Consider the following 57,671-nt stretch of genomic DNA (forward strand, 5'->3'; position numbering starts at 1 on the left):
CGAGTTAGCCGAAAAAGTTCACGTTTCACGCGCAACGGTTAAGAAGAGAATCGAATATTTGGAATCTTCGGGCATCATTACCGGATATACAGTACGGTTTAAACCCAATGCTGAACGCAACGTCATCCGTGCATGGATGAGCATTATGGTTGAAGGGACCAAAGCGCAGTCTGTGATTAAAGAATTACGCCTCGAAAGTGCCGTGGAGTGTCTGCATAAAACCAATGGCAAATGGGACATTCTGGTCGAGCTACGTTCTGACACCTTAGAAAACTTCGACAAAGTTCTAGAAAGAATTAGAAATATTTCAGGTATTTATAACAGCGAAACCAGTATTCTGCTTGCGAGTCATAAGACCTAATCATTCACTTTAATTTCAAATCATAAAAACGAAATTGATGAGCTAAGCATATGGTTTAGTTCATCAACTTGCTTTTGATTAGAAAAATTCTGCTCTTGCCTTTCCTTAAATCTCTTGAACTATTACGACAATCAACATCTTCTAAAAATCCTCAATAAATTTTTAATTTTTTTTAAATAATCAAATCAAAAACTTAAAATCTGATCTGATTTAAATTCCAACTTTTTTCACCCACTCCCATTATCAAAGCATTTGACAGATAATTTAAAACATAATACATATAGTCTTATATGTTATATGTTAAAACCTAAGGACAAGGTATAAAAAATGGCTAAAACTCAACTACAACACTTTATTAACGGCGAATATGTTGCTAGCAAAGGATCTGATTACTTCGATTTGGTAAGCCCCGTGACTGGTGAAGTTTATGCACAATCACCGAATGCAACTGAGGCAGAAGTTGATGCAGCTTATGCTGCTGCAAAAGAAGCATTTAAAATTTGGGGACGTAGTACACCTTCGACTCGTCAAAAAGCATTATTAAATTTGGCAGATGCGATTGAAGCAAATGCAGAGCGTTTAATTGAGGCGCAAAGTCGTAATACAGGTCAGTTAAAACACTTAATTGCATCTGAAGAAGTGGGCGCTTCAGCAGATCAGGTTCGTTTCTTTGCAGGCGCTGCCCGCTTACTCAATGGCACAGCTTCAGGTGAATATTTAGAAGGTTTAACCTCTTCTATTCGCCGTGAACCTGTCGGTGTGGTTGGCCAAGTTACACCTTGGAACTATCCACTCATGATGGCTGTTTGGAAAATTGCACCGGCTTTGGCTGCAGGTAACACAGTGGTACTTAAGCCAAGCGATACGACGCCTGAAAGTACGCTTTTATTGGCAGAAATTGCAGCGCCATTTTTCCCTAAAGGTGCATTTAACGTGGTGTTAGGTCAGGCTCAGGTCGGTTCAAAAGTTGTATCACATAAAACCCCTGCTCTTGTTTCTATTACAGGTTCGGTTCGTGCCGGATTACAAGTTGCAGCTTCTGCCGCAGCAAATTTAGCGAAAGCTCATCTTGAGCTTGGTGGTAAAGCGCCTGTGGTCGTTTTTGAAGATGCTGATCTTGATAAAGCAGTTGAAATGATTGCTTTAACGGGCTATTTCAACGCAGGACAAGACTGTACTGCGGCAACACGCGTAATTGTGGCTGAATCTGTTCATGATGAATTTTTAGCTAAACTCGTTGAAGCTGCAAAAAATACCCGTTTTGGCGAACCTGATGATCAAGACGCACTTTATGGTCCGCTTAACAATGCCAATCAATTAAAAAATGTTAAAGCCTTCATTGACAACTTACCTGCTCATGCCAAAGTTGAAACAGGCGGCAAACAGGCAGACCGTCCAGGTTTCTATTTTGAACCCACTGTTATTAGTGGTTTAAAACAACACGACGAAGCCATTCAAAATGAAATTTTTGGACCAGTGATTACCGTTCAGAAATTTACAGATGAAAATGATGCGATTGAAAAAGCCAACGACGTTGAATATGGCCTAGCTTCAAGTGTTTGGACCACAGATCATGCCCGTGCAACTCGTCTGTCTCGTGAACTGGATTTCGGTACAGTTTGGATTAACACTCATATTCCTTTAACCGCAGAAATGCCACACGGTGGTTTCAAAAAATCAGGTTATGGTAAAGATTTATCTGGCTACGGTTTTGAAGAATATACCCGTATTAAACATGTGATGAGTTCAAACGAATAATAACAATGAACTTTGAAAGGAGATCAAAATGAATAAACAAGAAATGAAAGACTTGGTGACTAAAGCCCATCACGAGCTATTTAATTTGCACGACACCACTGCTCTGGACCGTTATTTTTCTGAAGACTTTATAGAGCACTCACCACTCGTTGCAAATGGTCTTTCAGGCCTTCGCCAACTGGTAGAAGACTGCCCCGACATGCAACATGAAGCTGTACGTGTATTGGCAGACGGTGACTTGGTTGCGATTCATGGCCGCTTTCAGGGCCTAGATGAAAACCCTTTAGTTGGTTTTGATATTTACCGAGTGAAAGACGGCAAAATTGTAGAACACTGGGACGGTCTTGTGGCAGAAGCTGCACCGAATGTAAGTGGTAGAACGCAGTTAGATGGACCAACTGAAATCGTCACTCACCATGATGCAGAGAAAAATCGTGAGATTGTGACCTCTTTCTTTAAAAAGTCATTAATTGATGGCAATTACGAAGCTTTTAAAGAATACACCCACGACGATCAGTTCATTCAACATAGCCCAGATATTGGCGATGGTGTTAAAGCAGTAATTGATTTTTTGAACAATATCCGTAATGAAGGACAAGGTTTGGTATACTCCAAAACGCATCGCTCCATTGCTGATGGTCAATTTGTCTTGACACATTCTGAAGGAAGTATTGCCGGAAATCGACATGCCTATTTTGAATTATGGCGTGTAGATAATGGCAAAATTGTTGAACTTTGGGATGCAATACCAGCTGTGCCTGAAGATGAACAGGCAGTCCATCAATATGGCGTGTTTTAACCATTTATCCGTTTCATTAAGCTAAGTCTCTGACTTAGCTTTTAGAGAATTCGCCATGTCAGCATATACGATAATTTTTGCACCTATCGCTCAGGCAACTCGATCGGAACAAGTTGTAGAACGCTTGGAAAATGCAATTATCTCTGGATTGCTCAAAAGCAATGAACAGCTTCCTAACGAGGCGGATCTAGCTCGCTTAATGGGTGTGTCACCGATTACAGTACGTGAAGCTTTAAATACTTTACGCGTAAAAGGTCTGATTGATACACGACGCGGGCGAAACGGCGGAAGCTTTGTTTGTGAGTTACCTTCCGATTTACTCTTAAACAAACACCCTCTTCGCCAAGCGTCCAATGAGTATCTAGCTGATTTAGGCGAGTTTCATAGTGCAATTTTAAGCCATGGTGCATATTTGGCAGCACAAAGAACCACTGAATATGAATTAGGCAAAATCAAAGAACTTATTGATCAATTTGAACAGGCCGTTGAAGCAGACACACGTGCCCAACTTGATTTACGTTGCTTGTTAACACTCACCTCTTTTGCTCAATCAGCTCGACTGGCAAATCAAGAGTTAACCATACAAGCCGAATGGGCACCCCTCATTGCTGTGCTTTACCAAGATGATCAATTTCATCAATCGGTCGTCGCTCAATACCACCAACTTTTATCATCTTTTGTTCAAGGCAATGAAGATGATGCTGTTATTCAGGCACGAAAAATTATTTCGATGCTAACAGACCAAATGCTTCGATATAAGTTATCTATCGAATAAAAACAATAAAGTAGAGCGCTTATAAAGTATCAAGTGAGAAATACGGAATTTTAGGAGTTATAGGAATGACCCAACATTTAGATATAGAAGAGCTTCAAAATTTGTTAAAGACGGTGGTGGAGGAAACGACAGCCATTACAGAAAAACTGGCGACCAAAGCGAGTAAAATTCTCTCAAAACATGAACCTGAAAAAACGAAAGACGTTAAGCTTTCAGGTTCAGAGCGTTCAGCTTTGCAAAAAGAAATTAAAAAAGCCTTACAGGAAAGCCATTACAGTCAAGGCATCGGCTTTGCAAGTTATAGCCCTGCAACGCAAGAAGAACAAGATTATTGGACACTCGAATGGTGGTATAAAAAAGAAGATCAATTGCAACAAGCTAAGCTTGAAAACTATCAAAATGCTCAGCGATTTTTAGATTTCCGCTCTTTTGAATGGTTCCATAAACCTGCTCAAAATAAGAGTCCGTGCATACATGGGCCTTATGTCGACTATATTTGCAATGGTGCATACACCATCACCCTTGCCCATCCGGTCATGATTCGTGATCAATTTATCGGTGTAATTGCTACCGATATTTTAGTTTCCGCACTCGAAAAAATTCTTATGCCGAAGCTTAAAAACATAAAACAAAAAGCAATTGTGATTAACGACTCTTCTCGAGTGATTACTTCAAATGACATCACCATCAGAACAGGCACATTATTTAAAGGCCAAAGCCAACAGCAGGTTTTGTCACGGCCGTGTCAATCTTTTCAACTGGTCGTGATTTAGAGTGACGTCGAAAAATATAAATATTTGACTTTGCTTTAGGGCATCACCAAGGCAAAACAGCCACCCACTTTTGTACAAAATTTCTTCAAATAGACATGTTTATTCAGGTCTAGGGGAAGTTTTGGCTCAAAAATAGCATCGCTTTTCCGGATGAAAAGCAAAACAACGAATTTGAGGTTGAAATGACATGGAAAATAAAACGTCTTCCTTAAAAAAACTGTCTCTTTGGCAAGTCACCATTATTGGTATTGCCTACATGACTCCCATGACGGTGTTCGATACTTTCGGTATTGTCTCTGGAATTACCAATGGACACGTACCACTGGCCTATTTACTTGCACTTGGTGCCATGCTACTCACCGCTTGGAGCTATGCAAGATTCAGTAAAAATTCAGAAAAATCAGGCTCGGCATATAGTTATACAGCTGAAAGTTTAGGGCCAAAAAGCGGTTTTTTTGTCGGTTGGTGTTCCCTACTCGACTATTTATTACTGCCCCTCATTAATGTTTTACTTGCTGCAATTTATCTCACAGCACTAATTCCAAGTCTGCCTTACTGGTTTTGGGTGCTTGTATCGGCGGGCCTAGTCACTTTAGTGAATTGTTTCCGCATTCGGTTACTCGCCAATTTGAGTCTATTGTTTGTATTTGCACCTATCATCCTCATGGTCATTTTTGTTTATTTAGTGATTAAGGGTATTGGCTCTACTCAAGGTTATGAGCATGTGCTTACTTTGGCTCCACTCTGGCATGAGCACCAATCTATACTACCGCTCGTTGCGGGTGCCTCAGTTTTGTGCTTTTCATTTTTAGGTTTTGATGCGGTTACTACGCTTTCAAATGAAACCAAACAACCTACCAAAAACATCCCCCGTGCGGTCATGTTAACGACTCTCGCTGGCGGACTTATTTTTTTCACAGCCGCTTGGTTTATTCAGCTTTATTTTCCAAATAATCTACGCTTTCAGCATCCATCAGAAGCGTTGCCTGAAATTGTGCTTTATGTCGGTGGTGCTTTTTTCCAATCCGTATTCTTATGCGGGCAAATTATGAACACTGTCGCCTCTGGTCTCGCTTCTCATGCCAGTGCTTCACGTTTACTGTATATAATGGGCACCGATAATATTTTTCCTAAAAAGTATTTTGGGACAATTCACATCTCCTTAGGTACACCGTTTTTTTCGGTCTTATTTGTTGGTCTTATTTCGATGTCCGCGGTTTTTCTAGACTTAGCCCAAGTCGTCAGCCTGATTAGCTTTGGTGCGCTAGTCGCTTTTACAGCCGTAAATTTTTCAGTTTTTATGAAGTTTTATATTAAAGATAAACAGCGCTCAGGGTTTAAAAATAAATTTCTAAACCTCTTTTTACCGCTTATCTCTGTGATCAGCATTATTTGCCTCTGGCTTAATCTTGATTCATCTTCACTGATTTTTGGATGTTTCTGGTTAGCTTTAGGTATTCTCCTATTTATCTATAAAATGATTAAAAAACAAAGCATTGCTATTAGTAATGCTTATTAATTTTTAAGGAACTTTTGTCATGAAAATTATTTCTAAACCTCAACTTTTAAAAGACGTGGAATATAAACCAAGTAAATCTCTACAAGTGGGCAAAGAGTGGAGCTGGTTAAATCCAAAACATGCAAAATTTGACGCAACCACTGTAGAAGGCACATCGGTAGATAATCCAGCGAACTACTATGAAAGCTCACTTTCTGATTGGCATACCTTTGAGAGTTTAAAAGCTGATATTGAATGCGATGTGGTGGTTATTGGCGGTGGTTTATTAGGTTCATCTACGGCCTTACATTTAGCTGAACAAGGTGTAGATACCGTTTTATTAGAAAAAAACCGTGTAGGTAGCGCAGCTTCTGGTCGAAATGGTGGACAACTCACCCCTGGTTTAGCTCGTTGGGAAGCCCAAGAAATGGCCGATCGCTTAAGCTACGAAGATGCCAAAAAACTCTGGCATTTTACCTCTACGGAAGCCATGCAACTCATCGATGACATCTCGGAAAAATACCAACTCAACTTTGACCGTAAATACGGTCACATTACTGCTGCTGTTCATGAAGGACATTTGGTTGGTTTAACACAAGGCGCCGATGCACGAAAATATTTAGGTGAAGACCATACCCGCATTGTGGGTAAACACGAACTTATGGACTTTATTAAGTCTGATTATTACACAGGTGGTTTAATTGATGAGTTGGGTGGACAAATCCATCCTTTAGCTTTAAACCGCGGTTTAATTTATGGTTTTTGCCAAAATGGCGGTACTGTTTATGAACAAACAGAAGTCCTTTCAATAGAAGAAAAATCAGATGGTATTTATGTTCAAACAGCAAATGCCATCGTAAAAGCTAAAAAGTCTGTGGTGTTAGCAGTACACCATGCTTCTTTTAAACTTTTATCAGAGCAAAACAATACCACTATCCCTTTCTATACTTATGTTGCAACGACTGCCCCGCTAGAGCTTGATACAAAAGAGCTTTTGCCATTTGGGCATCCAGTTTATGACACCCAGTTCCAGATTGATTACTACCGTCCCGTGTTTAATAACCGTTTACTCTTTGGAGGCCAAGGCACAGGAACCTGCTGGGGTCCAGAGAAAACTTTAAATTATCTAGAGCATCGCATTCATACCGTGTTCCCGCAAATTAAAAATCTAGAAATGGATTTTGTCTGGAGTGGAACCACTGATTTAACTGTAAATGGTGCAGTCGATAGCCGTAAGTTTGGCAATAAATTCCCAATCTATGCTGTTCACGGCTGGAGTGGTCACGGCGTTGCACAAACTGTACGTATTGGTAAAGCCATTGCGAATGACTTTGTTGGGCAATCTAACGATTTTGAAATGTTATCTAAAATTGATCATCAAAATATTATGTTTGGTCGTACCCTTGCACCCGTTGTTATTCCGCTCGCGAAAAGTATGTATGGCATCGGCGCAATGATTAATCCGGGCAAAATGGTATCTTTCTAATTTATAAGATAACCAATTTTCAAAAAGGGATTCGTATAGCTTTGTACGGATCCCTTTTATTTAGCGGAGTAAAATCCTTTTCAAACTAGGTTATCCCTAACCAATCTATTACAATAGCGCCAGCTTTTTTATTCAGCGCATATATTTTGAGCAATTCATCTTCCCAATTAAAACGCGGACTTAAAAATCGCCATATCCAGTTAATTGCCATGGGTGGTGCTGTCGGGACAGGTTTATTTTTAGGCTCTGCACAAGTCATCCAGTCTGCTGGTCCTTCTATTATTTTAGGTTATGCCATTGTCGGTTTGGTCGCATTTTTAATTATGCGCCAAATGGGTGAAATGATCGTAGAAGAACCTGTGGTTGGTTCCTTTAGTTACTTTGCACAAAAATATTGGGGCAAGTTCCCAGGTTTTTTATCGGGCTGGAACTATTGGGTGGTTTATATTTTGGTCGCGATGACCGAGCTGACAGCCGTTGCTAAATATGTGCATTACTGGTGGCCCCACATTCCTGCTTGGATATCAGCCTTATTTTTCTTTGTTTTAGTCACGTGTTTAAACTTAGGCAATGTTAAGTTTTATGGTGAATCTGAGTTTTGGTTAGCCATTATTAAAGTTGCAGCGGTCATTGCCATGATCGTGTTTGGCTTATATTTATTGCTTACCGCAGGTAATGATTCTATCGCTAGCTTTGCAAACCTATGGCAGCATGGCGGATTTTTCCCGCATGGGTTCTCGGGCCTATTTTATATGCTCGCCTTCTTAATGTTTGCTTTTGGCGGTATTGAACTGATCGGGATGACTGCAGCTGAAGCCGAAAATCCTGAAAAAAGTATTCCACAAGCCATTAATCAAGTCATCTTTCGAATCTTAATTTTCTATGTGGCTTCGCTTGCCATCATTATGTCGCTCATTCCTTGGAATCAGCTTGACCTCGGTGGTTTAGATAAAAGTCCATTTGTGATGATTTTTAGCCATCTTGGTATTGGCTGGGCAGCGCATTTGCTTAATTTTATTATTTTGACAGCTGCACTGTCGGTTTATAACAGCGGTATGTATGCAAACAGCCGTATGTTATACGGACTCGCAGTACAGGGTCACGCATCGAAGATTTTTACAAAAGTAAGTAAACAAGGGGTTCCAACACCTGCTGTTATCTTTTCTTCTATTCTGATTTTTGGTTGTGTATTACTGAACTATTTTATCCCAGAACAAGCTTTAAGCTATCTCATGTACATGGCTGTAGCTGCACTGGTTTTAAACTGGGCAATTATTAGCTTTACTCATTTAAAGTTTAAACACGCCATGAAGCTTGAAAATAAAGTTGCCAAATTCCCTGCTCTATTTTCCCCTTTGAGTAACTATATTGTTTTAATTTTTATTGGCATGATTTTATACATCATGTGGACTCAAGAATTTGAAAAATCGGTGATTTTAATTCCAATCTGGATTACATTCATGTTTGGACTATATAAATTTTTAAGTTGGAAAAAATCAATCTAATCTTTAAAGAAGGCTTATTCAAACAGGATAAGCCTTTTATCATTTTACAGCTCATTACCCTAAGTAACTTCAGAAAATCTACTCAAAAAACCCTTCACATTCTATTCATCATTATTGAAATGTTCTTTGATAGACACACTGATATGTAAGCCTTAGTAATTCTAAACATTGGTATTTAATGAGATAATTATTAAAGTACAAGTGTTTACATGATCTATAAATATTTGTGTCAATGTTCAGCTAAAATCAAAGCAGACCAGTTATCGTTGCAATCACTCAACAGGCAAAAGATATTCCATCGTAAGACAGGTTCTTTACCCACTTAAATGATTTAGCGCCGTACTGTGTCTCTCAATGATGAAAGACAGGAAATTTTATGGAAAAAGCTCTGCAATGTCCTAAGTGTGGTTCTACAGAAATTGAAGCACGTGACCATGACAAATTACTTAGAACAACTGGCGGTGTTTTACTGACAGCTGCTGGCACAACAGCAGGTACGGTAGGTGGTGCAGCAACTGGCGCGACTGTTGGAGCAGCTATTGGTACTGTTGCTGGCCCTTTAGGCGTGATTGTTGGTGGAACTGTAGGGACTTTTGTTGGTGCCATTAGTGCAGGAATTACTGGCGGTGTCGTCGGTAATATTTTTGGTAAAAAAGCAGGCGTGATGATCGATAAAAATATTTTTCAAGACTATCGCTGCTTGAAATGTAAGTATCGTTTTAAGCAAAAGAAGTAAAATTTACTTAATTTAGACTCAGGTTTAATTTATTTTTAAAGTAAGGAAAGTAAGCATTTTTGATTGCTTTCCTTCCCATTCGTCCTTATGTTTCCTAGCGCAAAGAAATAAAAAATAATTTATAACATCTTTGATCGACACTATTTTTATATACAGATAATCTAGCTCAATAATAGACATGTAGATTAATTTAATTTTTAAAATCCCTACTGAACTGTAAAAATATAGGTTTTATTAATTTCATTACCTCCACCTGCATAAAAACCAACCCAAATATGAATTGTAAATGTACCCTTATACTTTGGGGTTCCCTTGACCTCAATAATATTATAACCATCTCGATCATTAGCAGGTTGAACTGTTATTCCTAAATCTTCAGGAATATTTGTGTTCAATGGCTGATCTGTATCAACGACTTTACCACCTGAAATATTAATCACTTGATAATATTTATGATTGACATGAGCAATGGGTAACTCATCAGGTGTAATCGTATATTTCTTACCACAACCTGCAAGCATCAATAATATTGAGAAAATAGCGACAATTTTCATTAGAATCTCTAAAACCAATAATAATTTAAAATTAAGTTAATTCAACAATTAGAACACTATATTTTTTAAATTATTAATTATATTTAATCCTGAGTTTAGACCTCATTCATCTAAACTCAGATAATTTTAATAAATTTTTCTTAACAGCCACACTCTCTTTTTATAATTTCTATATTTTTGGCCGCCTCTTGATCTCCTTGATCAGCAGCAATTTGAAGTAATTCAATTGATTTACTAATGTTTTTTTCTACCCCTCTCCCTTCATAGTACATTCCAGCAAGTATTTTAGCTGCATCTCCATCTTTCCCATTTATAATAGCCTTGTTATACCAATAGGCAGCCTTTTCATAATTCAAAGGAGTTCCTTCGCCATTAAAATACATATTACCTAAATTAAACTGTGCACTTAAGTCACCCAAAAGAGCAGCTCTATTAAAAAGATTAAAAGCCCTATTATTATCCTGTTTTACACCAACTCCATCCTTATACATTCTTCCTAAAAAATTAAGAGCTACTCTATTATCTTTTTTCGAAAGATCAGAAAAAGTATCTAAAGCCTTAGGAATATTAGTATATTTAGTTCCCTCTGTATAATAAATAACACCCAAACTAGCTTTGGCTTCCTCTTCACCCTGTTCGGCCGCTTTCTCAAACCAATAAACAGCCTTATCCAAATCTACTTTCTCACCATTTAAACCTTGTTGATATACTACCCCCATATTGTATTGGGCAATAGGGTCACCATTTTCTGCATTCTTTTGATATTTACTTAACTCACTATTAGAACTTTTAACTTTTACATTAGATGAATCACACCCCACCAAAGTTAATGTACTAAATATAAATATTGATAAGAAAAATTTCATATTATCTCTCATTTAAAACATGCCTTGGTTTGGAAAATCAAGTGGATGATAGCCTATTTTGGAGGGAGTATGAGGAATTCTTTGAGGTACTCGTAATTTTTGATCAACAGTTGACTGTTGGTCTTGTGAAACTTTGAAATTATATTTTCAATCTTTAATAGTATGTACATGATCATAGAACTATCCTTATTAGTAAAATTAGCAATTAGATAGATTATAATTTTCTATAGATACAGACTTATATCTTTTCTTAAAATTGATCTATGAAAATTCTTCTTTTTAAACATTATTTTTTTATGTTATTTTACGTTGCAAATTGAGTAAGTAGAATTCCTATTTAATAAATTAACACCCATTAATCTATCCGAGATAAAAGATGTTATCAAAAAAAATTCTAACTGTTTGTATTTTAAGTATCTTAAATTCAGGTTGTGCAAAATCTGTCAGTCAAGCTAATGATAATAATGAACAACAATACTCTAGTCAGACCAATACAGATAATATTAATGTAAATGATATCCGATCAAAAGCTGAAAAGGGAGATCCTGAAGCACAGTACAATTTAGGTGTAATGTATGCGGAAGGATATAAAGACATTCAACCCGATATATTAAAAGCTATTGAATGGTACACTTTATCTGCAAATCAGGGTTATGTTAATGCTCAATATAATTTAGGTTTATTATACATGGGAAATGAGCATATTAAACCAGATTATATCAAAGCCAAATATTGGTATGAGAAAGCCGCAGTACAAGGTGATATTCCATCCTTAAACGAACTTGGAAATTTCTACAGTAAAGGTTTAGGTATTAAGCAGGACTATCAGAAGGCTATTAAATACTACTTAGTTGCTGCGAATGCAGGTGATTCAGATGCTCAGACAAATCTTGCCACCATTTTTTTACATGGTAGAGGAGTAATTCAAAATAAGTTAGAAGCTTCACAATGGTATTTGAAAGCTGCCACCCAAGGAGACATTGATGCCCAATATAATTTAGGGCTTATGTACTTACTGGGAGATGGTATAAAACAAGATTATCCTCAAGCACAAAAATGGTTTTTAGCAGCTGCAAATCAAGGTGAAAGCAATGCACAATATCATCTCGGGAAAATATATAAAGACGGGCTAGGAGTGGATAAGAACTTATCCTTAGCCCGTACATGGTTTGAAAAGTCTGCTGATGCAGGGAACTCATACGCACTCCAAGAATTATCTAAGTTAAATTAATATCTATCTAAACATAAAATTAACTCATAAGTAGGATTTTCACCTATCTAAGCATTTATTTATATGGATTTAAAAATATTATTTTAAATTCAAATTATTAATTATATTTAATTCTGAGCTTAGATATTATTTATCTAAACTCAGTTCAATTTAATAATTTTTTGTCAGCACCCACATTCTTTTTTTATAATTTCTATATTTTTAGCAGCTTCTTGATCTCCATGATCAGCTGCGAACTGATATAAATTTAGTGCTTTTTTAATATCTTTACTTCCTCCTCTCCCTTCATAATACATTCCAGCAAGGGTATAAGCTGCATCAATATTTTCACCTGTTTGATATGCTCTTTCAAACCATTTTCTAGCTTCGGTAAAATCTTGTTTAACACCTTGTCCTTTAAAATACATTATTCCTAGATTAAACTGTGCACTATTCGACCCTAAATTAGCTGCTTGTTTAAATAAAGATAATGCTTTTGTATAATCTACAGAAGTATCAATACCATCTTTATATATAATTCCTAACTGATTAATTGATTCTGCGTCATTTTTACCCACACCTTCTAAAAAAAATTCCATTGCTTTTTTAACATTTCTATATTTTGCATTATCACTAATATAAATTACACCCAAATTATATTTAGCATCTTCTTCACCTTGCTTAGCAGCTTTTTCAAACCAATAAACAGCCTTATCCAAATCGACTTTCTCACCATTTAAACCTTGTTGATATACTACGCCCATATTGTATTGGGCAACAGGGTCACCATTTTCTGCATCTTTTTGATATTTGCTTAACTCACTATTAGAACTTTTAACTTTTATATTAGATGAATCACATCCTACCAAAGTTAATGTACTAAATATAAATATTGATAAGAAAAATTTCATATTATCTCTCATTTAAAACATGCCTTGGTTTGGAAAATCAAGTGGATGATAACCCATTTTGGATGGGGCATCTGGGATTCGTGGTAGTTTCGGTAACTTATGGTCAACTGTTGTTTGTTGGCCCTGAGCAATTTTCAATCCTTTAGAAATACCTTGTGGTTTTTCCAATCTACCATATAGATTGATCTTGTCTGTATTAGAACCACCACAAGCCTTATATTTAACAACACCAGCGCATGCCTCTACATACTTACCATCTTTACGTTCACCAAATGCAAACCCATCGACTGGTTCAGTTATACTTGCTTCTCCATATAAGCCTATACTTCTTTCTAAGGTCGACCTAGTTACGCCATTTCCTTTATATTCTACAGACCCGCCAACTCCCACACCTGCCACAATACTTGCATTAGCAGTTTTTCCTGCTGCATATCTTTCAGCTACATCTTTTAAACTTTTACTTGTTGCATACTTTTCATATGTATCTGATGCTGATTTTACACTTCCATATGAACCAATCGAATTCGTCGATGCAAGCCCCCGTGGATCTATCCATTGAGTTGGATCACTTACATAAGCAGAGGTATTAATTCCGCCACTTAAACCAATCGGATCTTTACTCACATATCTTGCACTATGAGGTTCATAATAACGATAACGGTTATAGTGCAGTTCTGTTTCCAGATCGTAATATTGTCCTTGAAAGCGTAAATTATTTTGTTCAAATGGATTATCTTGATTTACTGCTTTAATTTGCGACACCGCGCCCCATGTGTCTTGGAGAATTTCCCATACACATTCACCGCTGGTATTGGTCATGGTTTGTGGTGTTCCGACCTGATCACAGTGGTAGAATGTAATCTGCTCTAAATCAGTACGCTTTTTACCAAGATTACGATTCCAAACAGGGTCTTTATAAATAGAATAAGGTTTTGTTTGATATTCCTGATAATCAGGAGTCTCTATCAGTTGAATGAAATCCTTATAACCTGCTTGTAATAGTGGAACAAAGCTATCAGGTTCATAAATATAGTGCTTTGTATAATTGGTCTGTGCAGATTTAAAAGACTCCCATATCATTAAATCTCCATCCCAACCAAACAATGTTAATGCATTAGCTGTTTTTTTGTAGAGTCGACGACCAAATACATCATACCCATATTTTGTAACTAGACCATTATTATCACTTCGAATAAGTCTGTTTTGATTGTCCCAAGTCAGTTTAAGGTTTTTGCCTGCTTGAGTAATCTCTGTCACATTACCTTGAGCGTCATATTGGTAGTGTTTACCTTTATAACTTTTAATAAGGTTATTTTTAATTTGTGCTGGACTTAATACCGAGTCAGAATCAATTAAGTTACCTGCGGGGTCAAAATTAAAACTTTCTGTTTTATGTAAACTTTGAGCTGCGATTAAACGCCCAATTGGATCATATTGATAATTGAGCTTACCCAGACGGCTATCTTCGACTTGACTAAGCAAATAGTTTTGATCGTATTGATAGTACCTATGTTCTTGATATTGTAAATAATCTTGAGTTTCTTGCTCAGGTTGAATGAACTGTGAACTCAGTAATCCCACATCATTATATTGTTTAGTTTGAATAAGCCCATTAGCTAATAATCGTGTTGTTTCTCTATGCAAATCATCACGCTGAAATGAAGCAACTTCTTGGTTATTTAAACCAATTGCATAAATGTGCCCTGAACCATAAACAAGATGGTTCAATGTTTGGCCATCAGGTCGAATGGTTTTAATTAAATTTCCAAGCTCATCATATTCATAACGTAATACTGCTGTGAGCGGTTTCAGTTCTGGGATTTTATAATGTTGGTGTTCTCTAACCAACTGTCCAAGTGCATTGCGATAGAAATCAATTTGGCTAACCTCATTACTGGCTCGGCTCAGTTGGCTATTCAGGTTATAGTCAAATTGTTCTATTTGTCTCTGCCCTGTATGTAAATGGGTAAAGCTTTTCGAAGCAATTTGTCCATCTATATAATAGTCAAATTGGGTCAGTATATTTGGTTGACGGATTTGAAATAACCTTCCGTTCTCATTGTAACTATAGTGCTTTTCCTCTCCATCAAAGGCTTGTTCACGTATCAAATATCCATATTGATTATATCCAAACAAATATTCGGCTTGATTTTGGTTAATCAGCTTTTGGATACGGCCTTGTTTGTCCCATTGATAAGCTATGCTATGTCGATTGGCATCAATATGCTGCTCTAACAAGCCAACTCGATTGTACTTATATTCCGTTACTAAACCTTTCGTATCGGTATGTTTAAGTAAACGTCCTTCTTCATCATGTTCAAAGTATTCTTTTAACCCATCAGGATAAATAATACTTTGTAGCTGCCCTTTATCTTGGCCCTTGGTACTGTAAATATACTGTACAACTTTATTATTTGCGGTTTGTTCAGCTGTAAGTGCACCATCTTCATCATATTCCCATGTACTACTCTTACCTGAGCAATCGGTATATGAAATCATCTGCCCCAATTCATTGTATCGAATTTTCTTAACACCACCTTTTGCATCAATGACTTCAACCAATTGATTATTATTGTTATATTTATACTGGGTGATATGTCCTAATGGATTGATTTCTTTACTAAGGTTACCATTTTTATCATATTCTCGTTTCCAAATACTACCCTCTGGGTCTTTAATTTCAATTAAATTACCCTGTTCATCATATGCAAAACGAATTATCCCACCATTTGGCTGGACAATTTTAACAAGTTGATCTTGATCATTATATTCTTGTTGAGTCTCTCGCCCTTCAAAATCAATTTGACGAGTAATCCGCTTTTGCCCATCACGGCTGTACCATGATTCACGTCCATCTGCTAAACGTGTGCGGTAAGTAAACCCATTGAGGTCAAAGTAATAGTAAGTTGGAACATCATAAGCGTCATAAACCGCCACTTGACGTAAGCGCGGATGCCATTTTAGTTTAGTATGGAAACTGCCATCATCAGCCCATTCTTCTACTGCTTTAGCTTTGGCTTCAGTTGATTCGTACCGAATATTTTGTCCACGCCCTGTACGGTCTGTATAGCGTGTTAGTTGATGAAATTGGTTATATTCATATGTTCTTGTATGGCCATTTTGATCAATGGCTTTAATCAAGTTACCTTGGGTATCATAATCATAACGCGCTAATGGCTCAGCGTTATCATCTAAAAACACCGCAATGATTTTAATTTGCTCACTAAAAGCAAATTTTAATTGGTGCTTGGCATGTTCTAATTGAAAATCAACATGTTGAAGATAAGCAGCTTTATCGAAAATAAGATAACTTAAGTCAATCTTTTCTTGCGTTTTTTCATTGAATTGTTGAATCAATTGATAAGGCTGGCCAAGTGAAAACTGATGGAATTGAAAAGACCAATCTCCACCGAATTTTAGAACCAAATCTCCATTTTTAAGAGGTTGTACTATTATTCCCTCATAAGGAACTTCATAAGTTTCAAGTGTAATGGAAGCTGGCAGTTGATGCTTTCGCCCTTTACTATCAATAAATAAATAGCCTTGGGCAGTTTGTTGAATCATATTGGAAAATGGCATCATCCAACGTGCACCGATCATGCTTTGATCAAGCTCATCCATTTGTGAGTTATATTGGCGTATAAAAGAAAAACCTATTTTCGGCAAATAGAAGTCTGCATGCTGAACCCGCTCAGCACCAATTGAATAGCTAATACTTTTTCCAGATTGGGAATCAGAACCTTCACATGGTGGAGCATTTAAAGCATCTGCCTGTAAACTTACAAACTCTAAAGTGTCTCCTTTCGTATGCCGTTCATACTCACCCGTCTGGTTGATTGGCACACTTGCATTACCTTTATTTTCTAATGCTTGTATCGCTTTCAGTGTTTCTTGTAATAGCCAGGCCAACGTATATTTTTGGCCTACATTTGCTTGTTGTTGTAAAGTTTGACTTAAAGCCGCAATAGCTTGAGTTGCTTCTTGTTGCAAACGACTTATTATACTTGGTTGTATTTTAGGGGTTAAATTTGCTTGGCTCGGCTTCCCTAATAAATCAATGAGTGGAACAGCCCAGTTGGTAAATTTAAGTTTCGGATCTCGTTTTTCTGCACTTACACCTGCCGCAGTGGTTATTCCTAAATTTGTACCTGTTGCTGGGGACATCATGCTCTGTAAGATAGTTACACCCAATGGCGTAGCACTGGTAAGTAGACTGCTTAACTTTGTTTGAGTTTCTTTTAAAAAATTCTCTAAATCTCCAGCGATCATCGCATTGAGATGTAAACCTAAACGTTTAATATCCGTTTCTGTAATTTTTCCATTTTCTCGATATAAGCACTGCGCCATTAAACCAAACATCGGACGTAAAGCCATGCGTGCATGTGCTTCATTACTCGGCTCTGAAAATAAACCAATTAAATTTGCCGCAAGCAATGCCCCACGTTGTACAGCAGCATCACCAGTTTTTTTATCAGTAGCATAAAGTATTAGGTCTAGTACACTACCCGTCAATGCAAAGATATTAGCAACCGTGGTTATATTGGCCTTACTTTTTATTTGTTCTAATGTCGTGTTTCCACATACTTGTAAATAAAGCTGAACCTGACTTGCGATCATTTGCAAGTCCGCTACATCCGTCATGCTATTTAAGTTAAAAACAGCAAGTTCAACAGCAGGTTGTTTTTTAATTTCTTTCTGTTGGGTATTCTCTTTAGCCATCAATATAAAACCTTTAATTCATTCAATTACAGCAATATTTTTCTATGTTGAATCGCTCTATTCATCCAACCTACTTTTTTGATCGCACAAACGTATCTAAATCACCCTGCTGAATAGATGAATCCTGATTTGTGGTCTTAGATAATTTTGCAGTCATTTGATTACTTAAAAAACCTTCGCCCTGCTCTTTAAGCATTCCAATAGACTGACTTGGATTTACCGCCATTTGACCAAGGCTTTTCATTTGATCAGCAGATAAATTAAGATTAAGTTTTTTTGAAACAGTATTGAGGACGTTATTAGTTACCTGATTTTTAATCTGGCCTACTGTTTGCCCAGCTAAATTATCTAAAGTATTCCTGCCCAAGTTTTTGAAACTATTTTTATTCGTTGAAAGAAGATTATTTTGCAACTGAGACATTGTATTTTGCCCCATTGCCTCTAGGGCGTTTTTCATTAATCCTTGAACACTTTTGACTGGTTCAGCCCAAGTGTATTTACGATTAAAATCACTGCTTTGCAGCCATGCACTTGTATTATCCTTCTCAAAAACCACTTTAGCTGGTCCGGGTGCAATGCCTGTTACTTGTGCGAAGCCATTTCCATCGAGTTTTCCTGTAATTTGCTTACCTAATGAATCAATGACCTTATAGCTATTTTGCTTGAAGAAGTTATCCCCACCATAACTCCGCAGTAGCTCTAATGCTCCCTGCATAGGTTTAGCTTTAGGTAACTGAGGACTGTTTGCACTCGCACTTGCTCCCGAAGTAAATAAATGCTGCCCAGCCTTCACTTCAAACTTTCCGCCTGTGACAGGGAAAATTCCCGAGCCATTAATCTTGATTTGAGATCCGCCCGCCGTAATAACAATTTCTTTAGAGGCAGTAATTTCAATTCGATCTTCTGTAGAAATAATCTGAACGCCTTTACGTGCAATTAAGTCTGCTCCGTCAGCTTGGGCTTGTATCTCAACTTTACCTTTACCCGCATAAAGCCTAGCTCCCTGTTGGGCTGCAAAAAGACTGATCTTATTTTGTGCGTGTGCGATTATGTTCTTTTGAGTGCTTAAATTAATACTATCTCCGGCACTTTGGCTTAATTGGCCATCTGCACTTAGATGTATATCCTCGTTACTCGCTATAGCCATGCTATTTGGTGCACTCAACACCATAATAGCTTGCTTAAATACAGCTGCTTTGTCTTTATCTTGCTGTTCAATTTGCTCTAAAAAAGTTTTTAGGTTTTCAAGTATTTCCAGTGGATCAGTTTGCTGATTTTTAGCCACCTCACTAAGTGCCTTAGCATTATTTAAGCCGCCTTCTATTTGTTGCTTGGCATCGGCTGCGTCTAAATGTGCGCCTTGGGCTTGATCCTGTTTATGAGTAGTGATGAGTAAACCACTTCCAGCTCGAACAGAACCCCATTGGTCCGTTCTGAGTTCAAAACCTTCACCACGACCCTCACTCTCAGCTTTGTCTTTCGGCTGGCTCAAATTACCAAGATTTAACTGACTTGCAGCATGGCTACTTTGGAGTTGCGCACTAATTTGCCCAGTTGTATCATCAAGACGTAACTGGTTAAAGCCTTTTCCACCCACCTCTTCTGAACGAATACCACTAAGCTTTTTGGTATCGGGTAATTGCCCTTTCTGATCAAATTGGGTTGGATAACGTTCAGCCTCATGAATACGGCCTACCACAAATGGGCGATCGACATTACCATCAAAGAAATTAATAACAACGATTTCTCCTACACGTGGTAAAAATCTTGCACCATAGCCTTTTCCAGCCCACGGAGTTAAAACATCGACCCAAGCCGAATCGGTGTCATTGTCATTACTTCCAGCTCCACCATCGTGGCTGTGGTCATCATTTCTGGTAAACAAGAAGCGAACCTTAATACGCCCCCATTGATCAACATAAATTTCTTCTCCTTCTGGTCCTACCACTCTGGCACGTTGTACAGAAGCTTTTGGTCGATCTTGTAATGGCTGGTATTCTGGTACTATCTTAATTTGACGACGTTGTAAAATCAGCTCATTACCTTGACGTTCTTCTGTATTATCCAACTGCCAATCGCTTTTTTGAACCAAAGCTTGAATTTGCTGATTTAAATCTTTGGGTAAATTGTTTTGATTGTAATAACTCTTACCAATAATTAAGAACTCTTTGTCTGCTCCACTATGCAGATCAATTTCTGGATGTTCATTAAGTTCAAACCAATATCCGACTTGGGTATCCCGTACCGTGGTTTGAGCAATAAACTGCTTAGATTGGGCATCATGGTAAGCGCTGAGGTTCTGATTGAACTTTTCTAGTTGTTGGCCACTAGCTGAGGTAGCCCCATCTTCACCGTTTAAATCCTGCATCCATGCTGGACTAAAATGCCATGCATCTTCTAGACTTAAACTTTGGTTGTCATAGTTGGCACTATGCTGATGTGTACTTTGTACACTGCCTGCCCCATCGGTTTGTTGTAGTACATCTGACTGCCAACGCTGCACAAAAACAGAAGTCGGCTGCAAACGACGTCCAGCGATCAGACTGGTCATACTGTCAAATTGTTCAGTTGCATGACTTCGATGGTAACGGATTGTTCTTCTTGTTAGCGCTTGATATTGGCTATTATCATCAATGAGACGTAGCTTTTGTGCATGAATATGATCTGTATTGCTCTGTACAGTAAGCTCTGCTTCATCAATCAGCCAGTTAATGCCTTCACTACGCCATAATCGTGTTAAAAAATCATAGTCACTTTCGTTCAACTGCATAACGAAAGGACGAGTATCATATTGTTGTTTTAAACCACTCAAATCTAGTGTAAGGCTAGAAGTAAATAATGGACTTTTCCCTTGCCATTCTTTAAACAAAATTTCACTAATTTCTTTTACACTCTTGTTCATAAACACACGACTATTTCTGCGTTTATGCCAGAGATAAGTTGGATCATTTATGGTGAGCTTATATAAAGTTAAAGCACCATCACTTTGCCCCTGCGATGCTCCCGTAATAATACCCGTAGTTCGAAATAATTGTCCTTGATCTGTCACCTGATCAACAGCAATCTGTACACCTATAAATTGTTTGAGCGCAATGTGAGCATTGGTTGATAAACAAATCAGCTCTGCTGTCACGCCCTGATTAAGATGATGTTGCCCATCTATACGTTGTAGAAAAACCTGACTATTCAGGGATGCATCTGAAAATTGAAGGTATACCGAACGATGTTTTGAAAGAAAACCAAAATTCTCTAAAATTTGAAAGATATTATTAAACATCACTTTTTTATAAATCTGAGTTATAAACATCAATATTTTATAAAAAATAGACAGATTTGTCTATTTTTAAAACTATCCTATTTTAGTCGACAATATAAAACCCTATATAATAAAAATTTAAAATCAAAAGCTTACAAAAAAACATCTCACAATAAATAGAAAAATAAATTTTAATTCTCTAAAAAATTGTACTAATTAAAGTAGCTTCTTTAATTATTAATAAAAATCACTAATTATTGATATAGAAAACACTATTGCTATAATCAATGTAGTGACAATAACTTACTTCTCTTCTCACTTCATTTACCCCAAAGACATCAGAAAATATTCCAATAACCGCTCTCTTTCATCGGGTTTGTTTGGGTCTAAAAGCTGAACCATGGCCCCATCAATTACAAACAAAAACATATGCGCCTCTTGTTTTGAGGCATTTGTATAACTCGCTAAAAGCAATTGATAGATTTCATTAATCAGCCAGTTTCGATATTCAATTATAACCTGATAGGCCTTTGGATACGTTTTCGCTATCTCGAAAATAGCTTTAAATGGCAAATGATAGAGTCCGTCTAAGTCGGCATGTAAATAGTAAATCTTGCGAAGCTTTTCAAACAGCGTTAAATCTTTTTGAACATAGATAATTGAAAGCACCTCATGTTTAAGCCCATCTTTTTGAAAGGTTAGGCTCATTTCAATAAGTCGTTCTTTTGAATGAAAGTAATTATAAAAAGTTGCTTTTGAAGTTTTTGAAGATTCAAGAATGCGGTCTACTCCGACTTTATGAAAACCGTAGTTATTAAAAAGATATCGGGATGTGTGAAGCACACTTAAAGCACGAAATGGAAGATCTGAATGAGGCATATTTTTACCGTTTTAAAATAAGTTCTTGTTGTAGGTGAGATACTTTTTTGGGAGAAAAAAGGCATAGCAAAGCCTATAAAGACTGTGCTTGGCACATCTCAAGTTTTATTGTTGCTAAGTTTTAATCGTGACGATTTAAAGCCTGAAAACCTTTAGGTAATCAAACTGCTTTAACGTTTAAGTTGTGTCGATATAGACTTTGGCAAAGGCTGCCAAGAAATAATGAATGTGCAAAGCCAACTCCTTTTTATTGGGAGTTCTGCCAAGTCATTAAAATTATGGTGGCAGAACGAAAGGGGGTTAGCAGACTGGCCGAAAAAACCCAGCACACCCGAAGGTGTCCCCCTCCCGTTCCGCCGCAGAGGGGGCACGAGGGTTCGTCACTAAAAGATTGCTCTTTTAATGCTTTTCGGAACGGTCTGCTAAAACCGACTGGCAATGTGGCCAGCAGGCAAAGAATAGTGCTCTACCCTTTTACAGTCAAGCACACACAATGACATTTGCTTTAAAATAGATCATTAAAAAGTAAGGATAAATAATGAATGAGTTATTGTTAAATTGGGGTTTATAAAGGGAAATCATTAGAGTTGAAACCAAGGTTTTTTTGGCTTAGCTCCAGTATATGCTGGGCTAACTTTAATTGGCTCCTGACCTTTTTCACATTTTTGCACACCCCACTCACTCGGCCGAAAACGCGCATTAGCTCCATCGGGTTCAGGTTTACCAAATTCTTTTGCAATATCATAATGAATGACTGGAATTTCAAATAACACGACGTCCCCACGAGAACAAGCGATAGTAGGATGCTTTGTGTCGTAAACCCATTTACCGTAACCATTTTCCTCATTAGGGTCAAAGCGCATAACTGGACCTATTTGCTGATCCCACGCCAATTCCATTCGAGGAGGCTCCATCGCGGTTACCCACATTCCTGCGACTTTTACAGGATGAGGGAAACGTACAGCCTGTAATCCCCGTAAACTAAAGGGTACTTGTGGCTCACCGTTGTCAAAAGCATCATAACGACTGATTAAGCTTCCTTTAGGAATCAACAGTTCTCCGTATTGCGCATCTTGAGATAAAATGAAATGACTACGACTTTCTTTATAATGCTCTTCAAGTGCAAACTCATACCCTACCGATGCAGTCATATAAAATAGATAACCTGCCCACAGATCACATATCAATGCCAACAGCGTAATGAATAATATCTTTCGAGAAAAAAACCTTACAGGATTTTGAGCCTTATTTCGCCAAAAGAGAATTACTTTCACCAACAAGCCTAGTGTTAGAACAACACCAATTAATGGAGTAATAAACAATAGAAAAATTGCGAAAAAAGTGAATGGCTGTACTGGTATCATAATTTTTAAATCTTTAACTTCATATTTTTCTAAGGTGGACCGCTAAGAAAATTATATATATGTATATTAAAAAATAGGCATTGCTATTTAGTACTTACATGACAAAACAAGAATAGTTGCTTCCATTTTTACTTATGATTTTTTAAAAATATACATCTTTTCTGAATTTAATATGATTGGCCTGATATAAAGTATAAAAATTAAACGAATCCCATAACGCTAATCTAAATAAAAAAGCTAAGCCACAATTACGGTGACTTAGCCTTTAAAAATAATTTTTAAATTGAAAAATTACTTATTTAATGTCTGTGAATTCAGAAACAGGTTTGTTCACTTCAACTTTAGTGCCACCGAATTTTTCACTCACAAACTTTTGAACTTTAGGTAAGTGGTAAAGCTCACCAAGTTTCGTATAGATTGGGTCATTTTTGTTTGCTTCAGCAACACCCAATAAGTTCACATAAAGCTTAGTAGACTGATCAATAGGCTCACGGAAGATCGCATCTTTCATTACATTTAAGCCGCCTTCAAGCGCCAATGTATTACCGAGTACAATCGCATCTACATCGTTTTTAACACGAACTGCCGTAGTCATTTGAATTGGTTTTAATTTCAAATTCTTAGGATTTTCAGCGATGTCGTTTGTTGTTCCTTTTACAGGGTCAAAATTCGGTTTAAGTTTAATCAGCTTAGCAGACTGTAATAATGTTAAAGCACGCGCTTCGTTGGCAGTATCGTTTGGAATCGCGATGGTCGCGCCTTGTGGGAATTCTTCAACAGATTTAACTTTATTTGCATAAATACCCATTGGCTCTAAGTAAGTTGTCGCAACAGCCGCAACTTTAGCAGTATTTGAAGAATTATAAGCTGCCAAATAGTTGAATGATTGGAACGCATTTACGTCTTGTTCGCCACTTGCTACAGATGTGTTAAGCACAACGTAGTCAGTCAAGTTGGTCACTTCAAGTTTAATGCCAGCTTGAGCAGTTTCAGGAAGCGTTGCAACGTATTTCCATACGTCAGTATCTGAACCTGTTGAAACCAATTTAATTGTGCGTACTGATTCAGTTTTGTCTTTAGCTGAAGCTGTATTTTCAGTTTGTGCAGGTTGTTTGTTACATGCAGACAGTGTGAGTACAGATGCGCTGAACAGGACACTAAATAATTTTTTCATAGATATATCCTAAACTAGGAAATGCCTACTCTACGAAAGAGTGAGACATTACCAACCATTGGGTCAAATGCAATTTTTGGGTGGAAATAATATCCAGATATAGGGCTTAGAAGACTGAATTCAGCATTATTCCTTCCTTGAACTTACTCGCTGAACAATAGAATTATGTTTTGAATCAGTTTCTAAATATGGCCTCATCATATATCAATAAATGAATATTCTACAAATAACTTGTTCGATTCTGATATATAGACCTGCTATTGCTAAGATATTGAAAACATAAAATATATTATATAAAGATAGCAATTTTGATTAAAATATACACTCGATTGATTTATATGAAATTTTCGGCATTTATTAGCAATATTTAAGCTATATAGCGTTGTAATTTTTATTTTAGGCATAAAAAAAGCCCCTGTTTTCACAGGGGCTTTTTGAATTTGGCGGAAGCGGTGAGATTCGAACTCACGGAGGACTCACACCCTCGTCGGTTTTCAAGACCGGTGCATTAAACCACTCTGCCACGCTTCCATGTGCGTAAGAATACAAAGCTTATTCATTTTATTCAAGAAAAAAATCACCGCTTTGTGTTCAAGTGCATATTGTTTCATCAATTTTACAGTTGGGCAGCCAATTCTGCTCCTTCTTTGATCGCACGCTTCGCATCTAACTCTGCTGCGAGCTTTGCACCACCAATAATATGGTAGTTCGCGATCGTCGACTCCCCTTCTTTTGGCATCAAGTTTTTTACCGACTCTTGCCCTGCACACACCACTACCGTGTCTACACGTAAAAGCTGGTCTTGACCATTATGCTCAATCCAAAGCCCTTCGTCGGTGACTGCTTTATATTGCACACCACGTAACATACGGACACCATGCTTTTTAAGCTGTGCGCGATGGACCCAACCTGAAGTTTTGCCAAGGCCAATACCGAGTGGTGTTGTTTTACGCTGCAATAAATAAATTTCACGGATTGCTGGTTCAACCACTGGCGGCTGCATCCCCCCTTCAGAAACATAGTTTGGATCTGGGTCCACACCCCATTCACGTTGCCACTCGGCTAAAGGTTGAGGCTGTGGTTGATGTGGTGGTTTAAGTAAAAACTCAGACACATCAAAACCAATACCACCCGCACCAATCACTGCAACTTTTTGTCCAACTTCTGCTCCTTTTAGAACTTGAGCATAGGAAAGGACTTGTGGTGCATTACTTCCTTCAATTTTTAATGCACGAGGAATTACACCCGTTGCAACAATCACTTCATCAAAACCTTCACGTTCAAGCTGCTCACGGTTCACGCGAGTATTTAAACGTACATCCACCCCAGTTTTTTCGAGTTGGACTTTAAAGTAGCGAATCGTTTCGTGGAATTCTTCTTTGCCCGGTACGACCTTGGCAAAGTTAAATTGCCCACCTACTTCCGCCGTTGCTTCAAATAAAGTAACCGCATGACCACGGCTTGCCGCAACGGTTGCTGCCGACATTCCCGCTACACCGCCACCTACAACAGCTATACGCTTAGGCTGTTTGGTTTTTAAATAGACCAGTTCCGTTTCATGCCCTGCACGCGGATTCACTAAACATGACACACGCTTATTTTTAAAAGCATGGTCTAAACAAGCTTGGTTACAGGCAATACAGGTATTAATTTCATCAACGCGGTTAGTCGCAGTTTTATTTACCCAAAATGCATCGGCCAATAAAGGACGTGCCATTTGAACCATATCCGCTTTGCCAGTTGCCAAAATTTCTTCGGCAGTTTCAGGCATGTTAATTCGGTTTGATGCAATAATCGGTATAGAAATATGCTGTTTTACATGAGCCGTGTAATCGACAAAAGCTGCACGAGGCACAGAGGTTACAATGGTCGGAACACGAGCTTCATGCCAACCAATGCCGGTATTTAATAAAGTGACACCCGCTTTTTCTAAAGCTTTTGCAACAGTCACCACCTCTTGCATAGTGTTGCCGTCATGAACTAAATCGAGCAACGACAAACGGAAACAGATAATAAATTTTTCACCGACTTTGGCACGAATCGCCTTGACGACTTCGACCGGAAAGCGCATACGGTTTTCAATATCACCACCCCAACGGTCAGTACGCTGGTTCACATGGCTGCTTAAAAACTGGTTAATGAGATAACCTTCCGAGCCCATAATTTCAACGCCGTCATAGCCTGCTTTTTTGGCAATGTCAGCACAATGTGCATAGTCATCAATCGTACTTAAAATATTTTTTTCAGAAAGCTGACGCGGTTTAAATGGTGAAATTGGCGATTTGATCGGACTAGAAGACACTGCAAAAGGTTGATAACCATAACGGCCAGCATGCAAAATTTGCATTAAAATTTTTGAACCATGCTTATGCACAGCATGTGTAACTAAACGGTGCTGCGGAATATCGGTTAAACCATTCATGGTTCCACCCATGGGTAGTAGCCAACCTTGACGGTTTGGAGAAATCCCTCCGGTCACAATCAGGCCAACCCCACCTTTTGCACGCTCTTCAAAATAAGCTGCCAGTTTTGGGTAATTGTAAAAACGGTCTTCAAGCCCCGTATGCATGGATCCCATCACCACACGGTTTTTAATGGTGGTAAAGCCTAAATGTAATGGTTTTAATAAATTGGCGTAACTTGTCATGCTGCGTCCCAATAATTTTTTGCAACTTGTTGCATACTACTTTAATACTTTTTTGAAATGTTAGGATGACCACACGTATTTTTTTACGTGTTGAAATTGTCAATTATTCGAGCTTGTGACCCTTCATTTAATTTTTTATGGGCAATTGAAACGTTGAAGCTTTTTCCCATTTAAATAAAGAAAAAAATAGCATCACGACAGCAATCACAGTTCCTACAGGAAACATATTTATATTTTTTCCTTTTATAGAATTTCTTCTAAATTGTCATACTAATCGTAAAACTTTATATTTTTCCAATATTAATCTATTTTTCAAATGAAAAAAAAAGAATTCCTTTCCTAACAGAAAAAAAATCGATTTGAAAAGTGATATAGTACTGAGCGAATAAATTCTCTTGGTCACCGAAGTATTAGGGTGCCTATTTCGAAATAGTTAGGACTAGCAATGACTGATAATGCAACGATCTTGCAGCATGTACCAGTAGGCAAAAAAGTTGGGATTGCCTTCTCCGGAGGCTTAGACACTTCAGCAGCTTTATTGTGGATGAAACAAAAAGGCGCTGAGCCTTATGCATATACTGCGAACTTAGGCCAGCCAGATGAAGATGACTACGATGCAATTCCAAAGAAAGCAGAACAATACGGCGCTGTAAAAGCTCGCTTAATTGACTGCCGCTTACAACTTGCGCTTGAAGGTATTGCTGCGATTCAGTGTGGTGCATTCCATATCAGCACAGGTGGCGTTCCATATTTCAATACGACTCCTCTCGGTCGTGCAGTAACAGGTACTATGTTAGTTACTGCAATGAAAGAAGATGACGTAAACATCTGGGGTGACGGTTCAACTTATAAAGGTAACGATATTGAACGTTTCTATCGTTATGGTTTGTTGACCAACCCAAATCTTAAAATTTACAAGCCTTGGTTAGATCAAAACTTCATCGATGAACTCGGTGGCCGTGCTGAAATGTCACAGTTCCTGATCGACAATGGTTTTGACTATAAAATGTCAAAAGAAAAAGCGTACTCAACTGACTCAAACATGTTAGGCGCAACTCACGAAGCAAAAGATCTTGAATACCTAAACGCTGGTATCAAAATTGTTGACCCAATTATGGGCGTTGCTTTCTGGAAAGATGAAGTTGAAATTACTCCAGAAGAAGTGACTGTACGTTTTGAAGAAGGTGTACCTGTTGCATTAAACGGTCAAACTTTTGACAGTCCGGTTGAGCTTATTCTTGAAGCAAACCGTATTGGTGGCCGTCATGGTTTAGGTATGTCTGACCAAATCGAAAACCGTATTATCGAAGCGAAATCTCGCGGTATTTATGAAGCACCGGGTATGGCCCTTCTTCATATTGCTTACGAGCGTTTGGTTACTGGTATTCATAATGAAGACACGATCGAACAATACCGTATTAACGGTTTACGTTTAGGTCGTCTGCTTTACCAAGGTCGCTGGTTCGACTCTCAAGCGCTTATGTTACGTGAAACTGCGCAGCGTTGGGTTGCTAAAGCTGTTACAGGTGAAGTGACTCTTGAACTTCGTCGTGGTAATGACTACACCATCATGAACACTGAATCTCCAAACTTAACGTACGAAGCTGAACGTTTAACAATGGAAAAAGGCGATTCAATGTTCTCGCCTATGGACCGTATTGGTCAGTTGACTATGCGTAACCTCGACATTACCGATACACGTGCAAAACTTGGTATCTATACAGATGCTGGTTTACTTTCAATCGGTCAAGGTTCTGCTGTACCACAACTTGATAGCAAGAAAAAATAATTTTCTTACTTAATAAAAAGGCCACCGACAAGGGTGGCTTTTTTATTTCAAATATTTGCGCTTAAACAAGTTCTGATACTTCCAAGGGTTGATAATAAATCTGGTTGCGTCCAAGTTGCTTAGCTCGATATAAAGCTTGATCCGCAGCGTGGATTAATTTTTCCTGATTTACTTTAAAACCTTCTGTATAAACAGTAAAACCTAAACTAATCGTGACATGCTTAGAGACTAAAGATGCTGCATGAGGAATCGCTTGTCGCTCAATCGCTTTATAAATATTTGCAGCGACAGCATAGGCGCCTTGAGCTGGTGTTTTCGGTAACAGCACCACAAACTCTTCTCCACCATAACGAGCAACAAAATCGACATGCCGAATCGAATTTTTAATTGCAGCGGCAATAGATGAGATGACTTTATCCCCCATTTGGTGGCCATAAAAATCGTTATAATTTTTAAAAAAATCGATATCAATAAATAAAACAGCCAATGGACGCTTTTCTTGCTTTGCACGATAGTAAAAAAAGTCGAACATCTCATCAAAAGTACGTCGATTTGAGATGTTGGTCAGTGCATCCTGCTGGCTTAAATGAAGCAATTCAGATGCCTCAATTCTTAAAATCTGTTCATTAAGTTCAGCAAGCTGGTTATTTAAAAAAAGGCTTCTTTCTCTAGAGGTGAGCATCGTGCTAATTGAAAAACCTAAAATACAGCTTCCAAACAGCGCTCTTCCCAAAGCAATATAATCACAATTTGCTTGCAATAAAATCAGTAGAGAAAAAACACAAATTGCTGCGATCAACCCCACATAGAGCATATGTAAAGGCTTTATACCGCTTAGGATAAAACCTAGCATATATAAAAAAGAAAGTAGCAACATTGACTGGTTTTTAAGGGCGACATTTTCTACGCTAAGCAGCAGCATTGCATTGATAATAATGGTCAAAAATACAATGCCACAGGCAGCGATATAAAAATATTCACTGAGGCCTTTAAACTTTGCAAAAACCCAAAATAATAGTAGCGCACAAGCAATATTAATTGCACTTAGTAAGCAATAAATGAAGTCCCAAGTAATATTAGGCACCCCGATTACCAAGTAGTCAGTCGGTAAAGCCAGTAAAATAAAAATAAGGTAGGTTAAAATGCCACTTGCTAAAAATTTTGAGATATTTTGTTTAGTTCGCTCAAGGTTTAGGCACCAGAATTTTTTTTCTAATTGATGTGGCAAAGGCGTATTGGCATAACGATGGGTATGTAGAGTTACTAAATATTCTATTTCTTCTTTTGCTTTGAGTAATTCATGTACATTTCCCCTATTCGCCACTACTTGATTCCTGCTTCTTACACATTAACAAAATATAACATTATTTTTTAATGCGTCTGGCGCTTTATTTTGCCATTTGTCCGTAATTCTCGTTACCATTTTCACACTTTATCGATTATCATTTGTTTTATTTCGAAGTTTGAACTGCCTTGGACTCTATTACCCTGCTCCAGCCAGATGATTGGCATGCACATTTACGTGATGGTTTAGCATTAAAACGTACTGTACCTGATTTGGCCAAACAATTTGCTCGTGCGATCTGTATGCCAAACCTTGTTCCACCTGTAAAAACTGTGGAAGAAGCATTGGCTTACCGTGAACGTATTCTTGCTCATGTTCCAGAAGGTCTTCATTTTGACCCGCGTATGGTGCTTTATTTTACTGATTTCACCTCACCAGACGAAGTTCGTAAAATTAAAGAGTCTGGACATGTAAATGCTATTAAACTTTACCCAGCAGGCGCGACCACTAACTCTGATAACGGTGTAAGTGACATTCGTAAAGTTTATGCAGTCATTGAGCAATTAGAAGAACACCAAGTTCCGTTATTACTTCATGGTGAAGTGACTCATAACCACGTTGATATTTTTGACCGTGAAAAACGCTTCTTAGATGAAGTTTTATCACCGTTATTAAAACAGTTCCCAAAACTTAAAGTGGTACTTGAGCACATCACAACAAGCGATGCTGCACACTTTGTTTTAGAACAAGACCGCAATGTCGCTGCAACAATCACGCCTCAACATTTATTATTTAACCGTAATGATATGTTGGTGGGTGGTGTTAAACCGCATTTTTATTGTTTACCAATTTTAAAGCGTCAAACTCACCAGACCACTTTGCTTGAAGTTGCAACTAGTGGTAACCCTAAATTTTTCTTGGGTACAGATAGCGCACCTCACTCGCAAAATGCAAAAGAAAATGCGTGTGGCTGTGCGGGCTGTTATAGTGCGCCTAATGCAATTGAACTTTATGCTCAAGCATTTGATCAAGTGGGTAAATTAGAGCGCCTAGAAGGCTTTGCTAGCCACTTTGGTGCAGACTTCTACGGTCTACCACGTAATACTTCTACTATTACTTTGGTAAAAGAAGATAACCTCGTTCCAGAATCTTTTGATTATTTAGATGATCAAAAAATTATCCCGCTGCATGCCGGGAAAACGCTGCAATGGAGAAAAGTGTGACACAAGAAACCTCTGTCCCGGTCATTGGCCAACGTTTTCGTGGCTTCTTACCTGTTGTTGTTGACGTTGAAACGGCAGGTTTTAATGCCCAGACAGATGCATTGCTAGAAATTGCGTGCATTCCAATTGTGTATGATGCTCAGGGACAATTTGTCCCTGGTCCAGCATTTCATGCGCATATTAACCCGTTTGAAGGGGCTAATCTCGACCGCCGTTCGCTAGACTTTATTGGTATTGATCCATTCAATCCGATGCGTATGGCAATGGCTGAAGATGAGCGCACCGCATTACGCCGTATTTTTAAATCGGTGAATGAAGTCCGTAAACAGCAACATTGTACCCATGCAGTGCTAGTTGGTCACAATGCGCATTTTGATCTTGGTTTTTTACAAGCAGCAATTGCACGTACAAGCACAAAAAATCAGAACCCATTCCATAGCTTTTCAGTGATGGATACGGTTACTTTAAGTGCTGTAATGTTTGGACAAACTGTGCTTGCTAAAGCCTGTATTCAAGCTGGAATTGATTTTGACGGTAAAGAAGCTCATTCTGCTTTGTACGATACTCAGAAGACTGCTGAACTGTTTTGCTATATTTTGAACAAACTGTCACCTTACCTCCTTGACAGTTTGGTGGCGGCTTCTTAAGATACCGCCATCCTCAACGTCCCTATCGTCTAGAGGCCTAGGACATCGCCCTTTCACGGCGGTAACCGGGGTTCGAATCCCCGTAGGGACGCCATATACTTTCTTTTAAGATTCTTTTTTCTTTTATTTTTAAACGTTCTGTTTATATTTCTAATTTTCTGTATTCCTCCATAAAATACACTTGTGCAAATATATTACCGATCCAGTATTTCCTTTACATAGATTTACAATATAATAATTCTTATTTCTATACTGATATTTATTATCAACAAGGTTTTAAATGGATCTTAAGCTTCGCCTTCTCTCCCTGAGCATCGCTCAACTATGCTGTATTTCAAGTGCTTTCGCAGAAACCAATGGTTCCTCAACGACGCTTGCTACGATTAAGATTAAAGCCCAACAAGCTGCCGACCAAGCCTATAAAGTCGATAGCTCAAGTAGCGCAACACGTAGCGAAGTCGCATTAAAAGATACGCCACAATCGGTCAGCGTAGTGACCCAAAAAGTAATTGAAGATATTGGTGCGACACGTTTAATCGAAGCGCTTGATTTGGCTGGCGGCGTTACTCGTGCTAATAACTTTGGTGGCCAAGGCTTAACAGGGTTTAATCTCCGTGGTTTCACTAGCGGTGAGTTTTACCGTAATGGATTCCCGATTAACCGTGGTTATCCAAATGCCCCTGATAGTAATACAATTGAACGTGTAGACGTTTTACGTGGTCCCTCTTCTAGCTTATATGGCCGTGGTGATCCAGGTGGTACGTTTAATCTAATTTCTAAAACACCGAAGTCTGAGCAACAAACTACTTTAGGTGCCCAGCTTAGCAGTGAAGGTTTATATCGCACTACTATAGACACTACAGGCACTATTCCAAATGCAGAAAACATCGGCTATCGCCTCAATGTGATTGCAGAAGGCGGTGATAGTTATCGTGATCATGTCGAATCCAAACGATATGGCATTGCTCCAGTCATTCAATGGCAAGCTTCTGATGCAACCAAAGTTACTTTTGAAGCAGATATCTTACGAAATCAGCATCCACTTGATCGTGGGCATACGCGCTATGCAGGTCAGAAATCATTTAACAACTCCCCCGAAACCTATTTATGGGAAACAGGTAAATACAATAATCGACTCTACAATGATAATGACATGACTCAATTACGAGTTGAGCATGACTTGGGAAATGACTGGAAACTTAATGCGGGTGTGCAATATCTACATGGCAAATTATATGGCTATGCGGTAGAGGCAAATGGCATACAGGCCGATGGAGAAACTTTAGACCGAAATTACAACTATCGTGAATTAAAATGGCAAGATACCGATGCCCAAATTAATCTAACAGGTAATTTCCAACTTTTAGGTTTAGCTCATACTTTAGTGACTGGGCTTGAATATGAAAATTATGATTATAAGTCATATATTATTCGTTCAGATCCTAAGTCAAATAACTATCCAATCAATATTTATGATCCAGTTTTAGGCCAACCTCTGCCCGAGCTTAAAAATATTACGACCCATGACCGCGAAAATCTAAAAACAACTGCCGTTTTTGCACAAGACCAAATCGATTTAAATGAGCGTTTAAGTGCGCTACTGGGTTTACGTTTTGAGCACTACGAACATGATTACAAAAACCTATTACCAAATACTGCAAACTGGAATACCAGTCATGACGCATTTATTCCACGTTTAGGTTTAGTTTTTAAAGCCCGTGATGATCTTTCAATCTATAGCAATGCTGCAAAATCGTTTAAACCAAATACAGGGGCTAGCCGTAATGGAGAGGGATTTGACCCAGAAGAAGGCATGGCTTACGAGTTAGGCTTTAAATGGCAAGCACTCGACAATATGCTATCGGTTGACTCCGCTATTTTCTATGCAAAAAAAGAAAATGTCTTAACCCTCGATCCTGTAGATTCAGCCTATAAAGTTGCTGCTGGTGAAGTCCGTAGCCAAGGTATTGAGCTAAATATTGCAGGGCAAATCACTCCAGCTTGGAAAATTATTGGTGGATATGCCTATACAGATGCAGAAGTCAGCAAAGATAATACTTTGAAAAAAGGAACAGCACTGGCCAACATTCCAAAGAATAGTTTTAATCTTTTAAATATCTATGAATTTCAGGATGGTCCTTTACAAGGCCTAGGTCTAGGAATTAATCAAAAATATATTGATAAGCGTGCAGGACAAACCGCTAATAGTACTTACACCATGAAAGGTTATGCGGTTACAGATTTGGTTTCTTATTATCAGGCGACGCCGAAACTTCGTCTTAACTTAGATGTGAAGAACATTTTTGATAAAGTTTATGATGAAAGTGCCTTTAATTTATATGCTTATCCGGGTGAATCACGTACGGTTCAATTGGGTATGAGTTATACATTCTAAAAAAATGCGCCATTTCAGTTTTTGAAATGGCGCATCTGGTTTACGCAGACTTACGTGAATTCACTTGTCCTTGAATCACCGCTTTAATATTGCCTTTGGCATAATTTAAAAACACCACTAGTGGTGAAAGTTTTGGATTTGGTTTTTTACCCTTACCAATGGTTTTAAATTGAGCGGCATACCAAATAATTTCCATAATTGCCATCTTATCGACAAATGGTAAGCCTGTTTTAATCGGTTTCACGGCATAGCGAACATCTTGCCCTGCAATTAAACGCTCTGTTAAATCGGTTTCTACTGCAAATGGGCGAGCAATACCAATAAAGTCACATGCTCCACTTTCAAGTGCAGCGTTCATGCCTTCTACAGTACGGAAACCGCCTGTCACCATGAGTTTACATTTAACATGCTGGCGGATTTTCTCTGCAAAATCTAAAAAGTATGCTTCACGTGCAATCGTGCTTGCTTTACGTTTATCTGCCTTAGCTCCAGCCATTGCTGGTGCCTCATAAGTACCACCTGAAATTTCAATTAAATCGATACCAGCTTCATCCACTGCTTTAAACACAGAAATTACATCTTCTTCGCTAATTCCGCCCCGTTGGAAGTCGGCCGAGTTAAGCTTCACTGAAATGATAAAATTATCTGAAGTCGCTTCACGTACCGCTTTATAAACCTCGAGTAAAAAACGAGTACGATTCTCAACGGAACCACCCCATTGATCTGTGCGCTTATTGGTTAATGGCGATAAAAACTGGCTAATTAAATATCCATGTGCACCATGTAATTGTACTCCTTCAAAACCTGCTTTTTCACAGATTTGAGCTGCTGTGGCAAAGCGTTTAATAATATCTAGAATCTCTTCATGAGTTAATTCACGTGGTGTTCCAAACATGGTTGCTAATGCTGGACTAAAAGGTACTGCTGATGGTGCTACAGTTTCTTTATTTAAACCTTTTGGACACTGGCGACCTGGATGCGATAATTGAATCAACTGAACCATGCCATATTTTTTACCTAATGCCGCCCACTCTTTTAAGCGCTCTAAGTCACGTTCAGTTTCAATAACAACAACACCCGGTTCATTTTTCGCTCCGGCATTTACCATGACATTACCCGTAATTGCACAGCCAAGCTCACCTTTTGCCCATGCACCATATAGACCCAAATGTAAGTCATTTGGTTGGCCTTCATAATTTGCAAGCGCTTCACTCATTGCGCCTTTAATAATTCGGTTTTTAAAGGTGGTATTGCGTATCGTGATGGGTTGAGCAATCTGGTTCATGGTTAACCTCTTTTTTTGATTTTTTAGAGCAATTACTCTAATTTAAATGAATTATTGGGCGTGTCAAGGCATAATCGATAACTGACAATAGCACATGTCAATTTTAAAGAATATAAAAATATGCAACTTTTTGCATAAAATAAAAATTTTAATTATTTTATTTAAAAACAATTAATTAAGATCTTTTTTTAAAGAGATGATCTAATTAATTTTCTGGTATATTCAGTTTGAGGCTTAGAAAATAGGAGTTCAGTTTCCTGATATTCAACAACTTTTGCATGACGCAATACCATCACTTTATGGCACAGTGCTTTCACTATATTGAGATCATGACTAATAAAAATATAACTTAACTGCTCGGTTTGCTGTAATTGTCTCAACAACTTGATCATAGCTTTTTGCGTGGTCCGATCTAAGGCAGAGGTAGGTTCATCCAAAATTAAAAGTTTAGGCTGAACCACTAAAGCTCTAGCTAAAGCCACGCGTTGACGTTGTCCACCTGAAAGTTCATGAGGATAACGATGTTGAAAATCTTCAGCCAATTCAACCTTTACCAATACAGATTCAATTTGCTGTTTGATCTCGTTATCAGCTACTACTTTCACTTTCACCCCTTCAGCAATAATCTGCCCTACTGTCATACGCGGATTTAAACTGCCAAATGGGTCTTGGAAAACAAGTTGAAAATCTGATCTCATCAACCGTAGCACTTTTGGCTGTAGCTGATTCAAATCTTGCCCTAAAAAAACAATCTGCCCTTTACTCTGAATAAGCTGAACCAAAGCGAGGGCTAAAGATGACTTACCAGCACCACTTTCACCAACCACCCCAAGCGATTCACCTAGAGCAAGGTCGAAACTCAAATCCTCTATTGCGGTGAAATATCCTTGAATACGATTTAAAATTCCTTTTCTTATCGGAAACTGTACGCTGAGGTGTTGTACTGATAAAACGTTTTGTTGAGCGGATTTAGGCTCTACACTTCCAAAATCATGCTCTAATAACTGTGCTGTATAAGCTGTTTTAGGGTTTGTAAAAATTTGGCTCAGTTCACCTTGCTCTACTACACGCCCACTTTGCAATACAATAAGTTTCTCAGCATAGCGATGTACTAAATTGAGGTCATGGCTAATTAAAATAAGTGCCATTCCATATTTGCTTTGCAAAGATTTTAATAGCTCTAAAATCTGTATCTGTAAAACCACATCCAATGCAGTAGTAGGCTCATCAGCAATCAAAATTTTAGGTTGAAGTGCCAATGTCATCGCAATCATGACACGTTGTCTTTGTCCACCAGAAAGCTCATGCGGATAGCGTTTTAAAATTTGCTCTGGTTCAACAATTCCCACATCTTTAAGCAGTTCAACTATTTTTTGTCGAACTACAAGTTTTGAGAAACCCGATAATAGAAGGTTTTCCCCTATAATTTTTTCAACACGATGAAGCGGATTTAATGCAGTAGCAGGCTCCTGAAAAATCATAGCGATTTGGCGACCGCGTAAATTTGATTGAGCTTTTTCATCTAGCTCAAGCATATTTTGTGAGCCAATCCAGACCTGACCTGTTATTTCTAATTTTTCTTGTAGCAACCCCATTATTGCTAAGCAGCTCATCGATTTACCTGAACCACTTTCGCCAACAATAGCAAGTGTTTCCCCTTCATTTAAGTGGAAATTCAGGTCATCCAATAAAACCTTGTGAGCTTTGGTTTGAACCGAAAGATGCTCTACCTTTAATAATGTTGAAACGTTGTTTAAATCATTTTCTTGGGTCAAACGCATCACGGGCCGCCTCCCCAATATAAATTAAAAGTGAAAGAACAATTGCCAAACTAAAAAATCCTGAAATTGCTAGCCATGGTGCATCTAAGTTATTTTTACCTTGTAGCAATAATTCACCTAATGAAGCTGCATCGGGTGGCAAACCATACCCTAAAAAATCAAGGGCAGTTAAAGCACTGATATTAGTCGTTAAAATAAATGGTAATTGCGATAAACTCGAGCTTATCGCATTTGGCAAAATATGCCTAAAAATAATAGCGCGATCAGTCACTCCCAATACTTGGGCTGCACGAACATAATCTAGCTGGCGAGCTTTCAAAAACTCTGCTCTAACGATGCCCACCAAAACGGTCCAGCCAAAAAACAACATAATGAAAAATAGCCAATATACGTTTGGCACAAACATACTGACTAAAATCATGACCATAAAAAGCATGGGTAAGCCATTCCAGACTTCAATCAATCTTTGTCCCAATAAATCGATCCAGCCACCGTAGTAACCTTGGATAGCGCCAACGGTAATTCCAAATAAAGCGGAACAGAAAGTTAAGGCTAAACCAAAAAGTAACGACACTCTTAAGCCATAAAGAATACGGGCAAAAACATCCCTGCCCTGATCATCTGTTCCTAACCAGTTTTGTTTGGAGGGTGGTGATGGCACCGGAACGGCCAAATCTAAATTGGGCGTTTGATAAGAAAACTTAACGAGTGGCCACACTGCCCAACCTTTAGCCTCAATAAGCGTTTGTACGGCGGGGTCTTTATAATCAGCTTCTGTTTCAAACACACCACCAAACGTGGTTTCTGGATATGTTTTTAGCACAGGCAAATAGTAAGAATCGTCATACTTTACTAACAGCGGTTTATCGTTAGCGATCAACTCCGCAGCTAATGACAAGACCAAAATCACACTAAATAAAATAAAGCTGGCCCAGCCCAATTTATGCTGTCTAAAGCGCTGTAATCGAGTCCGCACAATCGAAGACATTATTTGTCCCCTTGTGCATCAAAGTGAATTCGAGGATCAATCCATTGATACAACACATCACAAATGAGACGTAAAATTAGGCTAAATAAAGTAAAGAAAAATAAGACACCAAAAATAACAGGATAATCGCGCTGAACAAGGGCTTCAAAGCCCAACAAACCCACCCCATCCAAATGAAAGATAATTTCTACAAACAGGTTACCTACAAAGAAAATACCCGCTAACGCTTCTGGTAACCCGCCCAGCACAACTAAAATGGCATTACGAAAGACATGTTTATATAGCACTTGTTGGCTATTTAGACCTTTTGCATAGGCTGCCAAAACGTAGGGTTTATTGAGTTCTTCTAAAAATGAGTATTTAGTTAAATAAGTTAAACTGGCAAAACCGCCTAATACCATAGTAATCAGTGGCAGAGTCATATGCCATAAGTAATCAGTAACTTTGCCCCAAAGACTCAGTTGATGAAAGTTATCTGAGACTAAATTTTGTAATGGAAACCATTGAAAATAAGAGCCACCTGCAAAAAAAACAACTAACAAAATGGCAAACACAAAACTTGGGACAGCATATCCTACTACGAGGATTAATGAAGTGGAGCGATCGAACCAAGAGCCCTGCTGCCTTGCCTTTTTTATTCCCAGCGGAATAGAAATGAGGTAAATGAGCAAAGTACTCACCAGCCCAAGTGAAATGGAAACAGGCATTTTTTCCCATAACAATTGCACAACAGGTTTATCTTTAAAGAAACTTTGTCCAAAATCTAAAGTTAAATAGCCTTTTAACATTAAGAAAAACCGTTCAGGAGCAGAACGATCAAAACCATATTGTGCCTTAATTTGTTCAAGCATTTCAGGGCTTAGACCTTGGGCACCTTGATAATAAGTTTCTGCACTCAATGCACGACCAATTCCCAAATCACTTTGTGCCTGATGTATTGCTTGCTCAACTGGCCCACCCGGTGCAATTTGCACAACCACAAAGTTAATCAACAAAATGACGAATAATGTGGGAATCATTAAAAGAAGTCGCTTGAGAATATATGAACCCATATAACAGGATTTCCTTTATGGCAGGTGCTTTTTATTGTTGATGTAAATACTTGGCAACTTTTTGGCTTTATTTGCATCACTCCACCAATATTCTATCCCAGAAGAAAGTGCTGGTTTAACTTTAGGTTGTTGATACATATTCCAATAAGCATACCAGTTTTCACCTTTACCATAAGTCGGGATTTGATAATAACCGGCTCTAAGCAATCGATCGAGAATGCGAGTATAAATAATCTGTTGTTCACGGCTCTTACTCGCAACGAGTTTTGAAATCACTTGATCAATTACTGGATTGCGGATTCCCGCATAATTGTAATTTCCATCCTGCACTGCGGCTACACTTCCCCAAAATTGAGATTGTTCATTGCCCGGATTGAGAGATTGCGGCAGGTTCATCGTGGTCATGTCAAAATCGTAACGACGAGTTCTTTCTAAATATTGCGGTGCATCAACCTGACGTAAATTAACCGCAATGCCTAACTTTTTTAAGTTACGAATAAAAGGCATGAGTGTTCGTTGTTTACCATCTTGCTGAATCAAAAACTCAAGCTGAACTTTTTTCCCTTCAGGTGTAAATAGCTGTCCTTCTTTAACTTTGTAGCCAGCCTGTATGAGTAATTGCCGTGCAGTTAACAAATTCTGACGGTTAAACCCACTCGCATCTGAAACTGGGTATTTCCAGTTTGCTAAAACACCTTGCTGCATGAGTGGAGATAACTTAGGCAATAACGGCTTTAATAACTCTAATTCAGTTTTTGAAGGTCGACCTGTTGCTGCTAATTCACTATTTTCAAAATAACTTTGAAGGCGTTGATATTGTCCATAAAACAAAGCTTTATTTTGCCATTCAAAGTCATAGGCATAGGTTAAGGCTTGTCTAAAACGAATATCATTTAAAGGTTTTCGTCGTGTATTAAACACATAGCTTTCAGTGGCAATGGGATTATGGTGACGAAACTTATATTGAGCAACCAGCCCTGCTTTTACGGCTGGAAATCGATAATCTGTTACCCATTTTTTTGGATTAGTCTCTTCATGCAAAGTGTATTGCCCAGATTTAAATCCTTCAAAAGCAATATCCCAATTTCGATAATAAACATATTTTAATCGATCAAAATTATAACGTCCTTTATTAATAGGCAAATCTTTTGCCCAATAATTTGGATTTCTTTTATAACTAATGCTTCTACCCGGATCAATTCGTTCAACGACATACGGTCCCGAGCCAATAATTGGTTGTAAAGTAATTCGGCTAAAATCTCTTGTTTGCCAATCTGCTTTTGAATAAATGGGTAAGGTTGCCAAAATGTATGGCATTTTAGGGTTATGCGTAGATTTAAAACTAAACTTTACCTGATGGGTGTTTATTACTTCTGTTTTTGCCAAATCAGCAAGGTACATCTGTAAACCTAAATTTGACTTCGTCTGATAAGCATCAAAACTAAACTTAACATCTGCTGCAGTGACCGGCTGTCCATTACTAAAACGAGCCTTAGGGTTTAAATAGAAAGTAACAGACTGCGTTTTTTCTGAGTCATAACTCACTTTCTGTGCCAAAAGCGGATATAAAACCCCGACCTCATCTAACGACTGCGTCATTAAAGTATCAAAAAGATAATTAACACCTTCTGTTGCATTCCCCTTCCCATTCATACTATTGAGGTTATCAAAAGTTCCTTGGGCTGCCTGACTTAACAAACCACCTTTTGGAGCGTTAGGGTTTGCATATGGCATTACCATCATTCCCAAATATTTAGGCTTGGAATGAATCGCTATATATGAGGTGGTTTGCTGTGCAGAAAAAACTGCATGCGAAATGACACTGAGCCCGACTAGCAGGCTCAGTTGAAAAGATGATTTATGCATAAGTTGCTAATTATTTTATAAATTAGGCACTTTAATTACATCACCAATGCGAAGCTGAGTAGAAGGCGTTAAATTATTCAGCTCAGCCAAGAAATTGGTTTCTAAACCATATTTGCTAGCAAGGCCAATTAATGTATCACCACGCTTCACTTTGTATTCCACAACAGTTTTTGGAATCACAATATTCTGGCCGCGCTGTAAATTAGCATTCGCTTTTAATGCATTCATTTCAGCAAGTTCGCGCACTGAAATACCTGCACGGCTCGCAATACTATTTAAAGACTCACCAGATTTCACAGTATATCTTTCAGTGTTTTTACCAGCCGCAACTGTTTTAGTTGAAGACTTAGTATCTACTTTAGCTGTTTCTACTGTAGGTACATCACCTGTTAGCTTTAAACGTTGCCCTACACGAACGCTACTGGTACGTGAAAGACCATTTAATGAAGCAAGGTAATCCAACTGTAAGTGATAACGGTTAGCGATATTACCTAAGCTATCACCAGATTTGACTGTATAAGTTTCTGGTGTTTCTTCTTTGGTATTTTTAGAAGCTTTGCTTGGTTCTTCTTCTTCCACTGTACCTGTGAGTTTTAAGCGTTGACCAGCGCGTAAGCCAGCCGTACGAGACAAACCATTTAAGTCAGCCAAATAGCTAGTTTGCAAATTATATTTACTCGCAATCGCATTTAAACTATCACCAGACTGTACAACGTATTGTTCAGGAACACTTAAGCCTGCTGGTACTTTTAACGTTTGACCAAGCTGTACATGGCTATTTGCTTTTAAGTTATTTAACTCGGCTAACTCAGCTAGGCTAATTTTTGATTTGGTTGCAATACTCGATAAAGTATCACCACGTTGTACTTTATAGCCTTCTGTTTTATAAGAAACATTTGCTGACGCTTTCTCAGTTTTAGTAGAGGTCTTAGTTTCAGCTACTTCATCTACAGTAATATCTTGTGTAGGCACATTAATTTTTTGGCCGACCAACAAATTACTACCTGCCGTTAAACCTGGGGTTAACTCAGCAAGTTCCTGATTCGAGAGCGCATAACGATCTGCAATTAATTTCAAGTATTCACCACGCTTCACAGTATAGCTCTTAGTTGCTATACGTTTTGCACTTGCCTGAACTGCTTTTGGCTCGGCTTTAGTACTTGAGCGGCTATTCTTTGGTTCTTTTAACTGTAGTTTTTGCCCTACAAATAAGCCATCTGTCACTGATAAATCGTTATATTCAGCCAATTGTCTTACTGACAAATTAAACTGGTTTGCGACACCACTTAAGCTATCGTTAGCCTGAACCACATATACATCAGGTTTAGCTGTGCTTTTCGAAGTCGTTTGAGTTTCTTGTGGCTTAGCGTCATAAAGATAAAGTGTTGAACCAACATATAACGTTTTTTCAGGGTCAATCTGGTTCCACTTCGCAACATCGCGCCAGTTTACGCCGTTTTTCATCGCGATAACGGCTAAAGTATCACCCGGTAAAACTGTATAGGTACTACGTTTACCTTTAGGCTGCACAACCACTACATCTGTATCAGTTTTAATGTAAGGCTTATCTTTATTGCGCTGGCCATCTTCAGAGTTAGCTACAGTCACGTCTTCAGCTAAAGTTTTTGGATATGCAAAACCTTTACTTACTTCTTTACCTTGTTGCTCTGCAACCGATTGGCTCGTTTGAATCGCAGTTAACTTAATTTTGCCGTCATAAGGATCAACAATTTCCGTTCCTTGTGGGGCAAGAGCTTTCAACTCAGCAACCACCTGATCTTTTTCAGCCTGTGTTGGTTGTGGCTCTAAAGCTTGCTGAACTGTTTCTTTCTCACCTTCAGCTCGAACTGCCGCTAAAATCTTCTCACGCTCTGCAGCCGAGATTGGTGGCTCCGTCTTCACTTGCTTAATGTTTGCCGCTGGTGTCACAGCGACAGGAATACGTGGAGCACTCGGTACATCAGCCGAAGCTGCAAACGCGGCTAAAGCATCAGACCCGCGAGGTGTTGAAGTTTTTACTGTGCTAGAGCTGCTTGTTGTTTTAGTAGGTGTTGACGGTTTAACAGGTTGAACCTGATTTGCAGGCGTTGTCTTAATTGTTACCGAGGTTGAAGCACTTACATCTGGCTTAGATGGTGAAGTCACATTTGCCCACCAGCCTGAACCGCCACCCGATTTAAGACGTTTTAATTTATTGTCAATTGAAGGACTTAAATCTGCTGGAATCAAGATACGCATTGGACTTGCAGGGTCTACCATTTCACCACGATATCCTGGGTTTAATGCATAGAGTTCCGAACGGCTTAATCCAGCTACAGAAGCAATTTCGCTTAAAGATAAAGGCGCAGATAAAGTCACTTCACGGAAATGGGGTCTATTTGCAATTGGTGGTAAAGAAATACCGTAAGCTTTTGGGTTTTTAATAATTTGGGCAACAGCCAAGAAACGTGGAACATAGTTCATGGTTTCTTGAGGTAATTTTAATGACCAATAATCTGTTGGTAGACCAGCTGCCTGATTTCGATTAATCGCCTGTTGAATACGTCCAGGACCTGCGTTATAGGCTGCTAAAGCGAGTTCCCAAGAGCCGAATTGGTTATATAAGCTTCCTAAAAACTCATACGCTGCACGGGTCGACTCAACAACATCACGACGACCATCATACGTACCTGTTTGCTTTAAGCCATAAATACGACCAGTACTCGGAATAAACTGCCATAGACCTGCTGCCGCTGCACTACTTGTTGCAGCTGGGTCATATGAACTTTCAATTACAGGTAATAATGCAAGTTCTGTCGGCAATCCGCGGCGTTCAGCTTCTTTGACTGTATGATATAAATAACGACTTGCGCGAGCACTTAATCGATCAAGGTAAGGCTGACGAGAAATAAACCAACTACGCTGAGCTTCAATACGTGAATCCCAATGGTTTAGATCCATTTTGAAACCCACAGACATACGCTTCCAGACATCACCGTGCTTTAAAATAAGCAGACGGTCACCCTCTACAGCACGCATATCAGTTGCTGAAAGTAAGTCTTCCAACGAATCAAGACTACTCGCATCTAAATAACCTGCACCACTGACCTGTTTTGATTTTGAGGTTTTTGCAGATTGCGGAGTCGATGAACAGCCTGTTGTAATACCCAACGCAGCTAACGCAGAGCTAAGTACGGTAATTTTGAACAATGATGCTGCAGATGGCTGCCACACAAATGTGGTTGGTTTATACATAAAAACTTCCAAACAACTCGCGTAATATTTTTTTGGGGTCTGCCCACAAACCCTGGGTCTTCGATGCCATTGTAGTAAAGCATGCAAGATAGACAAGGCAATAATTTAATGTCATTTGCATGGAAATGTTACAAGAAATTAAAAAAACCTTGCTTTGATACGATGGAACCGAACTTTTTGCGTATACAATACACCATATTCAGTTCTTTTTCTTTTAGTTTAGGTTTCGATTTATGTCTCAAACAATCACACTGTATGTTGATGGTGCATGTCGTGGCAATCCGGGTTTAGGTGGTTGGGGCGCATATGTCATTACTGAGCAGGGTGAACATAAATTATTTGGTGGTGAGCCTAATACGACCAATAACCGTATGGAACTCACTGCTGCCATTGAAGGTGTTTCATTTTGCCCAGCCGATGCTCACTTAATTATCTGGACAGATTCAAATTATGTGAAGCAAGGTATTACTGAGTGGATTCATGGCTGGAAAAAGAAAAACTGGAAAGATGTAAAAAATCCTGACCTTTGGCAGAAATTAGATGCTGTCTGTGCAGGTAGAAATATAGAGTGGAACTGGATTAAAGGCCATGCAGGACATCCGGGCAATGAAATGGCAGACCAGTTAGCTAATTTAGGTGCAGACAAAACTGCTAAAGAACTCAAACAACCACAGCCTGCCACTGTACCGCAAGATATAAAAAAGCCTGAACAGGACTGGTTACTAGACGACCCTTTCGGATTTGATCTGGTAGAAGTAACTGAAGAGGAAAATATTCACCTTGAGGCAGCTGAAGAAGTTGAGATGATTATTGAAGATGAAGAAGTTATCGAAGTTGAAACTGCCGAGCAAGAAAGTAAGCAGCTAAGCAAAAATATTCATCCTCAAATCGTTGTGACCGAAGCCAAATTAAAATTACAAGGTCCTCGCCAACTGATTCTCGATACGGAAACCACTGGTTTTTATTTCCAAGATGGCGACCGCATTATTGAAGTGGGCGCGATTGAGATGATTAACCGGAAACTTACCGGTAGCTCAATTCATATTTATATTAACCCACAAAAACCAGTGGGAGATTCAGAAAACGTCCACGGGATCAGTGATGATTTCTTAAAAGATAAACCGCTCTATGCGGATATTGCAGATACCTTGTTTGATTATCTCAAAGGTGCAGAGATTATTGCCCATAACGCAACCTTCGATATGAACTTCCTTGATATGGAGTTTAAACGCGCAGGACTTCCTGCGCTTTCTGAAGTGTGTGAGGTAACGGATACTTTAGCTTTAGCGAAGAACAAACATCCAGGACAAAAAAACTCTCTTGATGCGCTCGTAAGACGTTATGAAATTCCGGCACGTGACCGTACTTTCCACGGCGCATTACTCGATGCTGAAATTCTTGCTGATGTTTATTTAGCAATGACTGGTGGTCAGGTTTCTTTTGATATAGATGCCTTATCTCAGAGTGAAAATAGCCAGCAAACAACCAATAGAAGCAGAGTTCAAATTGACCTTCCTGTAATTTACCCTTCTGAGGAAGAATTAAATACACATGAGACTTGGGTCAAAGAATATGAGGAAAAACACGGAGAACCTTGCCTTTTTGCAAAATAAATTTTTGATTCTTTAGTGTTTTTAGCTTTTCCCCTTTGCAAGTTAAGTTATATTAGTCGCATAGATTTTTAGCTCAATTTAATGAGCACTACGAATATAACAATTGATTTTTTTGCAAAGGGGAACGTTTATGTCTGAGCATACGTCGATTCATTTCGATCCAACAGCCTTACTCATCATTAAACATGAAATTGATCGTTCAATAAAACTGGTTGAAGGTGCTGTAAGTACCTTAATTGAAGAACAAACTCTCCCTTTTGGTATTGATGATGCATTAGAACAGTTTAAGCAATGCACTCAAGTACTACGCTTAATTGATATCCCCTATCTTGCAAAAATCACTCAGTATTCAACTGAGTTGATGCAAAAAATTATTGCAAATCCAGCACAAATTAATACTGATGATGTCGTTGCCTTAAGCGAAGGCACGACCATGGTAAAACGTTATATTGAATTTATCTGTTTGCGCGAAATACAAATTCCACAGTTTCTTCTTACGACCTTAAATAATTTAGAATTAGCTTTAAATAAACCACTCACTACATCAGGACAGGCTCTTGTTCCCTTACTTGCAGATACTTCGCTCGAACTGCCTTCGCCTGAAATATTAATTAGTGAAAAAACTCAGTTCATCCATCAACTCTATAAATTATCTCTACATCAATTTTTAAAAAAGACAGCTTCAACCCAAAATTTTCAAGCCTTTAAACTTATTGCAACCTATTTGGTTAGCATGGCGAACACTCAGCCAAGCCAACAATATTGGCAGCTCGTCAATTATGCTTTTAACCATATTGATGACCTACCTTTAAATGATCCACGCCTACGTGTACTCATTAATATCGAAAGTCAGATTGGTCAGTTCTTAGCAACTCCGGAAACTTTCAAGCCTGATTTAGCTGCACTTGCAGATATTTTAAATATTTTCATCGCTCAAGAAGATGAGATTGCCCACCATATTCGTAACCAACTTCATATTGGTGATGAAACACCAACAGACACTCAACTACTCGTTTTAAGTCGCCATCTTTTTGGTCCTGACTTTGACACGATGCACACCGTCAGCCAATTAATCTTGGATGAAATGAATAAGGTGCGGAACGATATTGAGTACAACTATCAAAATATGTCGTCTGAAAAAGCACAGCAACTCCAAGCGAGCCTTTTACAGCTAGCTTATACCTTTAAACTTCTTAATCTAGATGACGCCTCATCTGCACTTTCTCAGCAAGCTAGCAGCTTAAATCAACTCAATATTTTAAGTGATGAGAACTATGCGCAGCAGCTGATGAACAGTATTTTGTCGGCCATGAACTCAATTGGTATTTTAGTACGTCAATTCACCTCAAATCGTTTACAACTTAATGTGAACAATACGGATATTTCTTTAGACCGTCTTGATGAAGCACACCAAGCCTTGCTTATTGAGACAAAAAATTTAATTGATTTTATCTGTCAAAGTCTTACTTTGTATGCAAATGATCAGACACAAAATATTGAAGCACTTGCAGGTTCGTTAAAAGAGTTAGCGGGTGCAGCCGAATTTTTAGGAAGCACGATTCAACAACAAGCTTTACTCCAAACTGCTCAATTTGTTCAAGAGCAACTTGAACAAAAACAGCCTTTTAATACTAACCAAATTCACTGTATTTTTAATGTATTAGCAGGTATTGACATGTTAGTTGACAATTTAAAAAATAAACAACCTGTTCTACAATCCATGTTTAATGTAGCATTGTCGAGTAGTCAACAACTTCAAAAAAAGGCAGCTTAATGTCTGAATTATCACTTGCTTATATTTTCCATCATCAACAATTACTGGTTGACCAGAACCTTCAATTACCCAAAGTCGAAAAGTTAGCAAGTGATTTACTTTTCACTCATGACGAGCAGGTCATTGCGCGTGACTTGCTTGCTGAGGAACCTATTCCCGAAGGCTTACAACTTGTCCCAATTCGCCAGCTTATTACCAGTTGGTCGAAAGAACAGTTTTTGCAAGCGAGCCGAGCTGTTCAATTACTTGAATGGCGACGTAACCATAAATTTTGTAGCCACTGTGGACATCCGACAGAAGTTCATCCAACCGAATATGCGATGGTGTGCCCTTCTTGTCGCTATCACCAATACCCTCGTGTAAACCCTTGCATTATTACCGTCATTACTCGTGGTGATGATGAAATCTTACTAGCGAAGTCAGTTCACAATAAAACCAACATGTATGGTTTGATTGCAGGTTTTGTTGAGGTGGGTGAAACACTTGAAGAAGCAGTACAACGTGAAGCTTTCGAAGAAGTCGGTTTAAAACTCAAAAATATTCAATATATGTCAAGTCAGCCTTGGCCATTCCCAAGTAACCTTATGGTAGCTTTTCGGGCAGAATATGAGTCGGGTGAAATTAAGCTTCAAGAAGAAGAAATTGCAGATGCACAATTCTTCAAAATTGATCAATTACCTGAGATTCCATTTAAAGGAAGTATTGCTCATTCAATGATTATGCAGATTACCCAAGCTGGGTAATCTGCTGTGTTTTAAACGAGACTTTCGTTTAAAACACTTCTTCAAGAAAATGTAAGATCGTTCTTTTCGTTCTGAAATAATGGCTAATAAAACTAGAAAGACTGGCTAAAATTGTAATATGGCCAGTTTTAGGAATCACGGCTATATGGCTGTGATTTCCACTTTGTCTTAATGCGCGATCCAAATCTAATGTATTTTCTTTGCCGACAAGTTGATCATTTTCAGCCATGAGCAAGTAATGTTTAATACTATTTTGGTTGACGAAATAGTATGGCATCACCTCTTGATAAGAAATACTTTGATCAAAAGCATCTTCAGCTAGTGGGTCACCCTTATAATCAAAATGATAAGGTCCAGCTAAACCAAAAATTGCCTTAATATTGCCTAAACACTGAATAGGGTTTGGTTTTGGATGATAAACAGCAGACATGACATTAAATGCCCCTGCCGAATGCCCCATAAGTACAATATTTTCTGTAGAGATTTCCAGCTTTTCTTGGTTTTGATGTAAATAATTCAATGCCTGAGTCAAGTCATCAACAAAACTTGGAAAAATATTTTTAGGCGCTAATTGATAGTTAATAACTGCAACGTCATAACCTTCTTTAGCAAATGTTTCGCCAATAAAAAGATAATCTCGCTTATTACCATGCTGCCAAGCACCACCATGTACAAAAACGATAAGCGGCTGATGTGCTAGTTTTTTAACAGATCGGTAAATATCCAAACGGTGACGCGGTTTTAAACCATAACGGACATTGGCAACCTGTTCAAAACCATCTTTAGGCGTAAAACGGTTTAAAGCAAAACTCCCCAAATCATAAAGGCGGAACTCTTTATAAAGAGTTCGCGCCTGTTCAATTTTGCTTTGTAGTTGTTCAATCAGATTCATATATTACTGTGCATTCGAAGCTGGATCTGTTTGGTCAGGATCAATTGCAACAGGAGTTTGAACTGTTGGTTGAGCAATGACGTTATTAATAACCGGAGTAGCCGTTGCACTTGCAGTACTCGCTGCTGGTGCAGGCGCTAAGTCAACGTTATCAATTAAAGTAACAATTTTAGTTACGTTACCCACATTTTGTAAGACGCTATTCAAATCATTAATTTCAGCAGTATTTAAACGTCCCATGACATAAAGTACGCCGTCTTCGGTATGTACGAGAACCTTACTATCAGAAACTACAGGTGCCTTCATTAAAAGCGCACGTGTATTGGCAGTTACACCCGCGTCTTGCATAATCGTGTTGTAGCTGACTTTATTACCAACGGTAATGTAGTTATGTACAGCTTTCACATCGCTCATGGCTTTAAGATTATCTTCTGCCAATTGTTTTAAATATGGGTCTGGCACTTGTCCTGTTAATAAAACAGTACTGTGGAAGCTTTCGATATTAATACGTGACTGCTTAAAGCGCTGATCAAGTTTATAAAGGTTGATATTTGCTGTACGTTTAATTGAAGAGTCAATGAACACTTGGCCCAGACTGCGGACACCGCTGTCTGTTCCGACTGGAGCTGTGCCTGTTCCACCAGAAATAAAACTTGCGCAACCCGATAAACTTGCGACACAAAGCATTGTTACAGCAATACGGTTTAACACTCCACCAGACTCCTATCAATCTTTTCTTGGCTTGATCATAAAGCATCAGACTTAAATTTGCTCAAAAGAGTAATGAACTCTTAATCCAAAGTAAATGCATTTTCGATCCATTGCAGATCATAATGGAATTTTGAAAAGTCTTGCTGTACTGTTTTTGCAATTTTCTGTGGAAAATCAAAACAAATCACATCAAAACGACAATAAAATTCCTGATAAGATGGATAGCGCTGTAAAAAACGCATCGCAGTTTTGATAATTTTCTTCTGCTTTGTCCATGTCACCATTTCACAGGCTTGTCCATAATTTCCTATAGTACGTGCCTTTACCTCCACAAAAACCAGTTCTTGTCCTCTTTTAACAATCAAGTCTACTTCACCACGGCGTGAATAGTAGTTGCTGGTCACCCATACATAGTTCTGTGCTTGTAACAGGTTTAATGCCGTTTGTTCTGCCCATTTACCTAACTGCTGTGCTAGTAACATTTTTATCTTCCCCAAGTTAAAAGTAGCATCACATATTTTTATGCTTAAGTTTTTGTTAAATCTATCTGTATTTTCTGACTTAAATTGAACAAATGAAAATCATTTCATTTTCGAAAAGCCAAGGTTAGCAGACATTGTTCACGCCCAAATCATAATTTCGGGTAAACTACCCGATTAAAATTGTTTATCTGTACGGAGTAAAACCAAATGAGTGCTCAGTTATTCGTTGTAGCCACCCCAATCGGGCACTTAGATGATATGACTTTCCGTGCAATTGATATTTTAAAATCAGTTTCTATTGTAGCTGCCGAAGATACACGTCAATCAGCACAACTATTTAAGCACTATAATATATCGACTCAACTTACTGCGTGTCATGATCATAACGAAAGCAATAAAATTGAGCAGTTAGTTCAAAGATTACTTGCGGGCGACAATATTGCTTTAATTAGTGATGCAGGTACGCCGCTTATTAGCGACCCTGGTTTTAAATTAGTTCGTGCTGCTCAAGAACATGGTATTAGAGTTGTGCCTGTGCCTGGTGCATGTGCGGCAATTGCTGCTTTAAGTGCAGTTGGTTTACCAAGTGACCGTTTTAGTTTTGAAGGCTTTTTACCATCAAAAGCTTCTCAACGTATTTCTCAATTAGAGAAACTCAAAAATGAAACTCAAACCTTAATTTTTTATGAAGCACCACACCGTATTTTAGAATGTGTAAAAAATATGGCAGAGGTATTGGGTGAAAATCGCCCAGTTGGTTTCGCACGTGAAATCACTAAAACCTTTGAAACGATCAAAAAAATGACCTTAAAAGACTTGGTCAGCTTTATTGAAAACGACCATAACCAAGAAAAAGGTGAAATTGTACTTGTAGTTGGCGGCGCACCAGAAAAAACAGATCTTGAACAAGAAAAACTAGATGAGCTTTTAAAACGCTTACTTCAAGACTTATCAGTTAAAGCAGCATCTCAACTTGCTGCCGATTTAACAGGTATTAAGAAAAAAGTTGCTTATCAACGTGCGCTTGAGTTAACCCAATCTTAAACTTATCTCAATATTTGTTTTGCTGACTGAACAATCGTTTCAGTCAGTGCATCAAGTTGCTTCGACTGCCTTTTCCAATGATGCCAATATAAAGGAATATCAAGTTGAGCCTCAGGCATAATATCAACAAGTGTTCCGTTTTCTAGTAATGGTTGAACCTGTAGCTCGGGCACCATGCCATACCCTAAACCTAGTTGAATTGCTTTAACGAAAGCATCTGTCGCTGGAATAAAACTATAAGGATAACTTTGCATCGGTAAACCGTATCCTTTTAATAAAACCTCCGAATGCATTAAATCTTTATGGTTAAAAATAACTGCCGGCGTTTTTCTTAAAGCTTCTCGGTTAATTCCACCACTAAACCACCGGTTTACAAACTCGGCCGATGCCAGCATTTTATAGCGCATTTTACCAAGAAGCTGAGCTAAGCAACCCGCCATAACTTGCTCTTCTGCTGTAATACATGCATTGACCTGTCCCGTTTCAAGCAAAGTATGTGTGTGAGATTGATCGTCAATTTTTAGTTCTAATACAATTTTTTCTTTAAAAAGCGTTTGCTGAATACATGGTAAAAGCCAAGTGGCTAATGAGTCTGCATTTGAAGCCAAAGCAATTTTATAAAATTCAGATTCGGAAGATTTCCCCATTAAACCTTGTAATAAATTTTGCTCCATCAGTCTGGTATGACGTAAATGTTGCAATAAAGTTTGCCCTGCTTGAGTGAGTACGCAGGGACGCCCACGTATGATTAGGATCTGCCCTAAATATTTTTCTAAGGCCTGTACACGTAACGATACTGCCGACGGAGTAATATATAAATGCTCACCTGCTGCATCAAAACTCCCTACTTCTGCTACAGCCAGAAAAGCTTCACATTGTTTACTATCGAGCATATCAAACCTAAATTATTTTTAGCCAAACCTAAATATTCTTAATTTTACTTATTTTTTAATAAAAAGACAGATAATTCCCCCATCTGATTTTTTCAAACTTACTTATTGTCATGTTATCTCTTAGTATATTTTTTAAAGGTTTCGGAATTGGTAGCGGGCTTATTGTCGCCATTGGAGCTCAAAATGCTTTTGTTCTAAAACAGGGTCTGAAACAACAATACGTATTTTGGCTATGTTTAATTTGTGCATTGTCTGATTCGATTCTAATCGCTTTTGGTGTATTAGGTTTTGCCGAAATCATGACTGCATCACCAATCCTAATTACTGTTGCCAAATATTTAGGGGCAGCGTTTTTATTAGTCTACGGTGCAAAAGCATTCTATGCTGCATTTAAAACTACCCAAGGCATGGAGCTTGATAACGGTCAAAAGCAGACTTTAACCCAAGCATTAGTGACCTGTCTTGCCTTTACTTGGCTTAACCCCCACGTCTATTTAGATACTATTGTTTTGATTGGTTCTGTAGCAACCCAGCTAGAAGATAAAATTAGCTTTGCTTTAGGCAGCATTCTTGCTTCTTGGATCTTCTTTTTCAGTCTAGGTTATGGTGCAAAATTATTGAAGCCGTTATTTACCAATCCTAAAGCTTGGAAAATTTTAGATTTCATTATCGGGTGTATTATGTGGTGTATTGCCCTAACACTTTTGTTTTAATGGCTTAAAAGTAAAAAAGGATCCTATAAAAGATCCTTTTTTATTGCTCTTTATGATGCTTCACTGCCAAGCACAACTCTTGCCTGTTTTCTTTCTTGCTGTGACTGTTTTATAACAGCGTAGCCGGAGGATACTCCCAAGTAAGCAATGACAAAGGCAACCAATAAATCGGGAAATACACTGCCTGTTCCAAACACTCCAACCGCCGCTAAAATTACAGCAATATTGGCAATTGAGTCATTTCGACTACACAACCAAACAGAGCGCATATTGGCATCACCATCACGAAATGCATAAAGCATAAGGGCGACAGAAACATTAGCAATTAAGGCTATTACTCCAATTGCCCCCATGACCATTGGTTCCGGTGGAACTCCATAAAAATATGACCAGACCACTTTCGCAATGACAAAAACACCGAAAGCTGCCATCGTTATTCCTTTAAGTAGTGCCGCTGTCGCACGCCAATATAAACTCATCGAAAGAACGACTAAAGATAATGCATAGTTTGCTGCATCTCCGGCAAAATCTAATGCATCTGCCCAAAGTGAAACAGATTGGGCTTTGTATCCTCCCAAGATTTCAACCACGAACATTAAGGCATTAATTACAAGCGCAATCCATAACGCTTTTCTAAAACGTGGACTGACTTTCTTGGTAGGAGAGCATGTTGAAGCACAACCACATCCAGCCATTTTATTTCCTCAAAAACTCTTTTATAGTGATTAAAAACCCTTGAGTAACTCCAGAGTCAAGTCTTATGAGTCTTTCTATTGGTCAATTATCAAAAAAAGCGGGTATTCCAATTGATACGATCCGTTATTACGAAAAAGTAGGTGTGCTGGACCGCATTCAGCGCTCAGAAAATAATTATCGTGTTTATACGGAGCAAACTCTTGCGGACCTTTTATTTATTAAGCATTGCCGTGAATTAGATATTTCTCTCAACGATATTAAAACGCTAAAAGAAATGAAAGCTCAACCGAAACAGGCGTGTACGGAAGTTGATAATTTGGTGAATAAATACTTAATTGAAGTATCTGAAAAAATCGAACGATTATTACTTTTAAAAGAATCTTTAATTGATTTAAAACAGCACTGCTCTACCAATCGAACAGTAGATGAGTGTGGGATTTTGAAAGAACTTCAAAGCGCTCCTTAAAAATAAAAAAGCATCACTCTTGTGATGCTTTTTAGAATTAATGGTCACTATGCTCATCTGGAGGAACTTCGGTAATTCTTCCCCCTCGAGCTAGAAATGCGGCAACTTCATCTTCCAACGCTTGGCGCTGTTTTTGTTTAGCAGTCACAGTCAGCGTTTCTGCCTCCGCAATGTCAGTATCATTAATACTGCTTGCTTCTTCATCAGCTGCACCGCTTTCGGCCGCTTTCGCTTCATCTTCATCTACAGCAGAATCTTCTGCATCTTCATAATCATTGATATCTGACATTTCACACTCCCCACAATGACTTTTATTGCATCATCGCTATGGTCCCAAGACCTCAGAAATTTAGCAATCTCTTTGCATTTAGCAAAGAGCCAAAATGGTCAAATCCGTAGTTTTTTTGACCGAATTGGTAATGATATATAAATGATTGTTTAAAAAATATCTACTGATATTTTTTTAGACCAGTAGAGCATAAACTACGTAATTATTTTAACGACTATACTGGGTGTTTTGTAAAGCCCCTAAACCATTTGCTTGTTGCATAAAACGCTCCTTTAGGAACGAAATTTGTTCAACTTGCTTGAGTCCCATATTTCGAACCCAAATAAATGGAAATAGCTCACTACTTTCCAGCCAACCAATTGCTGACATGCTATGCATCATTGCATCATTCTGGCCTTTACGGCGATGTTCATAACGCAACAATGTCTGTTCATTTGCCCATACACCACGTGCTAAGTCATGTAGTAGTGCATCACAGAGTACAGCTGCATCTAGACAGCCAATATTTACCCCTTGTCCAGCAAGTGGATGAATAACATGTGCTGCATCTCCAATTAAAGCTAATCCAGCTTTAACATATTGTTTTGCAGCGCGAGCTTTAAGCGGGAATTGTGCTCTTGAACGAACATCTAACACTTCACCTAACATATGCTGGCTTTCTCGAGTTAAAAGCTGCATAAATTCATGATCGGTTAAAGCTGAATATTCATCGGCATAATCATCAGGTAGTGTCCAAACAATGGATTGCCAGTATCCATTGTCATTTTCTTCAAGGCTAGCCATCGGCAAATATGCTAAAGGCCCGGTCGGTAAGAAAATTTGGCGAGCCACATAATTGTGGGGTTTAGATGTTTTAATGGCACAACTAATCGCTGCTTGCTTGTAATCTAATACGTCTAGATCAATAAAAGCCTGTTCTCGTACAAATGAATTGGCGCCATCAGCACCAATAAGCAGCTTAGTTTTAAGTGTAGTGCCATCTGCCAATTGAATATGCCAACACCCCACACCCTGCTCAATACGAGTCACACGAACCTGAGTGCGATAATCTGTTAGTTGCTCAAGCATTTTTTGTTGAATAGCAACATTCAATACACTTGGCTCAACCATAGAACCCAAGGACTGCTCCGGCATTGGTCTTTGTATGGACTCATGACCAAAATTAATTTCACCATAGCCATTCAGATTCCACACCTGCATGCCCGTATAAGGCATTTGACGTGCCAGATCATCCCAAACATTGACTGTTTTAAGTAAATGAATGGTCGCTTGGCTGAGGGCTAAAACACGCGGGTTCATCACACTCAGTGTCTTTTCAACATCTAGTACAGGAGCAGCATCAAGCACAGTAGGCTGTACACCGCCTTGGGCAAGCAATAAAGCAGTTAAACCACCAACCAGTCCACCACCAACAATGACAACATCTAATATTTCACTCATGCTTTTAGCCCCATTGCATAGTTCGCTACCAGTGGCTTAACCCCCGGAATGACATCAAATGCAATTAATCCCGTATTACGAATTAATTTTAATAATGGATTTTGGTTACTAAAACCACGAACGACAGTATCACAGAACTTAATCACTCGTTGTTGGTCTGACAAACGAGCTTGTTCATAGGCAAGTAAATTATCAGGGTTACCAATATCATCAGAAGCGGTTAGCTGGTTCACTAAATAACGCACCAAAACATCCGCATCACGTAAGCATAGGTTAAAGCCCTGTCCTGCAACAGGATGGATTGTATGCGCTGCATTACCCATTAAAATAACGCGACCTACAGCTTGTTTATGTGCAAGCACTTGCGAAAGTGGATAACTAAAACGTTTGCCGGTTTTTTCAAATTTACCCGCTCGGTCACCGTAAGTTTGTTGTAAAGCATTTAAGAAGTGCTGATCATTTTCATCGCCTAGCCATTCATCTTCAGTGCCTTTTTTTACAGGCCATACAACTGAACGGCGATATTCACCTGGTAAGGGCAATAAAGCTAAAGGGCCTAATGCACTAAAACGCTCAAAACCTACTTGTTCATGAGGTTTTGAGGTCTGAACGGTCGTAACAATTGCAACCTGATCATAATCATGAACATCAACACCGACGCCAATTGCCTGACGACAAAAAGAGTCACGTCCATCTGCTGCGATTAGTAGTTTTGACTCAAGTTTTAAGACTTCTTCTCCACGCTTGGCTTCAATATGTACTTGTTCAGCATCTTGAGTTAAAGCAGTCACCTGTACGCCATCAATCAGCTCAATCAAAGGCTGCTGACGTACTTGAGTCAATAAAACACGGCCAAGCCAAGCATTTTCAATCACTTGCCCAAAGCTTTCGACTTTTTCTTGTTCTGCAATTAAGCGCGCCTTACCAAAACTACCTTGTTCAGTAATGTGAACTTGTAGAATTGGAGTCGCATGTTGCTGTAATGCATCCCACAACCCCAGCTTTTGGTAAATCTGTACACTACGACGCGATAAAGCGGTATTACGCGCATCAAAACTAGAGTGATAAGGAGCAACATTTTGATCATCATAGTTTGGGT

Annotated in this window: 43 protein-coding genes, 2 tRNA genes and 1 pseudogene (2 of these 46 cut by a window edge); 21 read left to right on the plus strand and 25 right to left on the minus strand. The window is 38.5% G+C overall.

Annotation, left to right across the window (positions count from 1 at the left end):
• The 9 genes from F931_RS13090 to F931_RS13130 all read left to right on the plus strand — a co-directional run.
• Positions 1 to 361 carry the 3' portion of an Lrp/AsnC family transcriptional regulator gene (locus F931_RS13090; protein WP_002120489.1) on the plus strand. It extends 62 nt beyond the left edge of the window, so 361 of the gene's 423 nt are visible here — the last part of the coding sequence; its start codon lies beyond the left edge, outside the window; it ends in the stop codon at positions 359 to 361.
• 327 nt (positions 362 to 688) lie between these two features.
• The gene (locus F931_RS13095) at positions 689 to 2,119 is read left to right on the plus strand and encodes a gamma-aminobutyraldehyde dehydrogenase (RefSeq protein WP_016141821.1); all 1,431 of its coding nucleotides are present in this window, start codon (positions 689 to 691) and stop codon (positions 2,117 to 2,119) included.
• 28 nt (positions 2,120 to 2,147) lie between these two features.
• Positions 2,148 to 2,918, plus strand: a complete 771-nt coding sequence (locus F931_RS13100; RefSeq protein WP_016141822.1) for a nuclear transport factor 2 family protein — start codon at positions 2,148 to 2,150, stop codon at positions 2,916 to 2,918.
• A 55-nt stretch (positions 2,919 to 2,973) separates the two neighbouring features.
• Complete coding sequence (gene rmpR / locus F931_RS13105; RefSeq protein WP_002120532.1) at positions 2,974 to 3,693, plus strand: FadR/GntR family transcriptional regulator; 720 nt, start codon at positions 2,974 to 2,976, stop codon at positions 3,691 to 3,693.
• Between the two features lie 65 nt (positions 3,694 to 3,758).
• Positions 3,759 to 4,466 carry a cache domain-containing protein gene (locus F931_RS13110; RefSeq protein ID WP_016141823.1) on the plus strand — a complete coding sequence of 236 codons (708 nt, stop codon included), beginning with the start codon at positions 3,759 to 3,761 and terminating at the stop codon, positions 4,464 to 4,466.
• 187 nt (positions 4,467 to 4,653) lie between these two features.
• Positions 4,654 to 5,985, plus strand: coding sequence for an APC family permease (puuP, locus tag F931_RS13115; RefSeq protein ID WP_016141824.1), 1,332 nt, complete (start codon positions 4,654 to 4,656; stop codon positions 5,983 to 5,985).
• A 19-nt stretch (positions 5,986 to 6,004) separates the two neighbouring features.
• Positions 6,005 to 7,450, plus strand: a complete 1,446-nt coding sequence (gene puuB / locus F931_RS13120; RefSeq protein ID WP_016141825.1) for an NAD(P)/FAD-dependent oxidoreductase — start codon at positions 6,005 to 6,007, stop codon at positions 7,448 to 7,450.
• A gap of 146 nt (positions 7,451 to 7,596) precedes the next feature.
• Positions 7,597 to 8,955 carry an amino acid permease gene (locus tag F931_RS13125; protein ID WP_080649495.1) on the plus strand — a complete coding sequence of 453 codons (1,359 nt, stop codon included), beginning with the start codon at positions 7,597 to 7,599 and terminating at the stop codon, positions 8,953 to 8,955.
• 376 nt (positions 8,956 to 9,331) lie between these two features.
• Positions 9,332 to 9,691 (plus strand): hypothetical protein, encoded by a 360-nt coding sequence (locus F931_RS13130; RefSeq protein WP_016141827.1) that lies wholly within the window; start codon positions 9,332 to 9,334, stop codon positions 9,689 to 9,691.
• Between the two features lie 206 nt (positions 9,692 to 9,897).
• Here the strand turns inward: F931_RS13130 and F931_RS13135 are convergent, their stop codons facing one another.
• Both F931_RS13135 and F931_RS13140 read right to left on the minus strand, forming a co-directional pair.
• Entirely contained in the window at positions 9,898 to 10,245 is a 348-nt protein-coding gene (locus F931_RS13135) for a hypothetical protein (RefSeq protein WP_016141828.1), read from the minus strand.
• A 140-nt stretch (positions 10,246 to 10,385) separates the two neighbouring features.
• Positions 10,386 to 11,123, minus strand: a complete 738-nt coding sequence (locus tag F931_RS13140) for a tetratricopeptide repeat protein (protein ID WP_016141829.1) — start codon at positions 11,121 to 11,123, stop codon at positions 10,386 to 10,388.
• Positions 11,124 to 11,487: 364 nt separating this feature from the next.
• On the opposite strand from F931_RS13140, the gene F931_RS13145 reads away from it, so the two are divergent.
• Entirely contained in the window at positions 11,488 to 12,342 is an 855-nt protein-coding gene (locus F931_RS13145; protein ID WP_016141830.1) for a tetratricopeptide repeat protein, read from the plus strand.
• Positions 12,343 to 12,506: 164 nt separating this feature from the next.
• Here the strand turns inward: F931_RS13145 and F931_RS13150 are convergent, their stop codons facing one another.
• The 8 genes from F931_RS13150 to F931_RS13185 form a co-directional block, all read right to left on the minus strand.
• On the minus strand, positions 12,507 to 13,232 hold the full coding sequence (locus tag F931_RS13150; RefSeq protein WP_080649496.1) for a tetratricopeptide repeat protein: 726 nt from the start codon (positions 13,230 to 13,232) through the stop codon (positions 12,507 to 12,509).
• Positions 13,233 to 13,244: 12 nt separating this feature from the next.
• Positions 13,245 to 17,951, minus strand: coding sequence for an RHS repeat-associated core domain-containing protein (locus F931_RS13155; protein ID WP_016141832.1), 4,707 nt, complete (start codon positions 17,949 to 17,951; stop codon positions 13,245 to 13,247).
• Positions 17,952 to 18,021: 70 nt separating this feature from the next.
• The gene (locus F931_RS13160) at positions 18,022 to 21,231 is read right to left on the minus strand and encodes a type VI secretion system Vgr family protein (RefSeq protein ID WP_155237669.1); all 3,210 of its coding nucleotides are present in this window, start codon (positions 21,229 to 21,231) and stop codon (positions 18,022 to 18,024) included.
• A 300-nt stretch (positions 21,232 to 21,531) separates the two neighbouring features.
• Positions 21,532 to 22,086, minus strand: a complete 555-nt coding sequence (locus F931_RS13165; protein WP_016141834.1) for a TetR/AcrR family transcriptional regulator — start codon at positions 22,084 to 22,086, stop codon at positions 21,532 to 21,534.
• Between the two features lie 581 nt (positions 22,087 to 22,667).
• Positions 22,668 to 23,408, minus strand: a complete 741-nt coding sequence (locus F931_RS13170; RefSeq protein ID WP_080649704.1) for a hypothetical protein — start codon at positions 23,406 to 23,408, stop codon at positions 22,668 to 22,670.
• Between the two features lie 337 nt (positions 23,409 to 23,745).
• The gene (gene plpA, locus F931_RS13175) at positions 23,746 to 24,624 is read right to left on the minus strand and encodes a MetQ/NlpA family ABC transporter substrate-binding protein (protein ID WP_016141836.1); all 879 of its coding nucleotides are present in this window, start codon (positions 24,622 to 24,624) and stop codon (positions 23,746 to 23,748) included.
• A 441-nt stretch (positions 24,625 to 25,065) separates the two neighbouring features.
• Positions 25,066 to 25,155 (minus strand) — tRNA-Ser (locus tag F931_RS13180).
• 85 nt (positions 25,156 to 25,240) lie between these two features.
• Positions 25,241 to 27,271, minus strand: a complete 2,031-nt coding sequence (locus tag F931_RS13185) for an NADPH-dependent 2,4-dienoyl-CoA reductase (protein ID WP_016141837.1) — start codon at positions 27,269 to 27,271, stop codon at positions 25,241 to 25,243.
• Positions 27,272 to 27,716: 445 nt separating this feature from the next.
• On the opposite strand from F931_RS13185, the gene argG reads away from it, so the two are divergent.
• A complete protein-coding gene (gene argG / locus F931_RS13190) occupies positions 27,717 to 29,060 on the plus strand; it encodes an argininosuccinate synthase (protein ID WP_016141838.1) in 1,344 nt (447 codons plus the stop codon).
• 61 nt (positions 29,061 to 29,121) lie between these two features.
• On the opposite strand, the gene F931_RS13195 is transcribed toward argG, so the two are convergent.
• Positions 29,122 to 30,384, minus strand: a complete 1,263-nt coding sequence (locus tag F931_RS13195) for a GGDEF domain-containing protein (RefSeq protein ID WP_016141839.1) — start codon at positions 30,382 to 30,384, stop codon at positions 29,122 to 29,124.
• A 149-nt stretch (positions 30,385 to 30,533) separates the two neighbouring features.
• Here F931_RS13195 and pyrC point away from each other — a divergent pair, with 149 nt between their 5' ends.
• The 4 genes from pyrC to fhuA all read left to right on the plus strand — a co-directional run bounded on the left by pyrC (position 30,534) and on the right by fhuA (position 34,610).
• Positions 30,534 to 31,568: a dihydroorotase gene (pyrC, locus tag F931_RS13200; RefSeq protein ID WP_016141840.1), complete on the plus strand. Its 1,035-nt coding sequence runs from the start codon at positions 30,534 to 30,536 to the stop codon at positions 31,566 to 31,568.
• Positions 31,553 to 32,215: a ribonuclease T gene (rnt, locus tag F931_RS13205; RefSeq protein WP_016141841.1), complete on the plus strand. Its 663-nt coding sequence runs from the start codon at positions 31,553 to 31,555 to the stop codon at positions 32,213 to 32,215. The genes pyrC and rnt overlap by 16 nt, the downstream gene beginning before the upstream one ends.
• 18 nt (positions 32,216 to 32,233) lie before the next feature.
• Positions 32,234 to 32,309: transfer RNA gene (locus F931_RS13210), tRNA-Glu, on the plus strand.
• 186 nt (positions 32,310 to 32,495) lie between these two features.
• Complete coding sequence (fhuA, locus tag F931_RS13215) at positions 32,496 to 34,610, plus strand: TonB-dependent siderophore receptor (protein ID WP_016141842.1); 2,115 nt, start codon at positions 32,496 to 32,498, stop codon at positions 34,608 to 34,610.
• Between the two features lie 40 nt (positions 34,611 to 34,650).
• Here the strand turns inward: fhuA and noxB are convergent, their stop codons facing one another.
• From noxB to mltD, 6 genes and pseudogenes are all read right to left on the minus strand, one after another.
• Positions 34,651 to 35,895 (minus strand): NADH:flavin oxidoreductase/NADH oxidase family protein, encoded by a 1,245-nt coding sequence (gene noxB, locus F931_RS13220; RefSeq protein WP_016141843.1) that lies wholly within the window; start codon positions 35,893 to 35,895, stop codon positions 34,651 to 34,653.
• 188 nt (positions 35,896 to 36,083) lie between these two features.
• Positions 36,084 to 37,679, minus strand: coding sequence for an ABC transporter ATP-binding protein (gene yejF, locus F931_RS13225; RefSeq protein WP_080649497.1), 1,596 nt, complete (start codon positions 37,677 to 37,679; stop codon positions 36,084 to 36,086).
• The gene (gene yejE, locus F931_RS13230; RefSeq protein ID WP_016141845.1) at positions 37,654 to 38,664 is read right to left on the minus strand and encodes an ABC transporter permease; all 1,011 of its coding nucleotides are present in this window, start codon (positions 38,662 to 38,664) and stop codon (positions 37,654 to 37,656) included. The genes yejF and yejE overlap by 26 nt, the downstream gene beginning before the upstream one ends.
• On the minus strand, positions 38,664 to 39,716 hold the full coding sequence (gene yejB, locus F931_RS13235; RefSeq protein ID WP_016141846.1) for a microcin C ABC transporter permease YejB: 1,053 nt from the start codon (positions 39,714 to 39,716) through the stop codon (positions 38,664 to 38,666). The genes yejE and yejB overlap by 1 nt, the downstream gene beginning before the upstream one ends.
• A gap of 31 nt (positions 39,717 to 39,747) precedes the next feature.
• Positions 39,748 to 41,582, minus strand: a pseudogene (locus F931_RS13240) (extracellular solute-binding protein).
• A 15-nt stretch (positions 41,583 to 41,597) separates the two neighbouring features.
• Complete coding sequence (gene mltD, locus F931_RS13245) at positions 41,598 to 44,816, minus strand: LysM peptidoglycan-binding domain-containing protein (protein ID WP_016141848.1); 3,219 nt, start codon at positions 44,814 to 44,816, stop codon at positions 41,598 to 41,600.
• 233 nt (positions 44,817 to 45,049) lie between these two features.
• On the opposite strand from mltD, the gene dnaQ reads away from it, so the two are divergent.
• The 3 genes from dnaQ (at position 45,050) to nudC (ending at position 48,946) form a co-directional block, all read left to right on the plus strand.
• Complete coding sequence (gene dnaQ, locus F931_RS13250) at positions 45,050 to 46,429, plus strand: DNA polymerase III subunit epsilon (protein WP_016141849.1); 1,380 nt, start codon at positions 45,050 to 45,052, stop codon at positions 46,427 to 46,429.
• Between the two features lie 130 nt (positions 46,430 to 46,559).
• Entirely contained in the window at positions 46,560 to 48,203 is a 1,644-nt protein-coding gene (locus F931_RS13255) for a hypothetical protein (RefSeq protein ID WP_016141850.1), read from the plus strand.
• Complete coding sequence (nudC, locus tag F931_RS13260) at positions 48,203 to 48,946, plus strand: NAD(+) diphosphatase (RefSeq protein ID WP_005070517.1); 744 nt, start codon at positions 48,203 to 48,205, stop codon at positions 48,944 to 48,946. Before F931_RS13255 ends, nudC begins: the two co-directional genes overlap by 1 nt.
• A 28-nt stretch (positions 48,947 to 48,974) precedes the next feature.
• Here the strand turns inward: nudC and afmiD are convergent, their stop codons facing one another.
• The 3 genes from afmiD to F931_RS13275 form a co-directional block, all read right to left on the minus strand.
• Positions 48,975 to 49,838: an alpha/beta hydrolase gene (gene afmiD / locus F931_RS13265; RefSeq protein ID WP_016141851.1), complete on the minus strand. Its 864-nt coding sequence runs from the start codon at positions 49,836 to 49,838 to the stop codon at positions 48,975 to 48,977.
• A gap of 3 nt (positions 49,839 to 49,841) precedes the next feature.
• Positions 49,842 to 50,549 carry a BON domain-containing protein gene (locus F931_RS13270; RefSeq protein WP_016141852.1) on the minus strand — a complete coding sequence of 236 codons (708 nt, stop codon included), beginning with the start codon at positions 50,547 to 50,549 and terminating at the stop codon, positions 49,842 to 49,844.
• A gap of 80 nt (positions 50,550 to 50,629) precedes the next feature.
• Entirely contained in the window at positions 50,630 to 51,031 is a 402-nt protein-coding gene (locus tag F931_RS13275; protein ID WP_016141853.1) for a YraN family protein, read from the minus strand.
• 207 nt (positions 51,032 to 51,238) lie between these two features.
• Here F931_RS13275 and rsmI point away from each other — a divergent pair, with 207 nt between their 5' ends.
• A complete protein-coding gene (rsmI, locus tag F931_RS13280; RefSeq protein ID WP_016141854.1) occupies positions 51,239 to 52,075 on the plus strand; it encodes a 16S rRNA (cytidine(1402)-2'-O)-methyltransferase in 837 nt (278 codons plus the stop codon).
• A gap of 2 nt (positions 52,076 to 52,077) precedes the next feature.
• Here the strand turns inward: rsmI and iciA are convergent, their stop codons facing one another.
• Positions 52,078 to 52,968 carry a LysR family transcriptional regulator ArgP gene (iciA, locus tag F931_RS13285; RefSeq protein WP_016141855.1) on the minus strand — a complete coding sequence of 297 codons (891 nt, stop codon included), beginning with the start codon at positions 52,966 to 52,968 and terminating at the stop codon, positions 52,078 to 52,080.
• A 110-nt stretch (positions 52,969 to 53,078) separates the two neighbouring features.
• On the opposite strand from iciA, the gene F931_RS13290 reads away from it, so the two are divergent.
• Positions 53,079 to 53,681 carry a LysE/ArgO family amino acid transporter gene (locus tag F931_RS13290; RefSeq protein ID WP_016141856.1) on the plus strand — a complete coding sequence of 201 codons (603 nt, stop codon included), beginning with the start codon at positions 53,079 to 53,081 and terminating at the stop codon, positions 53,679 to 53,681.
• 50 nt (positions 53,682 to 53,731) lie between these two features.
• Here the strand turns inward: F931_RS13290 and F931_RS13295 are convergent, their stop codons facing one another.
• Positions 53,732 to 54,376, minus strand: coding sequence for a cation efflux transmembrane domain-containing protein (locus F931_RS13295; RefSeq protein ID WP_016141857.1), 645 nt, complete (start codon positions 54,374 to 54,376; stop codon positions 53,732 to 53,734).
• Between the two features lie 65 nt (positions 54,377 to 54,441).
• Here F931_RS13295 and F931_RS13300 point away from each other — a divergent pair, with 65 nt between their 5' ends.
• The gene (locus F931_RS13300) at positions 54,442 to 54,843 is read left to right on the plus strand and encodes a Cd(II)/Pb(II)-responsive transcriptional regulator (RefSeq protein WP_016141858.1); all 402 of its coding nucleotides are present in this window, start codon (positions 54,442 to 54,444) and stop codon (positions 54,841 to 54,843) included.
• A 37-nt stretch (positions 54,844 to 54,880) separates the two neighbouring features.
• On the opposite strand, the gene F931_RS13305 is transcribed toward F931_RS13300, so the two are convergent.
• The 3 genes from F931_RS13305 to ubiH all read right to left on the minus strand — a co-directional run.
• Complete coding sequence (locus F931_RS13305; RefSeq protein WP_002117665.1) at positions 54,881 to 55,132, minus strand: hypothetical protein; 252 nt, start codon at positions 55,130 to 55,132, stop codon at positions 54,881 to 54,883.
• Between the two features lie 207 nt (positions 55,133 to 55,339).
• Entirely contained in the window at positions 55,340 to 56,572 is a 1,233-nt protein-coding gene (ubiF, locus tag F931_RS13310; protein WP_016141859.1) for an FAD-dependent monooxygenase, read from the minus strand.
• On the minus strand, positions 56,569 to 57,671 hold the 3' portion of the coding sequence (ubiH, locus tag F931_RS13315) for a 2-octaprenyl-6-methoxyphenyl hydroxylase (RefSeq protein WP_016141860.1). It continues 106 nt past the right edge of the window; 1,103 of the gene's 1,209 nt are visible here — the last part of the coding sequence; the start codon falls outside the window, past its right edge; the stop codon is at positions 56,569 to 56,571. The genes ubiF and ubiH overlap by 4 nt, the downstream gene beginning before the upstream one ends.

It is taken from the genome of Acinetobacter pittii ANC 4050, assembly GCF_000399685.1.
Lineage (GTDB): Bacteria > Pseudomonadota > Gammaproteobacteria > Pseudomonadales > Moraxellaceae > Acinetobacter > Acinetobacter pittii_E.

Excerpts from the sequence above, each read along its gene's own strand:
- F931_RS13095 (WP_016141821.1), top strand. The coding sequence starts at position 689 with ATGGCTAAAACTCAACTACAACACTTTATTAACGGCGAATATGTTGCT.
- F931_RS13100 (WP_016141822.1), top strand. The coding sequence starts at position 2,148 with ATGAATAAACAAGAAATGAAAGACTTGGTGACTAAAGCCCATCACGAG.
- rmpR (WP_002120532.1), top strand. The coding sequence starts at position 2,974 with ATGTCAGCATATACGATAATTTTTGCACCTATCGCTCAGGCAACTCGA.
- F931_RS13110 (WP_016141823.1), top strand. The coding sequence starts at position 3,759 with ATGACCCAACATTTAGATATAGAAGAGCTTCAAAATTTGTTAAAGACG.
- puuP (WP_016141824.1), top strand. The coding sequence starts at position 4,654 with ATGGAAAATAAAACGTCTTCCTTAAAAAAACTGTCTCTTTGGCAAGTC.
- puuB (WP_016141825.1), top strand. The coding sequence starts at position 6,005 with ATGAAAATTATTTCTAAACCTCAACTTTTAAAAGACGTGGAATATAAA.
- F931_RS13130 (WP_016141827.1), top strand. The coding sequence starts at position 9,332 with ATGGAAAAAGCTCTGCAATGTCCTAAGTGTGGTTCTACAGAAATTGAA.
- F931_RS13135 (WP_016141828.1), bottom strand. The coding sequence starts at position 10,245 with ATGAAAATTGTCGCTATTTTCTCAATATTATTGATGCTTGCAGGTTGT.
- F931_RS13140 (WP_016141829.1), bottom strand. The coding sequence starts at position 11,123 with ATGAGAGATAATATGAAATTTTTCTTATCAATATTTATATTTAGTACA.
- F931_RS13145 (WP_016141830.1), top strand. The coding sequence starts at position 11,488 with ATGTTATCAAAAAAAATTCTAACTGTTTGTATTTTAAGTATCTTAAAT.
- F931_RS13150 (WP_080649496.1), bottom strand. The coding sequence starts at position 13,232 with ATGAAATTTTTCTTATCAATATTTATATTTAGTACATTAACTTTGGTA.
- F931_RS13155 (WP_016141832.1), bottom strand. The coding sequence starts at position 17,951 with ATGGCTAAAGAGAATACCCAACAGAAAGAAATTAAAAAACAACCTGCT.
- F931_RS13165 (WP_016141834.1), bottom strand. The coding sequence starts at position 22,086 with ATGCCTCATTCAGATCTTCCATTTCGTGCTTTAAGTGTGCTTCACACA.
- plpA (WP_016141836.1), bottom strand. The coding sequence starts at position 24,624 with ATGAAAAAATTATTTAGTGTCCTGTTCAGCGCATCTGTACTCACACTG.
- F931_RS13185 (WP_016141837.1), bottom strand. The coding sequence starts at position 27,271 with ATGACAAGTTACGCCAATTTATTAAAACCATTACATTTAGGCTTTACC.
- argG (WP_016141838.1), top strand. The coding sequence starts at position 27,717 with ATGACTGATAATGCAACGATCTTGCAGCATGTACCAGTAGGCAAAAAA.
- rnt (WP_016141841.1), top strand. The coding sequence starts at position 31,553 with ATGGAGAAAAGTGTGACACAAGAAACCTCTGTCCCGGTCATTGGCCAA.
- fhuA (WP_016141842.1), top strand. The coding sequence starts at position 32,496 with ATGGATCTTAAGCTTCGCCTTCTCTCCCTGAGCATCGCTCAACTATGC.
- noxB (WP_016141843.1), bottom strand. The coding sequence starts at position 35,895 with ATGAACCAGATTGCTCAACCCATCACGATACGCAATACCACCTTTAAA.
- yejE (WP_016141845.1), bottom strand. The coding sequence starts at position 38,664 with ATGTCTTCGATTGTGCGGACTCGATTACAGCGCTTTAGACAGCATAAA.
- yejB (WP_016141846.1), bottom strand. The coding sequence starts at position 39,716 with ATGGGTTCATATATTCTCAAGCGACTTCTTTTAATGATTCCCACATTA.
- mltD (WP_016141848.1), bottom strand. The coding sequence starts at position 44,816 with ATGTATAAACCAACCACATTTGTGTGGCAGCCATCTGCAGCATCATTG.
- dnaQ (WP_016141849.1), top strand. The coding sequence starts at position 45,050 with ATGTCTCAAACAATCACACTGTATGTTGATGGTGCATGTCGTGGCAAT.
- F931_RS13255 (WP_016141850.1), top strand. The coding sequence starts at position 46,560 with ATGTCTGAGCATACGTCGATTCATTTCGATCCAACAGCCTTACTCATC.
- nudC (WP_005070517.1), top strand. The coding sequence starts at position 48,203 with ATGTCTGAATTATCACTTGCTTATATTTTCCATCATCAACAATTACTG.
- afmiD (WP_016141851.1), bottom strand. The coding sequence starts at position 49,838 with ATGAATCTGATTGAACAACTACAAAGCAAAATTGAACAGGCGCGAACT.
- F931_RS13275 (WP_016141853.1), bottom strand. The coding sequence starts at position 51,031 with ATGTTACTAGCACAGCAGTTAGGTAAATGGGCAGAACAAACGGCATTA.
- rsmI (WP_016141854.1), top strand. The coding sequence starts at position 51,239 with ATGAGTGCTCAGTTATTCGTTGTAGCCACCCCAATCGGGCACTTAGAT.
- iciA (WP_016141855.1), bottom strand. The coding sequence starts at position 52,968 with ATGCTCGATAGTAAACAATGTGAAGCTTTTCTGGCTGTAGCAGAAGTA.
- F931_RS13290 (WP_016141856.1), top strand. The coding sequence starts at position 53,079 with ATGTTATCTCTTAGTATATTTTTTAAAGGTTTCGGAATTGGTAGCGGG.
- F931_RS13295 (WP_016141857.1), bottom strand. The coding sequence starts at position 54,376 with ATGGCTGGATGTGGTTGTGCTTCAACATGCTCTCCTACCAAGAAAGTC.
- F931_RS13300 (WP_016141858.1), top strand. The coding sequence starts at position 54,442 with ATGAGTCTTTCTATTGGTCAATTATCAAAAAAAGCGGGTATTCCAATT.
- F931_RS13305 (WP_002117665.1), bottom strand. The coding sequence starts at position 55,132 with ATGTCAGATATCAATGATTATGAAGATGCAGAAGATTCTGCTGTAGAT.
- ubiF (WP_016141859.1), bottom strand. The coding sequence starts at position 56,572 with ATGAGTGAAATATTAGATGTTGTCATTGTTGGTGGTGGACTGGTTGGT.